Source organism: Streptomyces luomodiensis (assembly GCF_031679605.1).
GTDB lineage: Bacteria > Actinomycetota > Actinomycetes > Streptomycetales > Streptomycetaceae > Streptomyces > Streptomyces luomodiensis.
In genome coordinates, this window is sequence record NZ_CP117522.1 from 689,457 (window position 1) to 744,695 (window position 55,239).

General features: G+C 72.6%; 53 protein-coding genes and 1 pseudogene (2 of these 54 running past the window's edge). 25 read left to right on the forward strand and 29 right to left on the reverse strand.

All coding sequences use genetic code 11. The features are described 5' to 3' along the window. The 4 genes from PS467_RS03015 to PS467_RS03030 form a co-directional block, all read right to left on the reverse strand. Window positions 1-1,262, reverse strand: the 5' portion of a protein-coding gene (locus tag PS467_RS03015; protein WP_311033841.1) for a purine-cytosine permease family protein. It extends 238 nt beyond the left edge of the window; the window shows 1,262 of its 1,500 coding nt (coding positions 1-1,262); the start codon lies at window positions 1,260-1,262; its stop codon lies beyond the left edge, outside the window. Between the two features lie 73 nt (window positions 1,263-1,335). Further along, the gene (locus PS467_RS03020) at window positions 1,336-2,343 is read right to left on the reverse strand and encodes an ADP-ribosylglycohydrolase family protein (protein WP_311033842.1); all 1,008 of its coding nucleotides are present in this window, start codon (window positions 2,341-2,343) and stop codon (window positions 1,336-1,338) included. A gap of 97 nt (window positions 2,344-2,440) precedes the next feature. Next, the gene (locus tag PS467_RS03025; protein ID WP_311033843.1) at window positions 2,441-3,157 is read right to left on the reverse strand and encodes a GntR family transcriptional regulator; all 717 of its coding nucleotides are present in this window, start codon (window positions 3,155-3,157) and stop codon (window positions 2,441-2,443) included. A gap of 194 nt (window positions 3,158-3,351) precedes the next feature. Then, window positions 3,352-4,086: an alpha/beta fold hydrolase gene (locus PS467_RS03030; RefSeq protein ID WP_311033844.1), complete on the reverse strand. Its 735-nt coding sequence runs from the start codon at window positions 4,084-4,086 to the stop codon at window positions 3,352-3,354. A gap of 62 nt (window positions 4,087-4,148) precedes the next feature. Here PS467_RS03030 and PS467_RS03035 point away from each other — a divergent pair, with 62 nt between their 5' ends. After that, window positions 4,149-5,309 carry a helix-turn-helix transcriptional regulator gene (locus tag PS467_RS03035; RefSeq protein WP_311033845.1) on the forward strand — a complete coding sequence of 387 codons (1,161 nt, stop codon included), beginning with the start codon at window positions 4,149-4,151 and terminating at the stop codon, window positions 5,307-5,309. Between the two features lie 74 nt (window positions 5,310-5,383). Beyond that, the gene (locus PS467_RS03040; RefSeq protein ID WP_311033846.1) at window positions 5,384-5,560 is read left to right on the forward strand and encodes a hypothetical protein; all 177 of its coding nucleotides are present in this window, start codon (window positions 5,384-5,386) and stop codon (window positions 5,558-5,560) included. A gap of 135 nt (window positions 5,561-5,695) precedes the next feature. On the opposite strand, the gene PS467_RS03045 is transcribed toward PS467_RS03040, so the two are convergent. Further along, complete coding sequence (locus tag PS467_RS03045; protein WP_311033847.1) at window positions 5,696-6,502, reverse strand: sulfite exporter TauE/SafE family protein; 807 nt, start codon at window positions 6,500-6,502, stop codon at window positions 5,696-5,698. Window positions 6,503-6,603: 101 nt separating this feature from the next. Between PS467_RS03045 and PS467_RS03050 the strand changes: the two genes are divergently transcribed. Beyond that, a complete protein-coding gene (locus PS467_RS03050) occupies window positions 6,604-7,395 on the forward strand; it encodes an AraC family transcriptional regulator (RefSeq protein WP_311033848.1) in 792 nt (263 codons plus the stop codon). 52 nt (window positions 7,396-7,447) lie between these two features. Here PS467_RS03050 and PS467_RS03055 read toward each other — a convergent pair whose 3' ends face one another. Together PS467_RS03055 and PS467_RS03060 are read right to left on the reverse strand one after the other, a co-directional pair. Next, window positions 7,448-7,756 carry a hypothetical protein gene (locus tag PS467_RS03055; protein WP_268969858.1) on the reverse strand — a complete coding sequence of 103 codons (309 nt, stop codon included), beginning with the start codon at window positions 7,754-7,756 and terminating at the stop codon, window positions 7,448-7,450. Between the two features lie 71 nt (window positions 7,757-7,827). After that, window positions 7,828-8,517, reverse strand: coding sequence for a DJ-1/PfpI family protein (locus tag PS467_RS03060; RefSeq protein ID WP_311033849.1), 690 nt, complete (start codon window positions 8,515-8,517; stop codon window positions 7,828-7,830). A 261-nt stretch (window positions 8,518-8,778) separates the two neighbouring features. Here PS467_RS03060 and PS467_RS03065 point away from each other — a divergent pair. After that, window positions 8,779-8,898: pseudogene (locus PS467_RS03065) on the forward strand (short-chain dehydrogenase); the annotation flags it as partial. A gap of 50 nt (window positions 8,899-8,948) precedes the next feature. After that, complete coding sequence (locus PS467_RS03070) at window positions 8,949-9,953, forward strand: Gfo/Idh/MocA family protein (RefSeq protein ID WP_311033850.1); 1,005 nt, start codon at window positions 8,949-8,951, stop codon at window positions 9,951-9,953. Window positions 9,954-10,137: 184 nt separating this feature from the next. Here the strand turns inward: PS467_RS03070 and PS467_RS03075 are convergent, their stop codons facing one another. Then, a complete protein-coding gene (locus PS467_RS03075) occupies window positions 10,138-10,716 on the reverse strand; it encodes a TetR/AcrR family transcriptional regulator (protein ID WP_268969863.1) in 579 nt (192 codons plus the stop codon). A 242-nt stretch (window positions 10,717-10,958) separates the two neighbouring features. On the opposite strand from PS467_RS03075, the gene PS467_RS03080 reads away from it, so the two are divergent. The 5 genes from PS467_RS03080 (at window position 10,959) to PS467_RS03100 (ending at window position 16,497) form a co-directional block, all read left to right on the forward strand. Then, on the forward strand, window positions 10,959-11,531 hold the full coding sequence (locus PS467_RS03080) for a 2Fe-2S iron-sulfur cluster-binding protein (RefSeq protein ID WP_311033851.1): 573 nt from the start codon (window positions 10,959-10,961) through the stop codon (window positions 11,529-11,531). After that, window positions 11,528-12,520: an FAD binding domain-containing protein gene (locus tag PS467_RS03085; protein WP_311033852.1), complete on the forward strand. Its 993-nt coding sequence runs from the start codon at window positions 11,528-11,530 to the stop codon at window positions 12,518-12,520. Before PS467_RS03080 ends, PS467_RS03085 begins: the two co-directional genes overlap by 4 nt. Next, window positions 12,517-14,667: a xanthine dehydrogenase family protein molybdopterin-binding subunit gene (locus PS467_RS03090; protein WP_311033853.1), complete on the forward strand. Its 2,151-nt coding sequence runs from the start codon at window positions 12,517-12,519 to the stop codon at window positions 14,665-14,667. The genes PS467_RS03085 and PS467_RS03090 overlap by 4 nt, the downstream gene beginning before the upstream one ends. A 386-nt stretch (window positions 14,668-15,053) precedes the next feature. Then, complete coding sequence (locus tag PS467_RS03095) at window positions 15,054-15,587, forward strand: ferritin-like domain-containing protein (RefSeq protein ID WP_311033854.1); 534 nt, start codon at window positions 15,054-15,056, stop codon at window positions 15,585-15,587. Window positions 15,588-15,699: 112 nt separating this feature from the next. Next, the gene (locus tag PS467_RS03100; protein WP_311033855.1) at window positions 15,700-16,497 is read left to right on the forward strand and encodes a pentapeptide repeat-containing protein; all 798 of its coding nucleotides are present in this window, start codon (window positions 15,700-15,702) and stop codon (window positions 16,495-16,497) included. Here PS467_RS03100 and PS467_RS03105 read toward each other — a convergent pair. Then, a complete protein-coding gene (locus PS467_RS03105; protein ID WP_311033856.1) occupies window positions 16,440-16,751 on the reverse strand; it encodes a hypothetical protein in 312 nt (103 codons plus the stop codon). The two genes, PS467_RS03100 and PS467_RS03105, sit on opposite strands and share 58 nt — an antisense overlap. A 403-nt stretch (window positions 16,752-17,154) precedes the next feature. Here PS467_RS03105 and PS467_RS03110 point away from each other — a divergent pair, with 403 nt between their 5' ends. Beyond that, the gene (locus tag PS467_RS03110; RefSeq protein ID WP_311033857.1) at window positions 17,155-18,432 is read left to right on the forward strand and encodes a YeeE/YedE family protein; all 1,278 of its coding nucleotides are present in this window, start codon (window positions 17,155-17,157) and stop codon (window positions 18,430-18,432) included. 164 nt (window positions 18,433-18,596) lie between these two features. Continuing rightward, on the forward strand, window positions 18,597-20,027 hold the full coding sequence (locus PS467_RS03115; RefSeq protein WP_311033858.1) for a DUF3616 domain-containing protein: 1,431 nt from the start codon (window positions 18,597-18,599) through the stop codon (window positions 20,025-20,027). 24 nt (window positions 20,028-20,051) lie between these two features. Here PS467_RS03115 and PS467_RS03120 read toward each other — a convergent pair whose 3' ends face one another. Next, entirely contained in the window at window positions 20,052-20,840 is a 789-nt protein-coding gene (locus PS467_RS03120) for a hydrolase (protein WP_311033859.1), read from the reverse strand. Between the two features lie 583 nt (window positions 20,841-21,423). On the opposite strand from PS467_RS03120, the gene PS467_RS03125 reads away from it, so the two are divergent. From PS467_RS03125 to PS467_RS03160, 8 genes are all read left to right on the forward strand, one after another. Continuing rightward, window positions 21,424-22,551 (forward strand): GNAT family N-acetyltransferase, encoded by a 1,128-nt coding sequence (locus PS467_RS03125; protein WP_311033860.1) that lies wholly within the window; start codon window positions 21,424-21,426, stop codon window positions 22,549-22,551. After that, complete coding sequence (locus tag PS467_RS03130) at window positions 22,548-24,053, forward strand: MFS transporter (protein WP_311033861.1); 1,506 nt, start codon at window positions 22,548-22,550, stop codon at window positions 24,051-24,053. Before PS467_RS03125 ends, PS467_RS03130 begins: the two co-directional genes overlap by 4 nt. Window positions 24,054-24,079: 26 nt before the next feature. Continuing rightward, window positions 24,080-25,003 (forward strand): LLM class F420-dependent oxidoreductase, encoded by a 924-nt coding sequence (locus tag PS467_RS03135; protein ID WP_311033862.1) that lies wholly within the window; start codon window positions 24,080-24,082, stop codon window positions 25,001-25,003. Between the two features lie 302 nt (window positions 25,004-25,305). Then, the gene (locus PS467_RS03140; protein ID WP_311033863.1) at window positions 25,306-25,398 is read left to right on the forward strand and encodes an Ms4533A family Cys-rich leader peptide; all 93 of its coding nucleotides are present in this window, start codon (window positions 25,306-25,308) and stop codon (window positions 25,396-25,398) included. A 180-nt stretch (window positions 25,399-25,578) separates the two neighbouring features. Next, a complete protein-coding gene (locus PS467_RS03145; RefSeq protein ID WP_311033864.1) occupies window positions 25,579-27,303 on the forward strand; it encodes an ABC transporter substrate-binding protein in 1,725 nt (574 codons plus the stop codon). A gap of 5 nt (window positions 27,304-27,308) precedes the next feature. Continuing rightward, a complete protein-coding gene (locus tag PS467_RS03150; RefSeq protein WP_268969877.1) occupies window positions 27,309-28,292 on the forward strand; it encodes an ABC transporter permease in 984 nt (327 codons plus the stop codon). Further along, window positions 28,285-29,298, forward strand: a complete 1,014-nt coding sequence (locus PS467_RS03155) for an ABC transporter permease (RefSeq protein WP_268969878.1) — start codon at window positions 28,285-28,287, stop codon at window positions 29,296-29,298. The genes PS467_RS03150 and PS467_RS03155 overlap by 8 nt, the downstream gene beginning before the upstream one ends. After that, a complete protein-coding gene (locus PS467_RS03160; protein WP_311033865.1) occupies window positions 29,295-30,968 on the forward strand; it encodes a dipeptide ABC transporter ATP-binding protein in 1,674 nt (557 codons plus the stop codon). Before PS467_RS03155 ends, PS467_RS03160 begins: the two co-directional genes overlap by 4 nt. 66 nt (window positions 30,969-31,034) lie before the next feature. On the opposite strand, the gene PS467_RS03165 is transcribed toward PS467_RS03160, so the two are convergent. The 15 genes from PS467_RS03165 to PS467_RS03235 form a co-directional block, all read right to left on the reverse strand. Then, entirely contained in the window at window positions 31,035-31,910 is an 876-nt protein-coding gene (locus tag PS467_RS03165; RefSeq protein ID WP_311033866.1) for an alpha/beta hydrolase, read from the reverse strand. A 47-nt stretch (window positions 31,911-31,957) separates the two neighbouring features. Beyond that, window positions 31,958-33,406, reverse strand: a complete 1,449-nt coding sequence (locus PS467_RS03170) for an MFS transporter (RefSeq protein ID WP_311033867.1) — start codon at window positions 33,404-33,406, stop codon at window positions 31,958-31,960. Then, window positions 33,403-33,603: a hypothetical protein gene (locus PS467_RS03175; protein ID WP_311033868.1), complete on the reverse strand. Its 201-nt coding sequence runs from the start codon at window positions 33,601-33,603 to the stop codon at window positions 33,403-33,405. Before PS467_RS03175 ends, PS467_RS03170 begins: the two co-directional genes overlap by 4 nt. A 222-nt stretch (window positions 33,604-33,825) precedes the next feature. Further along, window positions 33,826-34,344 carry a lytic polysaccharide monooxygenase auxiliary activity family 9 protein gene (locus PS467_RS03180; RefSeq protein ID WP_311033869.1) on the reverse strand — a complete coding sequence of 173 codons (519 nt, stop codon included), beginning with the start codon at window positions 34,342-34,344 and terminating at the stop codon, window positions 33,826-33,828. 507 nt (window positions 34,345-34,851) lie between these two features. After that, window positions 34,852-37,377: a tetratricopeptide repeat protein gene (locus PS467_RS03185; protein WP_311033870.1), complete on the reverse strand. Its 2,526-nt coding sequence runs from the start codon at window positions 37,375-37,377 to the stop codon at window positions 34,852-34,854. Window positions 37,378-37,498: 121 nt separating this feature from the next. Further along, complete coding sequence (gene avaA7, locus PS467_RS03190; protein WP_311033871.1) at window positions 37,499-38,422, reverse strand: 3-diazoavenalumate denitrifying reductase; 924 nt, start codon at window positions 38,420-38,422, stop codon at window positions 37,499-37,501. Next, window positions 38,419-38,931 (reverse strand): hypothetical protein, encoded by a 513-nt coding sequence (locus PS467_RS03195; RefSeq protein ID WP_311033872.1) that lies wholly within the window; start codon window positions 38,929-38,931, stop codon window positions 38,419-38,421. The genes avaA7 and PS467_RS03195 overlap by 4 nt, the downstream gene beginning before the upstream one ends. After that, entirely contained in the window at window positions 38,928-40,616 is a 1,689-nt protein-coding gene (gene avaA6 / locus PS467_RS03200; protein WP_311033873.1) for a 3-aminoavenalumate diazotase, read from the reverse strand. Before avaA6 ends, PS467_RS03195 begins: the two co-directional genes overlap by 4 nt. After that, window positions 40,613-41,215 carry a beta-ketoacyl synthase chain length factor gene (locus tag PS467_RS03205; RefSeq protein WP_311033874.1) on the reverse strand — a complete coding sequence of 201 codons (603 nt, stop codon included), beginning with the start codon at window positions 41,213-41,215 and terminating at the stop codon, window positions 40,613-40,615. The genes avaA6 and PS467_RS03205 overlap by 4 nt, the downstream gene beginning before the upstream one ends. Further along, window positions 41,212-42,363, reverse strand: coding sequence for a beta-ketoacyl-[acyl-carrier-protein] synthase family protein (locus tag PS467_RS03210; protein ID WP_311033875.1), 1,152 nt, complete (start codon window positions 42,361-42,363; stop codon window positions 41,212-41,214). Before PS467_RS03210 ends, PS467_RS03205 begins: the two co-directional genes overlap by 4 nt. After that, window positions 42,353-42,616, reverse strand: coding sequence for a phosphopantetheine-binding protein (locus PS467_RS03215; RefSeq protein ID WP_311033876.1), 264 nt, complete (start codon window positions 42,614-42,616; stop codon window positions 42,353-42,355). The genes PS467_RS03210 and PS467_RS03215 overlap by 11 nt, the downstream gene beginning before the upstream one ends. Further along, a complete protein-coding gene (locus tag PS467_RS03220; protein WP_311033877.1) occupies window positions 42,613-42,885 on the reverse strand; it encodes an acyl carrier protein in 273 nt (90 codons plus the stop codon). The genes PS467_RS03215 and PS467_RS03220 overlap by 4 nt, the downstream gene beginning before the upstream one ends. A 39-nt stretch (window positions 42,886-42,924) precedes the next feature. Beyond that, window positions 42,925-44,310 carry a class I adenylate-forming enzyme family protein gene (locus PS467_RS03225; protein WP_311033878.1) on the reverse strand — a complete coding sequence of 462 codons (1,386 nt, stop codon included), beginning with the start codon at window positions 44,308-44,310 and terminating at the stop codon, window positions 42,925-42,927. Beyond that, window positions 44,310-45,350 (reverse strand): 3-dehydroquinate synthase II family protein, encoded by a 1,041-nt coding sequence (locus PS467_RS03230; protein WP_311033879.1) that lies wholly within the window; start codon window positions 45,348-45,350, stop codon window positions 44,310-44,312. The genes PS467_RS03225 and PS467_RS03230 overlap by 1 nt, the downstream gene beginning before the upstream one ends. Further along, entirely contained in the window at window positions 45,347-46,153 is an 807-nt protein-coding gene (locus tag PS467_RS03235) for a 2-amino-3,7-dideoxy-D-threo-hept-6-ulosonate synthase (protein ID WP_311033880.1), read from the reverse strand. Before PS467_RS03235 ends, PS467_RS03230 begins: the two co-directional genes overlap by 4 nt. Before the next feature lie 201 nt (window positions 46,154-46,354). Between PS467_RS03235 and PS467_RS03240 the strand changes: the two genes are divergently transcribed. The 3 genes from PS467_RS03240 to PS467_RS03250 are packed head-to-tail and all read left to right on the forward strand — an operon-like array spanning window position 46,355 to window position 49,429. Beyond that, window positions 46,355-46,960, forward strand: a complete 606-nt coding sequence (locus PS467_RS03240) for a flavodoxin family protein (protein WP_311033881.1) — start codon at window positions 46,355-46,357, stop codon at window positions 46,958-46,960. Then, window positions 46,957-48,567 (forward strand): MFS transporter, encoded by a 1,611-nt coding sequence (locus PS467_RS03245; protein WP_311033882.1) that lies wholly within the window; start codon window positions 46,957-46,959, stop codon window positions 48,565-48,567. Before PS467_RS03240 ends, PS467_RS03245 begins: the two co-directional genes overlap by 4 nt. Further along, window positions 48,527-49,429: a LysR family transcriptional regulator gene (locus PS467_RS03250; protein WP_311033883.1), complete on the forward strand. Its 903-nt coding sequence runs from the start codon at window positions 48,527-48,529 to the stop codon at window positions 49,427-49,429. Before PS467_RS03245 ends, PS467_RS03250 begins: the two co-directional genes overlap by 41 nt. Window positions 49,430-49,601: 172 nt before the next feature. On the opposite strand, the gene PS467_RS03255 is transcribed toward PS467_RS03250, so the two are convergent. From PS467_RS03255 to PS467_RS03265, 3 genes are all read right to left on the reverse strand, one after another. Continuing rightward, complete coding sequence (locus tag PS467_RS03255; protein WP_311033884.1) at window positions 49,602-50,921, reverse strand: sensor histidine kinase; 1,320 nt, start codon at window positions 50,919-50,921, stop codon at window positions 49,602-49,604. After that, complete coding sequence (locus tag PS467_RS03260) at window positions 50,921-51,616, reverse strand: response regulator transcription factor (RefSeq protein WP_311033885.1); 696 nt, start codon at window positions 51,614-51,616, stop codon at window positions 50,921-50,923. Before PS467_RS03260 ends, PS467_RS03255 begins: the two co-directional genes overlap by 1 nt. A gap of 65 nt (window positions 51,617-51,681) precedes the next feature. Then, window positions 51,682-53,502, reverse strand: coding sequence for an ABC transporter ATP-binding protein (locus PS467_RS03265; protein ID WP_311033886.1), 1,821 nt, complete (start codon window positions 53,500-53,502; stop codon window positions 51,682-51,684). Between the two features lie 135 nt (window positions 53,503-53,637). Between PS467_RS03265 and PS467_RS03270 the strand changes: the two genes are divergently transcribed. Beyond that, window positions 53,638-54,078, forward strand: coding sequence for a MarR family winged helix-turn-helix transcriptional regulator (locus PS467_RS03270; RefSeq protein WP_311033887.1), 441 nt, complete (start codon window positions 53,638-53,640; stop codon window positions 54,076-54,078). A 15-nt stretch (window positions 54,079-54,093) separates the two neighbouring features. Here PS467_RS03270 and PS467_RS03275 read toward each other — a convergent pair whose 3' ends face one another. Further along, the gene (locus tag PS467_RS03275; protein WP_311033888.1) at window positions 54,094-54,834 is read right to left on the reverse strand and encodes a L,D-transpeptidase family protein; all 741 of its coding nucleotides are present in this window, start codon (window positions 54,832-54,834) and stop codon (window positions 54,094-54,096) included. 151 nt (window positions 54,835-54,985) lie between these two features. Here PS467_RS03275 and PS467_RS03280 point away from each other — a divergent pair, with 151 nt between their 5' ends. Next, window positions 54,986-55,239 carry the 5' end (the start) of an ABC transporter transmembrane domain-containing protein gene (locus PS467_RS03280; RefSeq protein ID WP_311033889.1) on the forward strand. The gene runs 1,660 nt beyond the window's last position, so 254 of the gene's 1,914 nt are visible here — the first part of the coding sequence; the start codon lies at window positions 54,986-54,988; its stop codon lies beyond the right edge, outside the window.

A 55,239-nucleotide genomic window follows, 5' to 3' on the forward strand; every position in this document is an offset into this window, starting at 1 on the left:
ACCACGATGGCGGCCGCCCAGGCGACCATCGCGGCCCAGGCGACCCCGCCCCGGAACCAGTAGCGGCTGGACGGCCCGACGTTCATCAGGGCCGCGCCGTCGTAGGACCGGCGGAGCACCAGGTCGACCGCGAAGACGCCCACCCAGGCGTTGATGGGCACGGCGAGCAGCGTGAGGAAGGTGATGAACGGGCCGTAGAAGTCCTTGGCGATCAGGATGAAGTAGATCCCGCCCGCGAAGGTGACGACCACGTCCAGGCCCACGGCGAGGGTACGCCGGACCCGTATCCCCAGGGTGATCATGGTGAGTCCGGCCGAGTAGACGGACAGGTGGTTGGAGAGCAGCAGTCCGCCGAACGCGGCGATCAGGTACGGGATGGACATCCACGACGGCAGCATCGTGTCGATCGCCGAGACCGGGTCGGAGGCGGAGGCGAGACCCGGTTCGCCCGCCGCGAGCAGTGAGCCCAGCGAGATCAGCACGACCAGCGGGATACCGGCGCCGAAGGCGGAGGCCGCCACCAGCCTGCCGCCGGGAATCCGCCGGGGCAGATAACGGGCGTAGTCGGCGCCCGTGTTGGCCCAGCCGATCCCGGTGCCGGCGGCGATCATGCCGACGCCCACGACCATGGAGCTCACCGGCCCGGCCTGGGCGTGGAAAACCCTCGCCCAGTCCACGGTGGTCACGAGAAAGGCGATCACGACCAGGTTGAGCAGGCCGAAGAGATAAGTGGCCCACTTGTTGATCCACATGATGGTGGCGTGTCCCAGGCCGCTGATCAGCAGGGTGCAGCCGATGAAGACCAGCAGACACACCACGGTGAGGACGGTGTTCCGCCGGATACCGAAGGCGGCGTCGAGCAGGGCCAGCAGCGCGAAGGCGGCCGTGGTGGTGTTGATGGTCTCCCAGCCGAGCCGGCTCATCCAGGTGACCAGGGTGGGGCCCGCGTTGCCGCGGACCCCGAACACCGCGCGGGAGAGTGTGAGGGCGGGCGCTCCGCCCCGCTTCCCGGCGATGCTGAGGCCGCCCACCAGGGCGAACGAGCCGAAGGACCCGAGCACGGCCACGACGGCCGCCTGCCAGATGTTCAGGCCGCGGAAGCTGACCAGCGCCGCGCCGAGCGGCAGGCCGAGGATGCTGATGTTCGCGGCGAACCAGGTCCAGAACATCTGGGCCGCGTGGCCGTGGCGCTCGGCGTCCGGAACCGGTTCGATGCCTCGGGTCTCCACGGAGCCGACGCGGTCGTTGTCTGAAGCCGCCATGGTGGTACCTGTCTTTCTGTCCGGGGGCCCGTCGGGGGGGCGCTCCGGTGCGGATCTGGGGGCGGTCACAGGGTCACTCGGCCGTGCCGGCGCGCAGCGCGAGCAGGGCCGTGGCCAGCGGTTCCAGGTCGAGACCGTTGACCGAACGCACGGTGGCGAGGGCCTCCTCGGGCAGTCCCGAGGCGCCGCCGACGGCGCCCGCGACAGCACCGGCGATGGCGCCGATGGTGTCGCAGTCACCGCCGAGGTTGGCCGCCAGCAGGCAGGCCCGCCATGGGTCGCCCTCGGCGAGGGCCAGCACGGCGAAGGCGGCGGGGACCGACTCCTGGCTGGCGACGCTGGTGCCGACCAGGTCACATATGCGGTCCAGGGCCTGCCGCTCGGGCAGACCGCGGACCAGTTCCACGGCCCAGCGGATACGGGCCGCGATATCGGCGCCGGCGACCCAGTGGCCGCGCTCGACGCCGGCCTCGGCCGCCGTGACCGCCGCCTCGAAGGCGTCCTCCAGATCGCCGCCGTCGACGCCCCGGCTCACCGCCGCGGCCACGGCGGCGGCGGAGGCGATGCCGATGGAGGTGTCATGGGTGACCTGGCACGCCTCCGCGACCCGGTCGAGGAACGGCTCCAGTGGCTGGTCCCGGAAGGCGACGCCCACGGGGGTGATGCGCATCGCCGCGCCGTTGGTGGCACCGGACTTGCCCGCCTCGTGCGGCGGCACGCCACGGGACACGGCCTCCAGGGCGGCCTTGGTGGAGGGACCGAGCAGGTCGAAGGAGCCCTTGGCCTTCATGGCCCGCTCCCACTCCAGAAGCTCGTGCGCGAGCCGCAGCGGGTCGATGCGTCCGCCGGACCCGGTCAGCAGCCGGCCGACGATAACGGCCTGATCGGTGTCGTCGGTGACCGAACCGGCGGGCATTCCGGCGCTCACCGGGTTGTCCGCCGGGCCGGGTTCGAAATCGGTGACGACGCCGAACCGGGCGACGATCGACCGCCGGGACATGATCTGGGTGGGCATACCGAGGGCGTCGCCCATCGCCAGGCCGTACAGAGCGCCGAGCGCGCGGTCGTGCTGGTGGTTCATCCGGTTTTCCTGTCGGTCTTCCTGTCGGGGTTCGCACTGGTCTGCCCGGCGGGCGCCGGGGCGGTGCGGCGGGTCCGGGCGCACGCCGGGGGGCGGCTCATCCGGGCTGCTCGCCGAAGCCGAGGTGCAGCTGGAAGCGGGCGGGGTCCAGCAGGCTGGTCACCTGCTCGACGATCCCGCCGTCGGCCCCGCGGCCGATCCGGCGGGTGTTGAGCCAGACCTCGCCCTCCCGGCGGCGCAGCGGTGTCGCCTCCTCGGCGGTCAGCTGCCGTACGGACGCCCACTCGTCCCCGTGCGTGGCCCGCAGGCCGGCCGCGGCGAGGGTCTTGGTGAGCGAGCCGTCCAGGAGCCCGCCGAGCGGGACCTCGGCCAGCGCCGGGACCATCGGCACCCGGCTGCGCTCCAGCGCGACGGGAGTGCCCTCCGGCAGCACCCGCAACCGGTCCAGCGCCATGAACTCGACGCCCTCGATGCCGAGTTCACCGGCCAGCCGGGCATCGCGCACCACTTCCAGACGGAGGACCTCGGTGGTGATCCGGGCGCCCTGGTCGGCCAGTGCCCTGGTCCATCCCAGGCGGTTGTCCAGCAGCCCGCCGTCGAAGGTGACGAACGAGCCGACACCCGCGTGCGTGGAGATCAGCCCTTGTTTGCTCAGCTCGTCCAGTGCCTGCCGAACGGTGGCCCTGCTGACCGAGAAGCGCCGGGTCAGCGCGTGTTCGCCGGGCAGCCTGCTGCCCGGTTCCAGGGCGCCACTGTGGATCTCACGGGCCAGAACGCGGGCGATGCGCTGATGCTTGAGGACCTGTTTAGGCATGTCCGGACGTTAGCCATACATGTCCAGTCCTGTCTAGCCCCATCCAGCGCCCTGTCCCATCCTGCGCTGGACCGGAACGCATGGCCCACGTGTCCGCCGGGGCGTGTCCGCGTGCCTGGTACTGGTGTGGATAGGCTCCGTACGGCTCGCCACCGAAGACGGGTGGCGAGCCGTACGCGGACGTTGACCGGCCGTCAGGCGGCGTCGTGCAGGATCGCCGCCAGCTCGCCGGGCCGGTCGAACATCGGCCAGTGCCAGCCGGGCAGCTCGCGGTGGTCCCAGTCGTCGGTCGCCATGTGGCGGAAGGCCGGTACGGTGGCAGCCACCGCGCGTACCTGCTCCACCGGGAAGCTGCACAGCACATGCAGCCGCGGCAGCTTCTCCCACGCCCCGGTCAGCCGGACCGGAGTGGTGGCGGTGGCCCACGGCTGCGGCGCCGACAGCCGCGTCAGCCGTTCGAGCGTGTGCTCGGGCAGCCCGGACGCCTCGGCGGCCGTCCGCTGCCACGGCGGTGGCGGCAGCCGCCAGCCGTCTCCCTCCGTGCGCACCAGCTCGGCGTCGTGGGCCCGGTCCTCCGGCGGGGTGAACTCCGCGTGGGACATTCCGTCCGGCAGCGGTCCGCTGTCGATGAACACCAGCCGGCTGATCCGCTCCGGCATCCGGTCCGCCACGCTCGGGATCACCACCGCACCGGCGTAGCTGTGCCCGACCAGCACCACGTCGCGCAGATCCTCGTAACGGATCAGGTTGAGCACATCGGTGATGTGCGTCTCCAGGTCGGTGTCGGGCCGGGCCAGATGCGCCCGTTCGCCCATCCCGGTCAGGCTGAGCGAGTGGACGTCGTGCCCACGGCCGCGCAGGTCGGCCGCCACGGAAGCCCAGGCCCAGGCTCCGAGCCAGAATCCGGGAACGAGTACGTAAGTTGCCATGGCCCCCACGCTAGGACCGATACCGGGCAGGACCCGCCCGGTATGCGCGGGATACTTCGGGCATGAACCGACCGACTGCCCGAGTGCTCGCCCTGCTGGAGATCCTCCAGGCCGGCGGCACCCGCACCGTCGCCGACCTGGCCGACCGGCTCGGCGTGGACGAGCGCACCGTCCGGCGCTACGTCGGCCACCTGATCGACCTGGACGTCCCGGTCCGGTCGGTGCGCGGCCGATACGGCGGCTACCGGCTCGCCCCCGGCTACCGGATGCCTCCGCTGATGCTCACCGACGAGGAGGCGCTGGCCGTGCTGCTCGGACTGGTCGCCGGCCGGCGGGCCGGGCTGGTGACCACGTCCGTCGCGGCGGCGGAGAGCGCCGCCGCCAAGGTGCGCCGGGTGCTGCCCGAGGCGCTCGGCCGCCGGCTGGACGCGCTGCTGGCGACCGCCGACTTCACCACCCCGAGCCGGCCCGTGGTCGTCCCCGAGACGGATGTGCTGCTGGTGCTCGCGGAGGCCGCGCGGGACCGCCGGCCGGTCGCCATCGGCTACACCGCGTGGAAGGGCCGGCGCAGCGAGCGCACCGTGTGCCCGTACGGGATCGTCGCCCACTCCGGGCGCTGGTACGTGACCGGGGCGGACTCGGCCAGTGGCGAGGTGCGCATGTTCCGGCTGGACCGGATCGAGAGCGCGACGGTGCTGCCGGGGTCGTTCGAGGTGCCCGCAGGGTTCGACCCGGCCGCCCGGGTGCTGTCCGGGCTCGCCGGGGTGCCCTACCCGCACGAGGTGTCGCTGCGGGTCCACGGCACGGTCGAGCAGGTCCGCCACCGGCTCCCGCCGGGCCTGGCCACCGTGACGGAGCTCGCGTCCGGCCCGGCGCGGGATACCACCTCGGGCACCGACGCGGATACTGCCTCGGGCACCGACTCGGCGGCGGCCGGTGACGCGGCACGGACCGCCGGTCCACCGCCGCCGGCCGCCTCCGGGGCGGAGGAAGGCGGCGGTTGGGTGCGGGTCCGGTTGCGTGCCGAGCGGCTGGAGTGGGTCCCCTCCGTGCTCGCCTGGCTGGATCTCCCGTTCGTGATCGAGTATCCGGACGCCCTGCGCGGCCATGTGCGCGCCCTGGCCCGACGCCTCGCCGACTGCGCCGACGCGGTCCCCGACACCGCCGACGGGGACGCGCCGGTGGGCACGGATACCGCACGCTCCGGATCGTCACCTGCTTGACGGGTGACGAACGTGGCTGCGAGCATGCGGGTGGACGGAGCGGTTGCCTCCCCGACGACCGAAGGGACCATGTGATGTCGCATACGCGGGATGTCCCGGATGCCACGGAGGCGGTGCGCCGTGCCCGGTTCGGCAAACTGCCGGAGCGCATCCGGCTGGAGGACACGGTGGAAGAGCGGGCGGCCATCGCGCCGGACCCCGCGAAGGACGCGTTCAACCCCGACGAATGGCTCGTGCGCCACTGCCTGTGAGCCGGGCCGGTCGCACGGTGGACGGCGTCCGCGTCCATGAGCTGTCTCCCCATGGCCCGAGCCGCACCGGCTCGGCTGGAACACCCGAGGTGCGCAACGCCGTCAACGGCGCCGGGTGCGGAGGGTGTTGACGGGTCAGATCCCCGTGGCGACCATCACGACCGACACGAGCACGAGAAGGGCGATGTAGGCCAGGGAGTGGATACGGTCCGGAACACGTCCGGCGACACGCCTGGCCACGGCGATGGTGGGCAGTGATCCGCTGAGCAGAGCGACACAGGCCACGAGGTCCACGTAGCCGAAACGGCCCGCGTGCGCCGGGACGGCGGGGGCGAGCGCGTAGACGACGGTGCCGGCCACGGCCACGGGAACGCTGAGGGGGTTGGCCATCGCGATGGCGTTGGCCATGGGCAGGCCCCTGCGCCGCAGGAGAGGGACGGTCATGACGCTGCCGCCCACCCCCAGACAGGAGGCGACCGCGCCGATCCCGACCCCGCCGAACCTCGTGGCGGCCCGTCCGAGGGGCTGCGGCCGCTCGTGGTGGGCGACCGACAGAAACCCCTTTCGCAGCAGGCTGTCGGCGATCGTCACCAGCAGATAGACGATGAAGAGGACACGCAGCAGCGTGCCGCCGATCCAGGTCGCCACAAAGGATCCGGCGACGGCGCCGACCATGATGAACGCCGCCAGCGGCCATACGTACTCCCGGCGAAGCCGCCCCTGACGCAGCTGCGCCAGGGCCGCGACCACGGCGTTCACCAGCATCACCGCCGTCGATGTCGCCACCGCGACATGCATGGCGTCGGTACCGGAACCGGCTGTGGCGTGCAGGAAGCCGTAGACGACGGGGACGGTGATGAAGCCGCCGCCGAAACCGAAGAACACCGTGGTGACGCCGGTCAGGCAGCCGAACAGGAACAGAACGAGGAACGAGGTCAGCACGGAAAGGACGCTATGAGCTCCCCGTCCTGGCGAGCAATCGATCGATCGCCATTTCCTTACGCGCAGCGGACAGCCCGACCGGGCCGGCGTAGTCTCGTGCCGTGCGCAACATCCCCGTGGCGGAGGTGGACGACCTCGACCGGGCCGTACTGGCCATCGGCACCGACTACCCCCACGATTACCTCCTCGCCCGCCATGAGCATCGCCGTGCCCAGGTCCTCTACGCCGCCACCGGCGTCATGCGGGTGGAGACCGCGGAGGGCGCCTGGACCGTGCCCACGGCCCGCGCCGTACTGATCCCGCCCGGGACCCCGCACCAGGTCACCATGGTGGGGGTCAGCACCCGCAGCCTCTACATCGAACCCGGCGCCGTGCCGTGGTTCCCTCCGCACTGCCGGGTCGTCGAGGTCTCCGCCCTGCTGCGGGCGCTCATCCTCGACGCCGTCGAGATGGAGCCCCGCTACCCCGACCACGGCCGCGACGCCACCCTCGTCAGCCTCATCCTCCACGAGCTCAGAAACCTCACCCCGCTCCCCCTCGACGTCCCGTTCCCCACCGATCCTGGGCTGCGCCGGCTGTGCGAGGCGTTTCTGCGCGCCCCCGACATCCATGACCCACCCGCTCGCTGGGCCGCGGCCCTCAACGTCAGCGCACGCACGCTCGGCCGCCTGTTCCACCGGGACACCGGGATGAGCTTCCAGCAATGGCGGCAACGTGCCTGCATCGCACACTCCTTGCAGCAGATGGCGGCGGGCGTACCGGTGACCCGCCTCGCGGCAGCCCTCGGTTACGACAACCCCGCCGCGTTCACGGCCGCCTTCAAAAAGCTGCTCGGCCGCCCGCCGACCGCCTTCCACACCGGGGCCGGTCCGGGGCGCCGGGGTCCTCGGTGACGTGCGGGACCACGTCGCCGAAGCACCTCATCGGCGCCCTGGACGCGGAGGTTCACCCCTGGGCGGCGCGGCGCTGTCCGGTGACCTTGGAGGAGGGCAGGCGCCCGGCCTTGGAGGTGCCGGTCATCGTGTCACCGTCGACCGTCATGGCGAACGCGAGGTTCAGCCGCATCGGCTTGGTGATGGCCTGACGCCAGGTGAGCCGGTCGCCGTCGAGTGAGAGATCGGTCAGCGGGACTTCCTCGTCCCCGGCGCGGGCCGTACCGGTCAGGGCGCCCTCCGCGCGCCGGATGTCGACCACTGGCCTGATCCGGCCGATCGGTGTGGAGATGGACAGATCCCAGGTGCCTTCGACGGACATGATGCGGTGCTTCCTCACGGTGGGACGGGACGGGACAGAACGGGACAGGGATTCGGACGAGAGGGGAGATGTCAGAAGGTGAGGGGCTCGGGTCCGTGAGCGCGCCAGACGGTGCCACGGCGCTCGTGGGCGATCAGCTGCTCGACGGCGTGGGCGATCCGCGGTCCCAGCTCACGCTCCAGCAGGTACAGGCCCAGATCGAGTCCGCAGGTGACACTGGAGCCGGTGACGAGGTCGCCGTCGTCGACGACGCGGGCCCGGACCACGTTGGCGCCGGTGGCGTCGAGCAGGTCCAGGCCCATGCGGTGAGTGGTGGCGTAGCGGTTCTCCAACAGGCCGGCCATGGCCAGGACGACAGAGCCCCCGCACACCGTGGCCACGGTCACCTCCGGGCGGTCCATGGCCTCCTTCAGCAGCCGGGGCAGGTCGGTCTCCAGGGTGCGGCCCATCAGGACGGGGACGGTGTCGTCCTCGTGCCATTCGCCCGTCCCCGCGTCCTGGTCGGGGTCCTCGCCGGGTTCTCCGATCCGGCCGGCCGCACCGGGGACCACCACCAGGTCCGCCTTGGCGGGATCGAGAACGGCCGTGGCACGCAGCGGTGTGCCGCCGACCCCGCTCACCACCTCGCGCGGCCCCTCGGCGGATACCAGCTCAACGCTCAACGCTCCCCCGGAAGCCCGCCCGCCGGCGGACAGCACCTCGTAGGGGGCGATGACATCGAGCAGGTCGAAGCCATCGAACAGAACAACCTGGGCGAGCATGAAACATCCCTCATGTGTGGTCAGGGCCGGTCTTTTCCGGCCCGGTCCCGACGCTATGCGGGCGCGGAAACCCCTCCCAGCGGCATGAGTGACATGGTTCAACGGAATATCGCCAAGTCGGGCGGCACGCGCGCAGGTCCTGACTCAGGTCGTGGTGGAGCACCCGGTCGACGGTGGGGTTTTGATGGGCTGCCGCGGATTGCCTGATGTTCACCTGATAACAACACTGGCAGAAAGCCGCAGCTCACAGGAAGGATCAGAAAGCTCGGCCAGGTCGACGAGATCGCCGATGTCGTCGTCCTTCTCCTCTCCGACCGCAGCGGAGTCGTCACCGGCTCGGTCATCGACTGGGACCAGAACGTCGTCGGCGGACTCGGCTGACCCGCCCCGCCGCACTGTCGGAAGCACTGTCAGAAAGGGAACGACTTTTCATGCGTATCGGCATCATGGGCCTGGGGCGGATCGGCGCCTTCCACGCCGAGACCCTGTCCACGATCGACACGGTGGACTCGCTCGTGGTCACCGACCCGGTCACCGCGGCCGCCACCGCCGCCGCCGAGCGGTTCGGCGCCCGAGCGGTCGGCTCGCCGGAGGCCGTGCTGGCCGCCGGCGTGGACGGCGTCGTGATCGCCGCGGCGACCGACGCCCACCCCGAGCTCGTCCTCGCCGCCGTGCGGGCGGGCGTACCGGTCTTCTGCGAGAAGCCCGTGGCGCGCACGGTCGCGGAGAGCCTCGCCGTCCTGCGCGCGGTCGAGGGCAGCGGCGTGCAGGTCCAGATCGGCTACAACCGGCGCTTCGACCCCGGGTACGTGGCCGCGCGGAAGGCGGTGCTCAGCGGTGAGCTGGGGCCGCTGCACACCGTACGGTCCACCACCTTGGACCCCGCGCCGCCCCCGGCCGCCTACGTGGCCGTCTCCGGTGGCATCTTCCGCGACTGCAGCGTGCACGACTTCGACACCGTCCGCTGGATCACCGGCCGCGAGGTCACCGAGGTCTACGCCACCGGGGCCAACCGCGGAGCCGACTACATCGCGGCCGCCGGAGACGTGGACACCGCCTCCGCCCTCCTCACCCTCGACGACGGCACCCTCGCCGTGGTCTCCAACACGCGGCACAACGCCCGCGGTTACGACGCCCGTCTGGAGCTCCACGGCATGACGGACAGCATCGCCGCGGGCCTGGAGGACAAGCTGCCGCTGCGCTCCGCCGAACCGGGCGCCACCTTCCCGGGCGGCACCCCGCACCACTTCTTCATGGACCGCTTCGCCGCCGCCTACCGGGCCGAGCTCACCGCCTTCACCGAGGTCGTGGCGGGCCGGCTGCCCTCTCCCTGCACCGTCGCCGACGCCCTGGAGGCCGGCTGGATCGCGGAGGCGTGCACACTGTCGCTGCACGAGCACCGCCCCGTGAGCCTGGCAGAGGTACGGACGGCATGACGACAGCCGGGCCGCCGCGCGGCGCAGATCCTGGGCGCGGCCCGGATCCGCGAGCTCGCCGTCGTGGGGCGCCACCGGATCCGTCCGTCGCCATACGGCCCACGAGGGCCGGCGGCTGAGCTGCCGGGTCGTCCAGAGCCGATGCATGAGAGCCGGTCCCTGCGGGCCGGTCCTCTGCGGCGTCTCACCTTCCCGGCGCGCCGGCGCGCAGTCCGTCCATGACCAGGTCCAGAAGCCGCCGGGCGCGCGCCTGCCCGTCGTCACGGGGATCGATCTGCCACAGGCCGCAGATGGCGAGCAGGAAGTCGTCGGCGGTGACGCCCGGACGGATGGTGCCGACGTCCGCGTTCGCCGCCAGCAGGAGCTCGACGGCCTCGGTCACCAGGCCGTGTCCCGGTTTGGCCGGGCCGCCGGGCGCGCTGGTGGCCTTGTGCAGGGCGTCCGCCAGCCCGGCCTTGGCCAGGGCGAACCGGGCCAGATGCGCCATCCACTCCCGCAGCGCCGCGTCCGGTGCGCGGGTGCGGAGCAGCTCGGCCGCGGTGTCCGCGAGCTGCCGCATCTCATGGCGGTAGATCTCCAGAACGAGGGCCTCGCGGCTGGGGAAGTTGCGGTACAGCGTCCCCTGGCCGACGCCCGCCTTCTTCGCGATGGTGCTCAGTGGCACATCCGCCGAGCGGGTCAGCTCCGCCAGCGCCACTTCCAGGATGCGCTCGCGGTTCGCAGCCGCGTCCGAGCGCAGAGGCGCGTCCTTCTCTCCCCGCACTCGTCCTCCATTCCGGCCATGGCTCAGTGCCGACCTTGCTCACCGGACAGCTGTCCGCTAAGTTCATGCGCAGCGGACAGTTGTCCGCTTAGGCTCACCTTACCGGCAGAAACGGCCCGTGTGGATGGCCGGGACCGAGCGCCGACCGGGTTTCTCGCGCATCCCGCATCCTCGGGGCCTTCACCGGGACCTTCCCCCTGAACGACTTCGACGCGCACCACACCCGCGAAAGAAGGCTGATCATGGCCACAGCCCCCTCGTCGACGTCCAGCGTCATCACGCTGACCATCAACGGCGAGAAGTACACGCTGCCCGTCGACCACCGCACCACCCTGCTCGACGCCCTGCGTGAGCACCTCGACCTCACCGGCACCAAGAAGGGCTGCGACCAGGGGCAGTGCGGCGCCTGCACGGTACTGCTCGACGGCCGGCGGGCCGTCTCCTGCCTCCAGCTCGCCGTGGCCGCCGAGGGCCGCGAGGTCACCACCATCGAGGGCGTGGCCGAGGGCGACCGGCTCCATCCGGTGCAGCAGGCGTTCCTCGACCTCGACGGCTACCAGTGCGGCTACTGCACTCCGGGGCAGATCTGTTCCGCCCTCGCCGTGATCGAGGAACACGCGGCGGGCTGGCCGAGCGCCGTCACCACCGATGTCCATCCCGAAGCGGGACCCCCACCACTGACCGCCGACGAGATCCGGGAGCGGATGAGCGGCAACCTGTGCCGCTGCGGCGCCTACGTGTCGATCGTGCAGGCGGTCGCGCGGGCGGCCGAGGCGCGGGCGACCACGACCACCACCGAGGAGGCCGTCGCATGAAAGAGTTCGGCTATCAGCGCGTCGTCGACGTCTCCGAGGCGGTCGCCGTCCTGGGCGCCGATCCGGACGCGCGTTTCCTGGGCGGCGGCACCAATCTCGTCGACCTGATGAAGACCGGCGTGGAGCGCCCCGGACGCCTGGTCGACGTCCGTGAACTGCCCCTGGACCGGGTCGAGTCGACCGCGGACGGCGGTCTGCGGGTCGGCGCCACCGTCACCAACAGCGATCTCGCCGCCCACCCCGAGGTACGGCGCCGCTACCCGGCCCTGACACAGGCCGTCCTGGCCGGCGCGTCCGGGCAGCTGCGCAACATGGCCACGGTCGGCGGCAACCTGCTCCAGCGCACCCGCTGCGGCTACTTCACCGATGTGGTGTCGCCCTGCAACAAGCGCCGCCCCGGCAGCGGTTGTCCGGCCATCGAGGGTGAGCATCACAATCACGCCATTCTCGGCGCCTCCGGGCACTGCGTGGCCACCCACCCCTCGGACATGGCGGTCGCGCTCACCGCGTTCGACGCCGTCGTGTCGTACGAAACCACCGACGGGCCGGGCGAGTTGCCGCTCGCGGACTTCTACCTGCCCGTGGGCGACACCCCGCACCTGGAGACGGCGCTGCCGTCCGGTGCGCTGATCACCGGCGTCACTCTGCCCCCGGCCCCGGTCGCCGCCCACTCCCGCTACCGGAAGGTCCGCGAGCGCGCGTCCTACGCCTTCGCGATCGGTTCGATCGCCGGCGCCCTCGACGTCCGGGACGGGGTCGTCCACGATGTCCGCCTCGCCTTCGGAGCAGTCGCCTCGCGGCCGTGGCGGGCCCGGGTGGCCGAGCGGTCGCTGACCGGGGGCCCGGTGAGCGCCGACGCGTTCGCCGCCGCCGCGGACGCCGAACTGGCCGCCGCGAAGGTCCTGCCGCACAACGGATACAAGGTGCCGCTGATGCGCAACCTCGTCGTGGCCATGCTGACCGAACTCGCCGAGGAGGCCGCCCGATGACCACCACGACCGGAACCCCCTTGGTGACAGGGGCTCTCGGCACCGCGCGCACCCGCATCGAGGGCCGGGACAAGGTCACCGGAGCGGCCCGCTACACGGGCGACATCCCCTTGCCCCAACTCGCCCACGGCTGGCTGGTGCTGTCCACGGTCGCCCGCGGCCGCGTCCGTTCGGTCGAGGTCGAACCCGTCCTCGCCATGCCCGGTGTCCTCGCGGTCCTCCACCACGAGAACGCCCCGCGCGTCAACATGGACTACACGAGCATGCTCGGGCGGCCGGACCCGATCCTCGGGGTCTTCCAGAACGACCGTGTCCCCTTCATGGGCTGGCCGGTGGCGCTCGTCGTCGCCGAACGGCCGGAGCAGGCCAGGGAAGCCGCCGAGCAGCTGGTGGTCCACTACGACCAGGAGCCGCACGACGTCACGTTCTTCGCCGGCCACCCCGATGCGTACACCCCCGCGGAGTCGTCCTTCGGGCCCGCGGAGCAGTCGAAGGGGGACGTCGAGGCCGAGCTCGCCGCGTCCGTGTTCGTCGTGGACTCGGAGTACACCACCCCGGAAGAGCACCACAACCCCATGGAGCCGCACGCGGCGACGGCCTACTGGGACGGCGGCCGGCTCGAGGTCCTGGACTCCAACCAGGGCAGTACGCTGGTGGCCACCGAGCTCGCGCAGATCTTCTCCCTCGACCCGGGCTCGGTACGGGTGCGGTCCGAACACGTCGGCGGCGGCTTCGGCTCCAAGACGGTCCGGCCCACCCAGGTGGCCGCCGCGATGGCCGCGACCGTCCTCCAGCGCCCGGTGCGGGTCGTCATGACCCGCCGTCAGATGTTCTCGGCCATCGGCTACCGCAGCCCCACGGCGCAGCGGGTCAGGCTCGGTGCCGACGCCGACGGACGGCTGCGCGCGCTCGACCACCGGAACGAGTGCCTCACCTCCACGGTCCACGAATTCATCGAGCGGAGCGCCTCGGTGGGGCGCGTGATGTACGACGCCCCCGCGCACCACACCAGCGACCGGGTCGTGCGACTCGACGTGCCGACCCCGACGTTCATGCGCGGGCCCGGCGAGGCACCGGGTTCGTTCGCGCTGGAGTGCGCGTTCGACGAACTCGCCGAGAAGTGCGGTATCGACCCGATCGAGCTGCGGGTGCGCAATGAACCCGACCGGGGCCCCATCTCCGGCCTGCCGTTCAGCAGCCGCAATCTGATCGCCTGCTATGAGGAGGGCGCCCGCAGGTTCGGCTGGGCGGACCGGGACCCCCAGCCCGGAGTGCGCCGCGAGGGACGGTGGCTGCTCGGGACCGGGATGGCGGCGGCCAGCTTCCACTCCGGGGTCGGCCCGTCCACGGCGGGCGTGACGGCGGAGGCGGACGGCACCTTCACGGTACGGATCAACGCGGCGGACATCGGGACCGGCGCCCGGACCGCCATCGCCCTGGTCGCCGCGGACGGGCTGAAGGTCGATCCGGAACGCGTCCGGGTGGTCATCGCGGACAGCGCCCTCGGCCCGGGGATGTTCGCCGGTGGCTCGATGGGCACCCGGTCCTGGGCGTGGGCGGTGGCGATCGCGGTGCGCGAGCTGCGGGAGCGGCTGGCCCTGGGCGGCGACATCCCGCCCGAGGGGATCACCGCCCGGTCCGACACCTCCGATGTGATCGGCTCCCTCTCGCAGAAGGAACGGCACTCCTTCGGCGCCCAGTTCGCCGAGGTGGCCGTGGACGTCACGAGCGGCGAGGTCCGGGTGCGCCGGATGCTCGGGATCTTCGCGGCGGGCCGGATCGTCAACCCCCTGACCGCGCGCAACCAGCTCGTCGGCGGGATGATCTGGGGCATTTCGATGGCCCTGCACGAGGAGGCGGTCAGGGACCGGGCCTCGGGCGGCCATGTGGGCCCCGACCTCGCGGGCTACCACTTCGCCGCGAACGCCGATGTGCCGATCGTCGAGGCGGACTGGGTGGACGACCCGGACCCGGACGACCCGGTCGGTATCAAGGGCGTCGGTGAGGTCGGCATCGTGGGGGCCGCCGCGGCGATCGCCAACGCGGTGTGGCACGCCACCGGAGTCCGCCACCGTCACCTGCCGATCCGCCCGGACCGGGTCCTGTCGGCGGGGACGAACCTGCCGGAGGGCGGGCACGGGGCCTGACCTCCCCGTCGAGTGACCGGCGCCGGCCAGGACCGCGGAACCTGGCCGGCGCCGCCGCTCGAAGACGCGGGCCGCCGTCCCGAAGGGGCGGCGGCCCGCGGTCGTGAGGTGGTCTCGTGGGGCGAGTCCGCTCGGCCGTACGGGTGGCGCGGCAGACCCGGTCACCGGCCGTCACGACCGCCGGCGCCCGCCTCACACCGCCGGACCCGACCGGAGTCCTGTGCCGACCTCGTCGGATACGCCCGTGTGAACCGGCCGCGTGGCGGCCGGATACCGCCGATCGGCTGGCGCTGTGCGGCGATCCAGTCATCTTCCCCTCGCGCCGGAGCCCTTCCGGACCCGGCGGGGAACACTCGCCGCGTCCGAGGAGAGCAGAGAGGGCTGTGATGAGCGACGACTTCGTGCTGGACGTGAGCAGGATCCGCGACGAGGCCCGCCGGAAGATGGAGGCCGGGCCGGTGACGGACGCCTACGGCCTGGACAAGGGCCGTGTCATCGGCATCCTCAACGACGTCATCGCGACCGAGGTGGTGTGCTGGCTGCGCTACACCCGCCACGCCATCTCGGCCAGCGGAATCGACCGCGCCCAGGTGTCCGCGGAATTCACCGAGCACGCGAAGGAGGAGATGCAGCACGCGCTGCGCGCCGCCGAACGCGTCTCCCAGCTCGGCGGCGATCCCGACTTCGACCCGGCCTCGCTGACAAGCCGCGCCCACACCGACTACACCACACCGCCCGACAACGACTTGCGGGCGATGCTGGAGCACAATCTGCTCGCCGAGCGCATCGTGATCGCCAGCTACCAGGAGATCATCCGCTGGCTGGGCGAACACGACCCGACCACCCGCCGGCTGATGGAGTCGATCCTGGAGGAAGAGGAGGAGCACGCCGACGACCTGGTGGACCTGATCGGCATCTGACCACCCGCCGGGACCCTGCCCGGACTCCGCTGTGTACGAGCTGTGTGTCCGAGCTGTGCGTACCAGCTGTCGCGCAGGGATCACCACCGGTCACCGCGGAGGCATCAGGCCCATGACCACGCGCCGGCCCCGTCCGCTCTCCCTCGTCATCGTGACCGCCGCCCTGTCCTCGGCGCTGCTCATCGGCTGCGGCGCGGACAGACACGGCCGGAGCTGTTCCGGCCACGCGGGCAAGGATCTCTCCAGCCGTACAGTCGCCGGTGCCGATCTGTGGCAGAAGAAACTGCGCTGCGTCAACCTCGAGCGCTCCACCGTGACCGGGCTGGTGTCCGAGGCGAACCTGCGCCGCGGCAACCTCTACGCGGGGCGGCTGGCCGGTGCGTCGCTGGAGAACGTCGACCTGCGCGGCGCCGACCTCCGCCGGGCCGACCTCACCTCCGCCACCCTCTCGCAGGTCGACCTGCGCGGCGCGGATCTGAGCGGGGCTGCGCTCGGCAAGGCGCTCCTCACGGACGTCAGCCTCGACGGCGCCCGGCTGGCCGGCACGGATCTGCGGGCGGCGTCCCTCAGCCACGTCGGCCTCACCGCGGCGGACCTGCGCGGCGCCGACCTGGCCGGGGCCACCGTGTCCGACTCCGATCTCCGCGGCGCGCGGCTGCGGAAGGCCGACGTCTCCGCGACGAGCTGGGAGAACGTCCTGTGCCCGGACGGCTCCCGATCGAGCGCCCGGAATTCCTGCGCGGACCATCCGGACCGGGCGGCGGCCCGGCCCCGGGCCCCGGCTCGGACCCGGGTCTCGGCTCGGACCCGGGCGGCGGCTCGGCTCTCCGTGCCGCCGGCCGCCGTGCCGGATCAGCCCCGCGAGGACTCCTGCGCGGCCTGGTGCGCCTGCTCGAGACCTTTCATGTAGGCGTCCAGATAGTCGGCGTCCGACAGCCGGGCGCACGGCTCGGGGACGGGTTCGGAGCGGACCGCTCCGCCCTTGTTGGCGGCGGCCCGGTCGGCGATGGCGTTGACACAGCGCCGGGTGATCTCGGCTTTCTCGGCCGGGCCCGGGGTGCCGGACGGGGTGCGTCTGTCGCGTGCCTCACCGCCGGCGGAACAACCGGTCAGGATCAGGGTGGCGGCGACGACTGTCGCGGCTTTGACGGTGCGGATGCGCATGTGTCTCCCCGGTGCGTGGAAGGTGGGGGTGCATCATGCGGTGCGCGGACGCCGGCATGGGAGTGCCGTGAAGACGTTGTGATGGAACGGTGACTGATCGTCCGCCCGGTCCATCGCGGCGGCCCTGTGGCTCACACCACAGCTCACATGGTGAGATGCGAGGCCGTATTCCGGAAACCGGACCATATCCTCGAGTACATGTCCGCACCCGCCCGTCTGCTGTGTCTCGCGCTGTTCGCGAACTCGGCGTGGTGCGTCGACGACGGTCTCTGTCGCCGCTGAGCCGGAACCAGCCGGTCTCCCCGCCGCGTGCCGCCGCCCACGGCGCCGCGCCACCCGGCCGGTCCCTCCCGCCCAGCGCCGCGCCCCGTCCCCCTTGTCGAACGCCTCCCGGAGTCCGCTCGTGACCACCGCCCCGCCTGCCGAGGCAGCGAAGACCACACTGCTGTCCCCCTCACCCACCTCCGTGCCACGGCCCGAGGCACCCGCCGCACCCCCGGTCCGCCGGGTGCCGCTCGCCGTGTCCGGGCTGCTCGCCGTGGCGCTGACCGCGTATGTGTGGTCCGCCCACGGGGCCAAGCCCGGCGTCCTGCTGCTGCTCGGCCTCGCCCTGGGCGTGGCCCTTTTCCACTCCCGCTTCGGCTTCACCTCCGCCTGGCGGCAACTGGTCGCGGTCGGCAATGGCACCGGTATGCGCGCCCACACCCTGCTGCTGGGCACCACGGCCACGCTGTTCGCCCTGCTCATCGGCACGAAAACCGGGCTGTTCGGATCGGTGCCCGCGCCCTCGGCGGGGCCGCTGGGCCTCGGGCTGCTGATCGGCTCGTTCATCTTCGCCGTCGGCATGCAGCTCGGTGGGGCCTGCGCCTCCGGCACCCTCTTCGCGGTGGGCTCCGGGCAGACGTCGATCCTGCTCACCCTCGGCGGCTTCATCGCCGGTGCGACCCTCGCCGCCTGGCAGTTCGACCTGTGGAAGGACCTGCCCGCGCTGGAACCGGTGGTCATGGCCGACCACATCGGCTGGTTCGGCTCCTGGGCGGTGACGATCCTCGTGCTCGCCGCCATCGCGCTGGTCAGCCGTCGTGTCCAGGCCCGCCGCAACCCGCCGCCGATCGGCCCGGTGCCCTCCGCGCGCGGTGCCGCCGCCCGTGTCCTGCGCGGTTCCTGGCCGCTGGCCGTCGGCGCCCTGGCGCTGGCCGTCCTGGGCGCCGGCGTACTGCTCGTCTCCGGCGGCGCGTGGGGCGTCACCAGCGCCTTCAGCCTGTGGGGCGCGGAGCTGGTGAGAGCGCTCGGCGGCCACCCGGAGAGCTGGAGCTGGTGGCAGCAGCCCGGGAACAAGCAGATGCTCGCGGGACCGGTGCTCGCCGACAAGACCAGCCTCACCGACATCGGCATCATGATCGGCGCGGCGGTCGCCGCCGCGCTCGGCGGCACCTGGACCCTGCACCGCGGCGTGCCGTGGCGGACGGCGACCGCGGCGGTCCTCGGCGGGGTGCTGATGGGCATCGGGGCCCGGCTGGCGGGCGGCTGCAACATCGGCGCCTATCTCGCGGGCATCGCCTCGGGCAGCCTGCACGGCTGGGTCTGGGGCGCCTGCGCCCTCCTCGGCACCTGGGCCGGGCTGAAGCTGCGGCCGCTGTTCGGACTCGGGAACCCGAAGCCGGGCGACGGCGTCTGCTGAGAGCCGGGCGCCGACCCGGTGCCGCCGACGAGTCCCGCCTTCCTCTTGGCGGACGGGGCCCCGGCCGGCAGGCGTGGTTCACCCGCACGCCATGTGCGTGATTCATTGTCAGAACGGTGTGCCGGTCCGCCGACCGGTCCCGCAGCTGACGAAGGGTGCTCACGATGGTCCCGTCCCCCACCGCTTCCCCGCGCCGTCTCCGCCCGGTCCGCCATGCCGCCGCGGCGCTGACGCTCGTGGCCGGTGCCGTGGCGATGTCCGCCCTCCCGGCCTGCGCGGCGGCCGGCGCGGACTACGGCACGCCGACCATCGAGCTGTCCGCCGCGTACCTGTCCGGCGCCGTCGGCGCCACCGGCGATCCGACGGTGACCGTGAAGGTCGGCCAGAGCGGCGCCGACGCGGGTGCGCTCACCGTGTCCGCGACCGCCACCACCCATGGCTCGGTCGCCGGGACCGGGGACGTCACGGTGACCGGGACCGGCGCCACCCGCGAGGTGGCCGTACGGGCCCGCGGCAAGGGCTACACCGACCTCACCCTCGAGGTGCACGGGCTCGGCGGCGAGACCGCCACCACCACCCTGCACTACGCGGCCTCCGGCGCCGTACAAAACGCCGCCGACACCCGCTACCTCACCGGCTCCAGCGACTCCTCCGCCGCCGTGGACGTCGGTGGCGGCTACCTGGTCGTCGCCGACGACGAGTCCAACGTCCTGCGCCTGTACCGCCGCGACGCCTCCGGCGCACCGGTGCGCACCTGGGACGTCGGCTCCGGCCTCGACGTCGACAAGGAGATCGACATCGAGGCCGCGGCCCGCGTCGGCGACACCATCTACTGGACCGGCTCGCTGGGCAACAACAAGGACGGCGAGCCGAAGGAGGACCGCTTCACCCTCTTCACCACCACCGTCTCCGGTTCAGGCGCCGACACCGAGCTCGAGGTCGGCGGTTCGTACCAGGGCCTGCGCGACGACCTGGTGGCCTGGGACAAGGCCAACGGCGACCGGCTGGGCTTCGCCGAGGGCACGGCGGACGGCCAGGTGCCCAAGCAGATCGACGGGTTCAACGTCGAGGGCCTGGAGTTCGCGCCCGGCTCCGGCTCCACCGCGTACATCGGCTTCCGGGCGCCGCTGGTGCCGCCCGCCGACGGCGGCGCGGCGCTGCTGGTTCCGGTCACCAACATCGACCGGCTCGCCCGGTCCGTCGGCAGCGAGGACACCCACGCCACCTTCGGCGACCCGATCACCCTCGACCTCGGCGGCCTGAGCGTCCGCGACATCCGCCGCAACGACAAGGGCCAGTACCTGATCGTGGCCGGTTCCTGGGCGGCGGAGGACAACAGCGCCCCGTACGCGCTCTACTCCTGGGACGGCGTCGCCGGACACCAGCCGGTCAAGCGGCTCGACCTGCCGACCGCCGACCCGGGCGGCTGGGAGTCCGTGGTGGACGTGCCCGACCTCTCGGCGCCCGGCGCCCAGGCCCAGGTGATCACCGACAGCGGTTCGGCCGACCTGTACGGGGACGGCACCGAGGCCAAGGACCTGGAGCACGAGGAGTGGCGGAAGTCCCGGTCGGTCCGCTTCTCCCTGAACTCCTGACGCGCCGGGGTACCCGACAGGTCGTCAGCAGCCGATACGGGTGGTGCCCACGGCCACGTCGTCGTACCAGAGGGTGTCATCGCCCTCGCCGTAGCTCTCCCAGCCCAGCCGCAGATCGCCCGGGGCGGGCCGCCACCCGCCCCGGCTGAGCCACTGCTGGTCGACGTCCTGGGTCGGGGTGCCGTCGACCACCAGGCCGGTGACGAGCGCGCCGTTCACCCAGGTGTCCAGGTGGCCCGCGGTGCGGTCGAGGCGGAACTCCAGACATGTCCAGGTGTCCACGGGCAACGGAGCACTGAGCGCGACGCCCGCCGGGCTCTGGGCCGGGAGCGTGGCGTCGTCCGACTCGCGGTTCCACTGGAGCGCCTTGTTCTGGCCGCCCATGCGCAGGTCCTTGCCGCTGTCGTTGGCATCGCGCAGGGCGGCGAACGTGACGTGCTGGGCGGGCAGCGCGGTGGTGTGGCGGACCCAGAAGCGGGCGTAGAGGTCTCCGCCGGACGGCAGACCGGTGAGCGAGGTGCCGGCGAAGGCGTGGTTGCAGTACCCCGCCTTGCCCGTGATCCGCACCGACTTGGTGCCGCCGTGGGCCGTCGTGGTGTCCACGGTCGCGGTGCCGGTGCCCGAGCAGTTGGCGACGGCCGTGGTCCAGCGGCCGGCGGGGGTGGTCCCGGTCTGGGACTCGAAGTCCTCGCAGAAGCCATCGGCGGCGCAGGCCGCCGGCCGTGCCGAGGCCCGGGGCGCGGCCGGGGCGGTCAGCGCCAGCGCCACGGCCACCGCGGCGGCGGCCAGAGCGCGGTGTGCTGTGAGGGTCATGGGGGTGTCCTCCGGCTGGTCATGACGGTAGGTCAGGTTGGGACGGTCGGTCAGATGGGGTTTGTTTTGGGAGCGCTCCCACGCTCTCCTTGGCGCGCACTGTAACCCGTACATGACAAACCCGGAAGGCTGTGATCCGGCCTGATGTACGATGCCGACGGTCAGGGTGAGTGTGATCGGTTCGAAGGGAGCCGCGTCGCGATGGCACACCAGCTGGGTGTCCCACGGTTCGCGACGCGTCGCCACATCGACTTCCAGCGGGTTTCCAGCGCGATCTGTCGGGCCTGATCCCCGACACCGCCATCGCGCGCCCCTCTCCGTCTCCCCGGCCCTTTTCTGTCCGGGGCCCGGCCGTGCGCGCGCTTCCCTCACCCCTCACTCCCCCACCCTCGGGAGCCCACGGCATGCCCCTCACCCTTCCGGCCTTCGTTTCGCACCCGAGGTGCTCCGCGGCCGACTGGACGCGCCGGCGGTCGCGGCCCGTGTCGCGCCCGTTCCGCGAGGCATACGAAGAGGCCGCCTCGCGCGAACGCTTCGGAGTGCCCCGTCCCGTCAATCGTCACGCCGTCACCGGGAGCCCCTCATGAGCAAGCCCGTCAAGCAGGTCCATCTCGGCGCCGCGTTCCCCGGCGTGAAGGCTCGCACCCGCCCCGCACCGCGGCGCGGCGGCATGAGCCCCGCCCGCGCCGCCACCCCCACCGGTGTCGGCGTCCGTACCGCCCGGCCGGACGAGTACGAGCTGATCGCGGACCTGACCGTCGAGGGCTTCCGCAGCCGCAACAGCGCACCCCGGCCGCAGCGGCTGGCCCTGATGCGCGACACGCCCGGCCGGGCCTGTGCCGGTGATCTGCTGGTGGCCGTCGACGGGCCGAGCGGCACGCTGATCGGGACCGCGAGCCTGTTGCGCTCCGGGAGCGGATACGCCCGCCTCGCGCTGCCCGACGAGGCCGAACTGCGGCTGCTGGCCGTGCTGCCCGCGTACCGCGGCCACGGGGCCGGGAACGCGCTGCTGGCCGAGGCCATCGAGCGCGCCCGGGGCTGGGGGGTGCGTGCCCTGGTCCTGGACACCGGCCCGGACAACGTGTTCTCGCAGCGGGTCTACCACCGGCTCGGCTTCGTCCGGCAGTACGCCCGCGAGGCACACGAGAACCGGCGCCGGGAGGTGAGGACGGCCGTCTTCTCCCATGACCTCGGCCCGGTCCCGGCCGACGGCATCACCATCCGGCTCGCCACTCCGGACGAGCACGCCCGGGTGGCGCGGATCACCGAGGCCGCCTACGCCCACGACTACCCGCTCGCCGAGGACTACCGGACCGAGTTGCGGGCCGTGGGCCCGCGGGCCAGGGACCACGAGGTGTGGATCGCGGTCGACCGGAGCACCGGCGGCATCCTGGGCACCGTGGCGACACCTCGGCCCGGCGGCCACATCTCCCGGCTGGGACGCGCCGGGGAGCTGGATTTCCGGCTGCTGGCGGTGGCCCCGGAGGCGCGCCGCCGCGGTGTCGGCGCACTGCTGGTCGAGCATGTGGTCACCCTGGCACGGTCCCGGGACCTCGCGCGGGTGGTGATGAACAGCGGCGCGCTGATGACGGGAGCACACCGGCTGTACGAGCGGCTCGGCTTCCGCAGACTGCCCGAACGGGAGGGGCTGGTGGCCGGCGGGCATCCGGTGTACGCCTTCGGCCTCGAGCTGCCGGCGCCTGCGGCATGACGCCGGCCTCCGTCCGCTTCGACGCGGCCCGGCGCCGGGTGATCGTGGTGTGCATGGCAGCCGGGGTCACCACCCTGCTGGACCAGTCCGTCCTCAACATCGCGATACCCGTGCTGCGCACCTCGCTGCACGCGGGCGCCACCGATGTGCAGTGGATCGTGGCCGGGTACTCCCTCGCGTTCGGCCTCGCACTCGTTCCCGGGGGCCGCCTCGGCGACGTCCACGGACGGAAGAAGTTCTTCCTCGCCGGTCTCGCGATGTTCACGGCGGTCGGCGCGGTGGCCGCCACGGCCGACCGCCCGTGGCTGGTGATCGCGGCCAGACTGTTCCAGGGGGCCGGTGCGGGCCTGGTCAACTCCCAGGTGATCGGCACCATCCAGGACGTGTTCAGCGGCCAGGACCGGGCGCGGGCGCTGGGTCTGTACGCGGTGACGAGCGGCCTGGCGACCGCACTCGGCCCACCCCTGGGCGGGGCATTGATCGCGGCCACCGGACCTGATCCCGGCTGGCGGCTCACCTTCCTGCTGAACGTCCCCTTCGGACTGGCCACCCTCGTGCTCGCCGCGCGCCATCTGCCTCCGCCCCGGGGCACCGCCGGCCACACCGATCTGGACCCGGTCGGGCTGGGGCTGGCCGGGGCCCTGGCCCTGGTGGCGATGGTCCCGTTCATCCAGGTCCCCACGAGCGCGGGCGCCACGGTGGCCTGGGGGGCCGCCGGATGCGCGGCGCTGGCGCTCCTCCCGTACTGGCAGCGCCGTTACGCCCGCTCGGGCCACCATCCGCTGCTGCATCCCGCCCTCGCCCGGTCCGCGCCCTTCGCGCTGGGCACGGTCGTGGCGATGGCGCAGTTCGGCACCTCGATCGCCGCCTCGCTGGTGCTGACCATGTTCCTGCAAGACGGTCTGGGGCTCTCCGCCTTCGCCGCCGCCGCGGTCACACTGCCCTCGGCGGTGGCGATGGGGGTCTCGTCGGCGCTGGCCTGGCGCGTGGTGCGGCGCCTCGGGCGGCATACGGTGACGGCCGGCCTCGCACTGGGCACGAGTGCCCTGCTGGCGAGCGGTCTGGCCGCGCTGCGGGCCCCGGCTCCGCTCCTCCCGGCGATCCTCGCCCTGGCCCAGTTCTGCATGGGGACCGCCTCGGGACTGACGGTCTCGCCCAACCAGGCACTGGTGCTGCGCCACGCTCCACCGGAGGCGGCCGGGGTGGCCGGAGGGGTTCTCCAGATGTCCCAGCGCATCGCGGCGGCGGTGAGCGTCTCGGCCATCTCCGGGGTGTACCTCCACACGTCGGCAGCGGGCGCGCTCCACCACCGGTCGTCCTACTGGCACGCGAGCCTCACCCTTGTGGGCGTGATGGCCGTCGCCCTGGCGGTGTCGGTCCTGCGGGGCGCGGGAGGAGATGTCTCCTCCCCGTCCGTACGGACCGGCTGGGCCCGGCGGCCCCGCCGGTCCCGCCGGCGGACACCGCCGACACACAACTGTCATACAGGAAAGGAAATGTGAGGTCGGCCCCGTCGGTTTGCGCTGACATGACTGTGGGAGTAGCACTCAACGCGGCAGCCGCCGAAAACCAGATCGACACCACTGTGGGCCTGGCCAGAGAAGCCTCGGCCGCGGGGCTGCGGTCCGCCTGGTTCGGACAGACCTTCGGCGCCGACTCGCCCCAGCTCGCGGCGATCGTCGGACGTGAGGTACCGGATCTCCAGGTGGGCACGTCCGCGATCCCGGTCTTCGGGCGCCACCCGTTGCTCGTCTCCAGCCAGGCCCAGACCGCGCAGGCGGCCACCCACGGCCGGTATCACCTCGGACTCGCGCTCGGCACCAAGCTCCTCACCGAGGGGGGCTTCGGCATCCCGTTCGAACGGCCCGTCGCCCGGCTGCGTGAATTCCTGACCGCGCTGCGGCAGTTGACCGAGACCGGCACCGCCGACTTCCACGGCGAACTGCTCACGGCGGCCACGCCGGTGTCCGCGCGGGTGCCGGGCGCCGAGTCCGGCGTGCCGCTGCTCGTCGCCGCGATGGGCCCGCGGGCGCTGCGGGTCAGCGGTGAGCTGGCGGACGGGATCCTGCCCTACCTGGCCGGACCCCGTGCCCTGGCCGAGCACATCGTCCCGGCCGTCACCGCGGCGGCGGAGGCCGCGGGGCGTCCCGCGCCCCGCATCGTGGCGCTCGTGCACGGTGTGGTCACCGACGACGCCGACTCCGTGCGCGAGACGGCGGCCGGGCAGCTCGCGTTCTACGAGCAGATCCCCTCCTACGCGCGGGTCATCGGACTCTCCGGCGGCACCCGGGCCGTCGATGTCGCGGTGATCGGCGACGAGAAGACCGTGGCCGACGAGGTGCGGCGCTACAGGGACGCCGGGGCGACGGAGGTGGTGTTCTCGGGTACGGAGATCGCCGGAGCGGCCGCCCGGCGCCGCACCTGGGAACTGCTGGGGGAACTGGCGGGCTGACGCGGGGCTGTCCGCCGGGACCGCCGGTCTGCTCTTCGCCGTCACCTCGGTGCTCGGCATCCCCCTGTCCTTCGCACTGGCCTCGGTCGCCGGGCGGCTGCCCGGTCAGAGCGGGATCGCCGTGGCGATCGGCCTGTTCGGACTCGCCGGGTACGCCGGGCCGTGGGCCGCACCGGGTGACGCCCCGGCACCGCCCCGCCGACGTCCACGCGCATGGCCTCTGTGCCCATCCTGTGAAATGTTTTGTATCGGATTCTGATACGCCGTTGTGCGGCGCGGCGCGATCGTCCAGTCTTCTACCCATGCCGCGTCGCCATGTCCCCGAGTACACCAGCTTCTGCCTGGTGCTCATCGGTGTGCACGCGCACGCGGTGTCCGACATCCACTGTCGCTGAGCCCCGGGCTCAGCGAGGCGCCCTCTCGCGTCTGTGGCGTCGTCATCCCCCCGAGCCCGGCTCCGGCACCCTTCACCCCCCCAAGTCGTCGGTGCGGTCTCGTACGGGTCAGCGCTTCCCTGCCCAGCTGATTCCCGATGCCTTCCGACGGCTCTCCCGTCCTGAAAGGCATCGACTTCCATGCGTGATCGAAGAGCGATATCCCGGCGTGCCACCGTGGCCGCCGTCAGTCTGGCCCTGGTCGGAGGAGTCGCGGCCTGCGCCGGACCGCAGGACGGCGGTGAGAGTTCCGGGAAGGGCGACGGCAAACCCGCCAAGGGCGGCAAGCTCACGGTGCTCAACTCCGAGGCCCAGTCGGACTTCGACCCCGCCCGCCTGTACACCTCGGGCGGCGGCAACGTCCCCTCGCTGGTCTTCCGCACGCTGACCACGCGCAACCGCGCGAACGGCGCCGCGGGCACCCGGGTGGTGCCCGATCTCGCGACCGGTGTGGGCACCCCCAGCGAGAACGCCACGGTGTGGACGTACACGCTGAAGAAGGGCCTGAAGTTCGAGGACGGCTCCGCCATCACCTCCGCCGACATCAAGTACGGCGTGGAGCGGTCCTTCGCCGCCGAACTCTCCGGTGGCGCACCCTATCTGCGCGACTGGCTGATCGGTGGCGACACCTACCAGGGCCCCTTCGTCCACAAGGGCAAGAAGACCCTCGACTCGATCGAGACGCCGGACGAGAGGACCATCGTCTTCAGGCTGAAGAAGCCCGTGGGCGACTTCCCGTACCTGGCGACCCAGACCCAGTTCGCGCCCGTGCCCAAGGACAAGGACACCGGCGCCAGGTACGAGTCGCATCCGATCTCCTCGGGTCCGTACAAGGTCGTGAAGAACACAGGCGACGGCGAACGGCTCCAGCTGGAGCGCAACCCGTACTGGTCGGAGAAGGTCGACGACCAGCGCAAGGCGTACCCCGACACCATCGACGTACGCTCCGGTCTGGACCCGGCGGTCATCAACCAGCGCCTGTCGACCAGTTCGGGTGACGACGCGCGGGCGATCACCACGGACACCAACCTCGGTCCCGCCGAGCTCGCCCAGATCGGCCAGGACAAGGCCCTGAAGTCGCGGGTCGGGATCGGACACTTCGGCTACACCGACTACCTGGCGTTCAACCCGAAGGTGAAGCCGTTCGACAAGCCCGAGGTGCGCCAGGCCATCTCGTACGCGATCGGCCGCAAGAGCGTCATCAACGCCGTGGGCGGCTCCTCCCTCGCCGAGCCCGCCACCACCTTCCTGCCGGACCAGAAGGCATTCGGTTACACGCCCTACGACCACTTCCCGGCGGGTGAGAACGGCAACCCCAAGAAGGCCAGGGAGCTGCTGGCGAAGGCCGGTTACGAGGACGGGCTGACCATCACCCTCACCCACTCCACCGACGAGGGCGAAATGGGCCCCACCGTCGCCGCCGCGGTCCAGCAGTCCCTGGCGAAGGCGGGCATCAAGGTCAGGCTGAAGGGCCTGGAAGGCAACGCCTACAACGAGCAGCGCTGGGACGCCGACGCCACCCCCGGTTTCTTCCTCACCCGCTGGGGAGCGGACTGGCCCGCCGGATACCCGTTCCTCGCCCCGATCTTCGACGGGCGGCAGATCGTCGGGGACGGCGCCAACTTCAACCACGCGCAGCTCGACGATCCGTCGATCAACAAGGAGTTCGACGAGATCAGCAGGCTGACCGATCTGAAGGCGGCGGCCAAGCGCTGGGGCGCCCTGGACGAGAGGATCGGCGAGCTGGCCCTCACGGTGCCGCTCTACCACCCGGTCTACCAGCGCCTGGTCGGCAAGGACGTCAAGAACGTCGTCATCAGCGACTGGACCGGCGTCCTCGACATCTCGCAGGTGGCGGTCAAGTAGTGGCCGTGCACGACACCCTGGCCTCCGGGGCGGACGGGCCGCCCGCCCCGGGACCGGCCGCCGGGGCCCATGGCGCCTGGCACCGGCTCCGCGCGCGGCCCTCGGCCGTGGTCGCGGGCGCGGTGCTCGCCGTCCTCGTCCTCGCCGCGCTCGCCGCGCCGCTGCTGACGGCGGTCAGCGGTCAGGACCCGTACGCCTACCACGACGAGCTGGTCGACTCCGCGAGTGGTGGCGCGCCCGAGGGCGCGTTCGGCGGCGTCGGCGGCGAGCACTGGCTGGGCGTCGAACCGGGCACCGGGCGCGACCTGTTCGCCCGGTTGCTGTACGGGGCGCGCGTCTCGCTGCTGGTGGCGGCCGGGGCCACGGTGCTCCAGATCGCGATCGGCGTGGGCGTGGGCCTGGCCGCGGCGCTCGGCAGCCGGTGGGCGGACCAGGTCCTCAGCCGGCTCACCGATGTGATGGTGGCGCTGCCGATGCTGGTGCTGGCCATCGCGCTGACCACGGTGGTACCCGAGGGCTTCCCGCGTCCGCTGCTGCTCGTCCTGGTCATGGGGGTGCTCAACTGGGGCGGCACCTCCCGTGTGGTGCGGGCTCAGACGCTGACGCTGCGCCGTCTGGACTTCGTCGCCGCGGCCCGGCTGGGCGGCTCGGGCCCTTGGCGGGTGGTCCGGCGGGAGCTGTTGCCGTCGCTCGCGGCGCCCGTCATCACCTACGCGGCCATCCTGCTCCCGTCCAACATCGTGCTGGAGGCGTCGCTGTCGTTCCTCGGCATCGGTGTGAAGCCGCCCACGCCCTCCTGGGGCCAGATGCTGTCGACGGCGACCACCTGGTTCCGCGCCGACCCGATGTACGTCCTGCTGCCGTCCGGGCTGCTGTTCGTCACCGTGCTCGCGTTCACCGTGCTGGGGGACGCCGTGCGCACCGCGCTCGACCCGCGCGAGGCGAGCCGTCTGCGGGTGGGCACGCGCAAGGAGAAGACCCGTGACTGACCGTTTTCCGCCCCCGGCCGTGCGCTTCGTGGCGAAGCGGCTGCTTGGGGCCGCGCTGGTGCTGCTGGTGCTGTCCGTCGCCCTGTACGCGCTGTTCTACCTGGTCCCCGGCGACCCCGCGCGGCTCGCCTGCGGGGAGCGGTGCAATCCGGCGCAGGTGGCGCAGGTACGGGAGCGGCTGGGGCTCGACGAACCGGCCTACGCCCAGTATCTGCACTTCCTCCAGGGCGTGTTCGCCGGGCGCGACTACTCGACGGGCACCTCGCTGGAGCACTGCTCGGCGCCCTGCCTGGGCCTGTCCCACCAGAACGACGAGGAGGTCACCGCGCTCATCCTGCGGGGGCTGCCCGCCACCGCCTCGCTCGCCCTCGGCGCGATGGTGGTGTGGCTGGTGCTGGGAGTCGGCACGGGGCTGCTGTCCGCGCTGCGCCGGGGCGGGGTGACCGAACGGGCGCTGACCGTGCTGACACTGGCCGGAACCGCCACTCCGGTGTTCATCCTGGGGCTGCTGCTGCTCATGGCCGTCTGCGCCTATCTGCGGTGGCTGCCCTTCCCCTCGTACGTCCCGCTCGCCCAGGACCCGGAGCAGTGGGCCTGGAACATGCTGCTGCCCTGGCTGACACTCGGCCTCTTCGAGAGCGCCAAGTACGCCCGGCTCACCCGTTCCGCCACGCTGGAGGTCCTCGCGGAGGACCACATCCGCACCTTCCGCGCCTACGGCGTGAGCGAGCGGGCCATCGTGGCCCGGCACGCGCTGCGAGGGGCGCTGCCCCCGGTGATCGCCCTGAGCGCCCTGGACCTGGGGTCGATGATGGGCGGGGCCATGCTCACCGAGCAGCTCTTCGGCCTTCCGGGGCTGGGCCGGCTCCTCATCGACAGCGTGCGCTCGGTCGACCTTCCGGTGGTCGTCGGCGTGGTCCTGGTCATCGGTGTGGCCGTGGTGCTCGCCAACGTGATCGCGGACATCCTCTACGCCCTGGCCGACCGAAGGGTGGTCCTGTCATGACAGCGGTGGAACAACCGGCGAGTGCGGCGGCCGAGGCGTCCGGACTCCTTATCGATGTCCGGGGTCTGACCGTCGACTTCGCCACGGGCGGGGAGGACGTGCGCGCCGTCGACGACCTCTCCTTCCGGCTCTCGGCCGGGCAGGCACTCGGCATCGTCGGCGAGTCCGGCTCCGGCAAGAGCACGGTGGCCGCGGCGCTGCTGGGCCTCCACCGGGGCACCGGGGCACGGCTGACCGGCACCGTGACCGTGGGCGGGATCGATGTGGGGGCCGCGTCGGTACGGGAGTTGAGGCGGCTGCGCGGCGCCACCGCGGCCATGGTCTTCCAGGACCCGCTGTCCTCCCTCGATCCCTACCTGGCCGTCGGCGACCAGATCGCCGAGGTGTACCGGACGCACGCCCCGCACGTCTCCCGGCGCGCGGCGCGCGAACGGGCGGTGGCCGTGCTGGACCGGGTCGGCATCCCCCACGCGGCACGGCGGTCCCGCTCCCGGCCGCACGAGTTCAGCGGCGGCATGCGTCAGCGCGCCCTGATCGGGATGGCGCTCGTCTGCGAACCGCGGGTGCTGGTGGCGGACGAGCCGACCACCGCCCTGGATGTGACGGTGCAGGCCCAGATCCTCGACCTGCTGCACGAACTGCGCGCCGAGACCGGCATGGGCCTGGTCCTGGTCTCCCATGACCTCGGTGTGGTCGCGGGCAGCGTGGATCAGATGCTGGTGATGAAGGACGGGCGCGCCGTGGAGCGCGGCACGGTCGGCACGGTCCTTAGGGAGCCGCGCGAGCCCTACACCCGCGGTCTGCTCGCCGCGGTGCCCCGGGTGGAGACGCGGCGTGCCCCGGCCGCCGCGGCCGCCCCCGTGTCCGACGGTGACGTCCTGCTGGAAGCGGTGGCGGTGCGGCGGAAGTTCGGGCGCGGGAAGAACCGTACGGTCGCCGTGGACGGTGTGTCGCTGAACGTGGCGCGGGGCGAGACCCTCGGCATCGTCGGCGAGTCGGGCAGCGGCAAGACGACGCTGGGTCGGATGCTGGTGCGGCTGCTGGAGCCGAGCGGTGGGTCGGTCCGCTACCGGGGGCGCGAGCTGACCGGCCTGCACCGGGGACTCCAGATGGTGTTCCAGGACCCGGTCTCCTCCCTCAACCCGCGCCGCGGCATCGGTGAGTCCGTCGCCGATCCGCTGCGTGCCGCGGGGACGCTGACCGACGCGGAGATCAGGCGCCGCGCGAGCGAGGCCCTGGAGCGCGTCGGTCTCGACCCGGGGTGGTACCACCGCTACCCGCACGAGTTCAGCGGCGGCCAGCGCCAGCGGGTCGGCATCGCCCGCGCGCTCGTGCCCGAACCGGGGCTCATCGTGTGCGACGAGCCGGTCTCCGCCCTCGACGTCACCACCCAGGCCCAGGTCCTGGACCTGCTCGCGGAGCTCCAGCGCGACCTCGGGCTCGCCCTGGTGCTGATCTCGCACGACCTGGCGGTGGTGCGCCGGGCCAGCGACCGGGTGGCGGTCATGCGGCGGGGCACCATCGTCGAGGAGGGCCCGGCGGACACGGTCTACGACGCGCCCCAGAACCCGTACACCAAGGCCCTGCTCGCGGCGGTACCGGTGCTCGACCCCGCCGAGGCCGCGGCGCGCCGCGCGGCGCGCGGCAACCGGCCGGTGCTCCGGCCCTGACCGGCCGGGGCCGCCTCACCGGCCGGGGCGGCTCACCGGCCGGGGCGGCTCACCGGCCGGGGCGGCTCACCGGTTCGGGCGGCCGCCCAGGAACCCGGCGAGGGCGTCCAGGACCTGGTCGGGCGCCTCCTCGGGCACGTAGTGGCCGCCGGGCACGGCGTGTCCGCTCACCGCCGCCGGATCGGCGTGGTGCTCGCGCCAGACGGCGAGGACGTCGTCCTGGGCCAGGCCGCCTTCGGCGCCCCAGAGCAGCAGCAGCGGACAGCGCAGCCGCAGCCCCCGCGCGTGGTCGGCCTCGTCGAGCTCCAGGTCGGTGGTGAAACCGGCCCGGTAGTCCTCCAACGTGGCCTGGAGGTGGGCCGGATCGGTGTACTCGGCGACGTAGTGGCGGAAGGTCTCCTCGTCGACGGCGCCCGAGGCGAGGACGCGCCGCAGGAAGTACCGCAGATAGGGTTCGACGTTTCCGGCCAGCAGCAACTCGGGCAGCTCCGGCTGGAGATGGAAGAACCAGTGCCACATGGCGGCCGCCGACGTCCGGTCGAACGAGTTCATCACGACCCGGGTCGGCAGCACGTCGAGCAGCGCGAGCGCGCCGACCTCGGACGGGCGGTCGAGCGCCCACCGGTGTGCGACACGGGCGCCGCGGTCGTGCCCGACCACGACGGCCGAGTCATGCCCCAGATGACGCACCAGGGCGCTCAGGTCGGCCGCGGTGGCGCGCTTGTCGTATCCCGTGTCTGCCAGACCGGAGGCCCCGTACCCGCGCAGATCGGGGACGACCACGGTGTACCGCTCGGCGAGCGGTCCGACGAGCTTGCGCCAGCACAGCCCGGTCTGCGGCCAGCCGTGCAGCAGGACGATCAGCTCCTCCCCCGAACCGGCCGTGCGGTAGGCCAGGTCGACATCGTCCAGGGCCACCGTCCGTACCGAGTCCCACCGCATGCTTTCTCCCATCGTCGATCCCCATACCTGTGGAGTCCTGTGGTAACTCACCGCGGGCACGACGCGGACGGCGCAGACGACCCGGATGACCCGGACGACCCGGACGACACGGGCGGCGCGAGCGGCGAGTCGGCGGGCGTCCTCGGCGGGGCGGGCGGACGGCCCCGGCGCAGGGCCGCGCCGGCCGCCGCGGCGAGGACGAAGGTCACGGTCTCGTAGCCCATCGCGTGCCAGAAGGCGTCACCGGGGCCGGCGGCGGGTGCGGCGTACACGACACCGGCGAGCGCGACGCCGAGGGTCCCGCCGAGCTGCTGCGCGGTGGGCAGCAGCCCCGACACGGAGCTGGCCGCGTGCGCCGGAGTCCTGGCCAGGACCAGGGCGAACACGGACGCGGTGAACAGGCCGAAGGCGACCCCGCCCACTCCGAGCGCCAGCCACAGCGCCGGCCCCGGGGCCGCGATCGTCGCGGCGACCACCACCGACACCACGGCCAGTGCACAGGCGGAGACGACGAGGACGGCCGCGCCGAGACGCCGCGCCGTCACCTCGGCGATTGCGCTGCCCAGCAGTGCCCCGACCGCGTACGGGGTGATCGTCAGCGCGGTCCGCAACGGGCTGTCGTGCAGCGTCCCTTGCAGGTGCAGCGACAGGAGCAGGGTGAAGGACGGGATGCCGGCGTTGAACACCAGCACCGCCCCGATGCCCCAGCGTGTCGTCCGCCCGGCGAGGGCGGACGGGTGCACCAGCGGGTGGGGTACCCGGGCTTGCGATACGGCGAACGCGGCCAGCAGCGCGACCGCCACGGCCGGGCTGATCCACGTCCAGGCGGGCCAGCCGGCGTCCTGGCCGAGGGTGAGCGGCAGCACGAGCAGGACCAGTCCGGACAGGCAGAGTCCGGCGCCGACGGGATCGACCCGGCTGTCCGCACCCGCCCGGCCGGGCCCCGGCGGAAGGGCGGGGGACAGCACCAGGGCGGCGAGCCCGATCGGCGCGGGCAACGCCAGCGCGGCGCGCCACCCCAGGCCGAGCGGGTCGAGCTGGAGCAGGACGCCGCCGAGCAGTGGGCCCGCCAGCGAGGCGACCGCCATCGTCGCACCGTAAGAGCCGAGCGCGCGGGGCCGACGGGACTCGGGCACCGTCGTCTGGATGATCGACAGGATCTGGGGGGCCACCAGTCCGCTGCCGAGGCCCTGGACCAGACGCCCGGCGATCAGTACGCCGATGTCCGGGGCGGCGGCCGCGACCGACGAGGCGAGGGTGAACACCGCCATTCCCACCACGAAGAGCCGGCGGTATCCGAACCGGTCGCCCAGCCGGGCCGCGGTGATCAGCGAACAGGCGTAGGTCAGGGTGTAGCCGGCCAGCGCGAGCTGTCCGGCCCCCGCGCCGGCGTCCAGGTCCTGCCGGATGTCGACCACCGCTACCTGCATGACCGTCACGCTCACCAGCTGGACGAACGTTCCGGAGAGCAGCACGGGCAGCAGCGGGGCCCTCATATCCGGTTCACCGATGACGCGATCGGCTCGGCGAGCTCTTCCGGCCGGGTGAGGAAGGGCGAGTGGCCGCCGGGCAGGCAGTGCACCTCGGTCGGCCGGTCCGTGGCCAGGGCGCGCTGGGTCATCGCCCGGTGCCGGGAGGAATGCCAGGCGCCGTGGCCGAGCACGGCCACGGTGGAGGGAACGGTCTGGTGCATGAGCGGCCTTCTGGTCAGTGGACTCATCGGAAACCAGCCCACACCGCAGGCGCCCCGTTATCCAGCGCGATATCTCGACTGCCGCCCCGCTATATCCACGACGTATCGCCGCCTCGTCGATCTTCAGGACGATGCACCTGGACGCCACCGGGCGGGAGACCCGGCACGCCACGCCGAGGTGACGTGCGCCCGATCTCCCGCCCAGGAGCGCGATGCGGCCGGTCAGCCGCCGATGTTCACATCGATGCAGACGTAGAAGGCGTTGGCGGTGTTCGCGATGTTCCAGACCGCGAGGACCTTCTGCTTGCCGGTCAGGTTGCCGAAGTCGACCTCATGGGTGACGGTTTCGCCCGGTTGCGCTCCGCCGTCGTCGACCTCCGCGATCTTCGAGCCGCCGACGAAGTACTGCCAGGTGCTGGTCGCGTGAGGGGTGCTCAGCTTCCAGGTGAAGCTGGTCTTGGAGGAGACGGGCGTGGCGACCCAGCCCTTGCTGTCGTCGTCGAGCTCGGCGAACCTCTCGTTGCCGCCGCTGCAACTCGTCAGCCCCTTGGGCCCTTCGACGCTCTGCGGCTCGTACTTGATGTCACCGCAGGCCACGGTCCCGGCCGCACACTGGGCCTGGCGGCTCGGCGGGGTGGAGACATAGCCGTGCGCGCTCGCCTCGCCCGCCGGGAGGCACAGCGCGAGCAGGGGGGCTATTCCGGCGCCGATGACGACGGACAGCCTGCGCTTCATGTTCATGCCAACTCCTTCCACGGCAAGGACCCGCCGGACGGAGGAAGTGCCTTGCCGATGGGGAACATGTGGGGGGCAGTGTGGGGGGTGGCTATGACGGAACGCACCAACGGCGCCGGGGCGACCGCGAATCCGCGCCGCCATTAGGTCTAGACCATACCGCCTGTCCGTTCATGGTCAAGAGATGGCACAGAGATCGTCAGCGATCCGTTTTCCGGTCCGCGTACCGGATACGCGGACCGGAACACCGGGGGACGGCCGGGACGGCCGCCGGCTCAGGCGCCGTGAGGCCGGCCGCGCCCGCCACTGCTCGGCCGGGAAGGCGTCCAGCGGCACCAGGAGGCGGCCGGCGCGCCGTGTGACGCGGGCGGCGGGGCCGAACGTCCTGCCGGCGGCGTGGTGACGCCGGATCGCGGGCGGTTGCCACCTGGCCCGGCTCCTGCTGCGGGAGCGCCGCGCGCACCGTCCGTGAGCCGCGCCCCGGTCCGCTCCTGCTCGCGGCGGTGGCCGCGCTCAGATGTCGTCCGGCAACTGCGCGACCCGCAGCTCTTCGCGTCGGTGCCAGCGGGACAGCAGCCAGAGGTGGACCGGCGCGACGAAGGACGCGGCGCACCACCACAGGACCGCGCCGAGGGCGTGCTGCCCGAGGGTCCCCACCCACGCCAGCACGGTGGCGGCCCAGGGCGCCAGGCTCCACAACAGTGCGCTCGCCCGTTCCCGGAGGCCCTTGACGTAGAGCGTGACCGCCTGGTCGTAGTGCGCCCATGCCGCGGCCGTCATGAGCGCTCCGTAGCCGGCCCAGAGCCGGCTCCAGCCGTGGAAGGTGATGGCGGCCAGGGCGATGAGGACACCGAGCCCGGGGAAGAGGAGGGAGTGCAGCACGACGCGCCGGTCGAGGCGGGCGGGAGACGGCGGGGGCGGCTCGGGGGTGCCGGGCGGCAGCCCGCCCGTGCGCACGGCGTCATCCAGCGCCATGGCCTCCGTCTGCCGCTCCTGCGCCTCCTCGGCGCGGCCGAGGCCATCCAGCACCAACGACTCCAGGGTCAGGGCCATCGCCTCCTCCTGCGGCAGCCGGTGCTCGCGGGCCAGCTCAACGGCCCGTCGCGCGGCGGCGATGGCCCGCTCCCCGTCACCCGACCCGTTCAGCGCGACCGACGTCACGGTCAGGGCGGCGATGACGGTGCGGACCTCGCCCGACCGGTGGGCCAGGTCGAGGGCGTGGGAGGCGTGGAACCGGGCCGACTCCCAGTCGGGAGGCGGCTCCCCCGCGCCGTCCCGTGGGAAGGGCCAGGAGCCGTACCCCTGCGCGAGCTTGGCCAGGCCCATGTGCGCGGCGCAGACGGTGCCCGGATCGGCCGCGGCCTGGGCGGCGGCGGCCGCCCGCCGGAACGTGTGCAGGGCTTCGGTCTCCCGCCCGGAGAGCGCGTAGGCATCGCCCAGGCCGTCGAGCGCGATGGCGAGTCTGCGCTGGTCGCCCAGGCGCTCCCAGATCGCGGCCGCATGGCGGAAGGACCGGACGGCAGCCGGGTACTCCCCCCGTTGCACGGCGCTGGTCCCCATGTACTCCAGGACGAAGGTGGCGCTCACGCCCCGGCGCATGTGGAGCTTGAGGTAGGCCTGCAAACACGCCCGAGCGCCTTCGTCGTCGTCCAGCGCCCCGTACTGCCGGCCCATCGCCAGGAACAGGTCCGCTTCCCGGGCCACGTCCCGCCGGCGCTGGGCCACGAGCACCATCGTCCGCAGCAGCCGCAGGGCTTCGACGGTGCGGGCCTGCCGGACCAGGAAGCGCGCCAGGGGCGCGGCCACCGGCTCCACCCGGTGATCGAGGCCCGCGGCCACGGCCGCCGCCACGGCGTCGGCGAGCATCCGGCGCTCCTGCGCGAACCACTCGTCGCCCGCCCCCGCCACCCGCTCCGCGCAGTGGGCGAGAAAGCGGTCGAGGGCGGCCCTGCGCTCCGGCTCCGGCTCCTCGGCCAGGCGCGCGCGGGCGTACAGGCGCGTCAGGTCGTGGAAGCGGACCCGGCCGTGGGCGTCGCCGGACTCCAGCAGGTGGGACCGGCGCAGGCGGCGCAGGGCGGGTCCGGTCTCGCTCTCGGGGCGGCCGCTGAGGGCCGCCGCCGAGGCCGCGTCGAGGAGGGTGCCGGGATGGAGGCCGAGCAGGCGGAACAGCCGCGCGTCGGCCGGTGCGAGGGCGCGGTAGGAGACGTCGAACGCGGGCTCCAGGCCGAGTTCGGCGAGCCGTGCGGATTCGCTGCGCAGCGCGGCCAGCAGCTGATCCGCCCCCGCTTCCCGGTCCTCCCGCAGCCGGGCCGCCGCGACGCTCAGGGCCAGCGGCAGCCTTCCGCACAGCCGGGCGATCTCGTCCAGGTCGGCGTCCGGGACCGCCCCGGACGGGCCGAGGACGGTGCGGGCGTCCCCGGCGGAGAGCGGGTCCAGGCGCAGTGCGGCGGTGCCGGGAATCTCAAGGGGCGTGCGGGAGGTCGTCAGGACGCGGTGCGGGCCCTCGGGCGGGAGACACGCGGTGAGTTGCGTGTCGTCGGAGGCGTTGTCCAGCACGACGAGGACGGCACCGCGTCGCTCGCCCTGGCGCACCAGTTCCGTGCGCAGCAGGGCGGTCAGTCCGATGCGGTGGGCCGGCAGCCGGTCGCCGGGGACGCCCAGCATGCGCAGCAGCTCGGACAGCAACTCCTCGGTGCCGACCGGCCGTTCGAAGCTGCGGGGGTCCAGGTCGGCGTAGAGCACTCCGCCGGGGAAGCGGCGCTCCGCGACCACGCGGTGCGCCGCTTCCAGGGCCAGTGCCGTCTTGCCGACTCCGGGCGGGCCGCTCACGGCCAGCCCCCGGTGGCCGGACCCCGGCTCCAGGGCCCGGACCGCCGCCGCCAGCTCCGCGTCCCGGCCGACGAGCGGGCGGTGGCGGGGCGGCAGGCCCTCCAGGGCCTGGACGACGGGGGGCTGTCCGTGGAGGTGCACGGACCCCACCGAGCCGGCCTGGACGACCTGGTGGGCCGTGCCGCTGAACTCGTTGTGTGTTCCCGACATGACCCGTGGCCCCCCTGCCCCGTCCCGTCCCTCCTCAGACAGGTATCACGGGCCGCCGCCGCGGTCAGCGGTTTTTCCGGGCCGGCTCCGGGGTCTTCGTCATCCGGCGGCCGTGTCCGGGTCAGTCGGCGGCCAGGCGCGTCCGCCAGCTGGGCGTCGCGGGCTTCCAGTCGAGCTCCCGCCGGATCCGGTCGTTGGCCGCGCCGCGCATGGCGGTCAGCTGGTGACTGGTGAGCCAGCCCAGCATGCGCTCGGCCAGTTGGGCCGGCACCACACGGGGCGGGGGCGCCCCGAGCAGGCGGGCGTACTCCGGCAGCCAGACCGCGGCCTCGGCCGGGTCGTCGTCCGCCACGTTGAACACACCGCGCACCTCGTCCGCTTCGACGGCGTGGAGCGCGGCCCGTGCGGCGTCCTCGACGTGGAGGAACGAGGTGACCCCGGCGGCGGGCTCCGGCAGCGGCAGTCTCCCGCGCGCCACGGCGGCGCCGATCGCGCCGCCGCGGTGGTAGAGGGTGCCGGGCCCGTAGAGGGTTCCGTAGCGCAGTACGACGCCGGAGAGGGCCGCGGCGCCCAGCACCCGGCGTTCCAGTTCGGCGATCGCGCGTGTGGTGAGCGCCCAGCCGGGATCCGGTGCGTCGAGGTGGAGCGGTGCGTCCTCGGTGAGTACCGGCCCGCCGTGCGGAGCGGTGGCGAACGCGATGCTCTGCGCGACGATCCGGCGCGCTCCGGCCGCCTCGGCCGCCGCGATCAGATGGGCGGTGCCTTCGGTGCGCAGCCGGGCGGTGTGCTCCAGGCCCTGCGCGGTGGACCCGCGCAGGGCGGACAGCTGATGGACCACCACCTCGGGCCGGGCCGAGGCCACGGCCGCCCGCACCGCCGGGGCGTCCAGCGCGTCGGCCACCACGAGATCGTCCGGGTCCAGGCCGGCCGCTCTGGACGGCTCCCGTACCAGCGCGGTCACATGGTGGCCGTGGGCACGGAGCAGCGGGACCAGGGCACGGCCGATCACCCCGGTGGCCCCGGCGACCAGGACACGCGCCGTCATGCCTGACCCCCGATCCCCATGAGCAGCCGGCAGGCGGGGTCGCCGTTGCGCAGGCACGCGGTCGCGCAGTTGCGGGTGAGGTCCACCCCGAGCCCCTCGGACCAGCCGGCGTGGATGTCGGTGCACGGGCACGCGTAGCCGTCGAGGGAACCAGCCATCCGGACCATGGTCACGGCGAAGTTCTGCCGCATGGTCAGCTCGATCTCCCCGCCGGGCAGCACCGCGGTCGCCCCGTCGCGCAGTTCGCCCGGGAACATCCACTCGGCGCAGGCGTCGTACCGGCAGCGGAGTTCCTCGAGGTTCGCTGCGGGCCGTCCGCCGAACTGGCGGGCGATCCGCTTGCCCACCTGGACGGCCACGTAGTGCAGCGCCTCGGCGTTGATCTCGTTGGCCACCGTGTGCCCGAACCTTTTCGCCACCCCCTGGTACCAGCGCGCGTCGTGCAGCCACCACTGCCGGTACACATCCATGGTCCTCGGGCGGGGGCTCGTTGGGTCGGCCGTGGTCATCGCACCCTCCCGTCCAGTTCGCCACCCGCCACCCGGGCCTGGAAGCGTCTGCGCATCTCCCGCTTGAGCACCTTGCCGGTGGCTCCCTTCACCACGTCGCCGGCGTCCATCCGCAGCGCCCCGGTGAGCGGTGGCAGGTCCGCGGCGGCCAGCACCCGGTTGACCTCGGCGGTCCAGTGGGCGTCGGCCGTCTCCGCCGCGTCCGCGCGCAGCTGGAGCAGGGCGTAGGCGTCGGCCGTCCCGTCGCCGTCCCAGTCCGCGCGCACGCCCTCGGGCGCGACCGCCACCACCGTGCAGTCCTCCAGCGCGGGCAGTTCGCGCAGCAGCAACTCCTCGGTGCGGGTGCTGAACACGATGCCCGCGCGGGTACGGATCGCGTCCGGCACCCGGTCCAGGTGGTAGAAGTTGCCTTCCTCGTCCCGGTAGGACAGGTCGCCGGTGAGCCAGTAGCCGCCGAGCCGCAGCTGGTGGAAGGTCAGCGAGTCGTTCCAGTAGCCGGGGGTGAGCGTGGGCGAGCGCACGCCGAGGCGGCCCACTTCGCCGGGCGGCAGCGGAGTGCCGTCCTCGGAGAGCACCGCGGCCTCGGCGAAGCTCATCGGTTTGCCGACGCAGCGGGAGTAGGACGACTGGCCGGGCCGGTGTCCGTTGTGGAAGAGCGAGTAGCCGGTCTCCGAGGAGCCGAGTCCGTCGGTGAAGACGGATCCGGGGACCCGGCGCCGCTTCAGGTCCCGGCCGACCGTCTCATGGCTGCCCAGTGCGATCAGCGCCTTGATGTGCGCCTCGTGGGCCGCGTCCCCGGTGTTGTACCACGCCTCCACGCTGGACAGATCGCGGGCGGAGAGGTCCTGGGCCGCCATCTCCCCGTAGGTTCCGGCGAACGCGAACACGGTGGTGGGACGGAACGACTCCATGGCGTCCAGGACGTCGCCACCGCGCTGGCTGGACAGCAGCAGCACCGGTGAGCGCAGCAGGAAGCCGAAGAGCATGACCGAGATGGCGGCGTTGTGCGAGCCGGGCAGCGCGACCAGCAGCCTGCCCATCGCGGAGCCGACCGACAGCTTCAGCCGGTGCAACTGCGCGTACAGCAGGGTTTCGTGGGTGTGCGGCACGGCCTTGGGCATCCCGGTGGTGCCCGAGGAGTGCGAGATGATGATCGGGTCGGTGGCGTGGTGGGCGTACGGATAGCCGGCCGGGAGGGGCTCGCGGGCCCGCGGGATGTCGGCCGCCGTGACGCAGAAGCCAAGGCCCAATTCGGCCCGGTCGGCGGCGAAGACCTCGTGGTGGGCCTGGTCGGTGAGGACGCCCACCGCGCCCTGGCGGCGCACGTACGCGCGGGCGACCTCGGGGCGGAGGTTGCCGTTGACGAAGGAGGGGATCGCGCCCAGGGAGGTGAGGGCGAGGAAGTTGACGGCGAACTCGGTGCTGGAGAAGGTCTGGATCGCCACCGGGTCGCGGGGCCGCACGCCCTGTGCGTGGTACCAGCTCGCGTAGATCTCGACGACCTCGTGCAGTTCGCCCAGGGTCAGCACCTCGGGGTGGCCGCCGTCCGGGGCCTGCCAGGTGGCGTCGGTCCACAGCGCCTGCTCGTCGAGCGGTCTGCCGTACGCCTTCAGCCGGTGGATCACGTTCCCGGCGCCCAAGGCGGCGTCCTGGCTGATCTGCGCGCGCTCCTGCTTGGTGATCATGGATTCGTTCCTTGGGCTCGGGCGGCCAGCTCGACCAGGCCGCGAAGGGCACCGTACTCGGCCGAGGGGCCGGACGGGATGTCGGTGAGGAGTCGGCGGAGCGGGTCACCCCGGTCGAGCACGATCGCCACGGCCAGGTCCGCGGCGGGCGGGCCGGTGCGCAGCTCGCGGTGGGCCGCGGCGGTGCGCTCGGTGCCGGTCAGCTCGACCCCGATGAGCACCACGCGGTCCAGCTCCTCGTCCTCCAGCAGCAGTTCCGCGGTGGCCAGCAGCTCACCGGCCGGGTCGGCGACGGTGGACAGGCTGAGCAGCGGTCCGGTGACGGCGAAGGTGACGCTGAGCTGTCCGAGGACCGCGTTCGCGGTGCTCTGCATGAACAGCAGCGGATTGTGCGCCTGCCCGGCGACCAGCCGGCGGCTGCCGAGGTCGAGGGTGGTGGCGTCGCCCATGGTGCTGGCCAGGACCATCGCGGTCCTGGAGCCGTCGCCGGGCCGGGCGGTCAGGCAGCGCTCGACGGCCTGGTGGACCATCGGGCTGAAGACGGACTCCACGAAACCGGCGACCGGCGGCGCGGAGGCGTCGCAGATCGCGGCGATCATACGCGCTCCAGGAGCAGTGCGGTGTTGGCGCCGCCGAACGCGGCGTTGAGGGTGAGCGCCCGCCGGATGTCGGCCTTGTGCGGCCGGTTCGGCACGTAGTCGAGGTCGCAGTCCGGATCCGGTTCGGTGAACCCGGCGGTGGGCGGCAGCACGCCGTCCCGCAGCGCGAGCAGGGTGATCACAAGCTCCACCACTCCGGAGGCCTCCAGCAGATGTCCGGTCGTGCTCTTGGTCGAGCTCACCGGCACCCGGTCCGCGTCCGCGCCGAGGAGCGTGCGCAGCCCCCGGGTCTCGGCGGGGTCGTTGTACTTGGTCGCGGTGCCGTGCGCGTTCACGTAGTCGATCCGCGGGCCGCCCGCCCGCCGCAGGGCCCGCGCGGCGGCGGTGACCAGCCCGGCGCCCTCCGGGTGCGGCCGGGCGATGTGGTGGGCGTCGGAGGCGGCGCCCCAGCCGGTCAGCGCGGCGAGCGCACGCGCCCCCCTGCGCCGGGCGCCCTCGGCCGACTCCAGGACGACGGCGGCGGCCCCGTCCCCGAGGAGCAGCCCGCTGCGGTCGGCGCAGAACGGCCGCATCATCCCGTCGCGGGACAGGGCGAATCCCGAGCCGAACTTGGCCAGGTTCTCCTCCTCCACCAGGTACGCCCCCGCGCAGATCGCGATGTCGGCCCGGCCGGAGGCGATGAGCAGACAGGCGTGCGCGACCGCGGTGGCCGAGGCCACGCACGCGCTGGTGAACGCCAGCCGGGGGCCGCGGACGCCGAGCGTGTCCGCGAGGGTTTCGGCCTGCCACGCGGGCACGGTCTCCGCGGCGCCGACCGGGGGGCCGGGGAGGCCGGGCGGTTCCGTGCCGCGCCAGAAGCGGGTCAGACCGGTGAAGTCACCCGCGGTGCCCACCAGGACGGCGGCCTCCGCGCTGTCTCGCAGCCCGGCCATGCCGACCGCCGCCCCGGCGACATCGGCCAGCACCTCCCGCAGCGGGGCGGCCCCGCCGCCGGTGGCGGCCACGTGGGTCCGGTACGGGCCGGTGTCGAAGCGGGTGATCGGCGCGAACGCGGGACGCCCGTCGAATACGCCCTCCCGCAGCGGGTCCGCCCCGGTACCGAAGGCCGTGCGCACCCCGAACCCGGTCAGCAGCACCTCACGGCTCATGGACGTCCGCCAAGTACGCGGTGATCCGGCGGATCGAGGTGAATTCGGCGAGGAACGCCTCGCTCGGCTCGACCTCCACGCCGTAGCGCAGCTCCAGCTGGTGCAGGAACCACACCAGCCCCAGCGAGTCCAGGGCGAGGTCGGCGTCGTCGTCCAGGTCGGCCGGCAGATCGGAGAAGATCTTGGGGTCGGACAGCAGCTCCCGCACCGCGTCGGCGGTGATCCGCGGCCGGGTCTCGGATTCCGCGGTCATGCCGTGCCGCCCCGCTCGACGACCTCGTTGACCAGGTCGCCCAGGTTCATCGCACCGGCCTGCTCGATATCGCTGTCCGGGAACTTCACACCGAATCGGCGCTCCAGCCGCAGGACCAGTTCGATCAGGCCCAGCGAGTCGATGTCGATTCCGCCGGTGCCCATGGGGCTGTCGTCGGTGATCTCATCGGTGTCGAGCGGATGGTTCATGTCCTCGGTGATCGTGCTGAGCACGAAGTGGCGGATCTCCTTCTGCAAGGCCGTCTGCATGGTGCGAAACCCTTCTGAGTCGACAAGGAAAAAGAGGCGTCAGCGTCGGGGAGAGCGGGCGAGCAGGGCCTCGCGGCGCCTGATGAGCTTTCCGTTGGAGGTGCGGGGCAGATCGGTCAGGACGTGGACCACGCGGGGCACCTTGTAGTCGGCCAGCCGGTCCCGGCACCAGCGCAGCAGGTCCCCGGCCGCGGGGCCGTCCGGTCCGGTGGCCACATAGGCTTCGGTGGTGCCGGCGTGCACGACCACGGCCCCTCGGACGCCGGGGTGTTCCCGCAGCACGGCTTCCACCTCGGTCAGATCGACCTTGAGGCCGCCGATGACCACGAGGGAGTCGCCACGGCCCAGCAGCCGCACGGCGCCGGAGGCGTCCAGCTCGGCCCGGTCCCGGGTGCGCAGCCAGCCGTCGGCGTACCGGTCGCCGCCGGAGGCGTGCAGATACGGTGAGCCGTCCGGCAGCCACACCTCCAGCTCGCCCTCGTGGACGCGGAGCCGCACACCGGGCGCCGCCGGGCCGACGGTGGGCCGCGAGGCGCCGCTCACCTCCATCGCGATGACGCCCGTCTCGGTGGTTCCGTACGATTCGCCGACCCCGACGCCGAACCGGCCGGCGAACCGGGCGGCCGTCTCCGGCGGCATGATCTCCCCTCCGGAGACCGCCGCGCGCAAGGCGGGCAGGGCGGGCAGATCGCGGGCGGTGCTCAGCAGTTCGTAGTGGAACGGCGTGCCGAAGATCGCGTGGACGTCGTGGTGCCCGGCGGCGGCGAGGATGTCCTTGGCCGACACCCGCCGGGCGAACACCGCCGATACGCCCGCGGCCAGGGAGTGCAGCACCCCGGCGATCAGGCCGAAACTGTGCGCGGTCGAGCTGAGCAGCAACACCCGCTCACCCGCGGTCGGCATCCCCGCGATCCGGGTGAACCGGTCGATCTCGGCCGCCAGGGAGGCCGGGGTCCGCCCGATCACCTTGGGCAGCCCGGTCGAGCCCGAGCTGAACTGCACCAGCCGGTGCTCGGTCGCTGCGGCGCGGCCGCCCGCGCACCGCGAGGTGACCACCTCGTACCGGGGCTCGAAGCTGAGCGGCGAACGGCCTGCCGTACCCGCGCTGACCAGGAACTGCGGATGGCACAGCGCGCGCAGGGCGTCCACTTCGGACGGTTTGAGCCGGTGGTCGACCAGCATCACCTGGGCACCCAGCCGCCACAGCGCGAACAGCACCTCGATCTGGGTGAGGCTCGGCGGTATCCGCAGCATCACCGTATGCCCTTCGCCGATGCCGTGCCCGGCGAAGACGCCCGCCTCCATGGCCGCGGCGTCCCGGACCTCGGCCCGGCTCACCGGGCGCTCGCCGTGCACGAGGTAGGGCAGCTCGCCGGGATGGACGTCGAACAGCGTCTCGACGAGCTCGCTCATGCCCGCGGCCATCAGTTTTCCTTGCAGAACTCGCCGATGGGAAAGCCCACATGGCGCTGGTCGGTGGCCAGGTAGCCGAGCAGTTCGTCGCCGGGCCGCAGCTCGGTGACGTTGTGCACCTTCCCGCCCGGCCCGAGCACCCGCACATGCCAGTCGTCCTGGACGGTCAGACTCACCACGACGTCCTCGGCCGACCGCGCGGTGACGGTCAGCAGCGGCCGGGACTCCAGCTTGGCCCGGCCGACGGTGACCGGCCGGGTCCTGCCCTCGGCGTTGACGGCCAGCGTCGTGCTGCCCGAGCGCAGCTCGCTCAGGTAGTTGGTGCGGTTCTCCGGGCCGAGCACATAGGAGTGCAGGGCGCCGGCGTTGACCCGGAACGGGCGGGTCGGCATGTACGGCAGCGGATGGGTCTCACTGCAGCACAGGATGAAGCCGGTCGAGTAGGAGCCGACCAGGATGCCCTCGTCCTCGGCGAAATGCGTGCAGGTGTCCACGCACACCCGGTCGCCGAGCCCGTGGTGCTCGATGCCGTCGACGTACAGCGTGGTCAGCCGCAGGGGCTCGGAACCGGCCTCCAGCAGCCGGGCCAGCGCGAACACCTCGTCGGCGTCGGAGGGGGCCAACAGGACGCCGTCCGAGCCGCGTTCCAGCACGTCCAGCACGGTGGCGGCTTCTTCCAGGTCGGCGCAGACGGTGACCAGCTTGCCCGCGGAGCGGTCCGCGGCGGCGAGCACGATCTCCAGGGGGATCTTGGTCGGGTCGGCGAAGCGGACCACGGTGAAGGGCAGTGCGACGGCGGCGGCGCACGCCAGCCGCAGCGACGGTTCGTCGTGTACGTCGACCCAGCCGGCGGTGTCGGCGCCGAGGTCGTGCAGTTGGCCCTCCTCGGTCACCGTCGTGGTGGTGACGGCGGTGACGGTCGGGGGCAGCGACTTCAGGACGGATTCGTCGTCGCAGAGCACACCCCGCATCCGGGTGTGGATGGCGGCGTCCACGACGGACTCCAGCCGTGCCTGCGGAACGCTTCGGAGGTCGATCCATGCGAACTTCATGCGGCTCCTGTCGCAATCGTCGGAGGGTGGGGGGCCGTTCCGGCGTCGACGGCGTGGACGACGGCGGCGAGCCTGCTCACCAGCGAGGCGGGGGAGGGTGCGGAGAAGATCCGGCGGCCGACCGCGAGGCCCCGGCAGCCGGCCAGCATCAACGAGGTCCCGTGACCGATCAGGTCCGAGCCGTCGGGCGGGCCCCCTGCGGCGAGGACCGGCAGGGGGCTGGAGTCCACCACCTCGGCCATCCGTTCCAGGGGCAGCGCGACCGAGGTCTTCACCAGGTCGGCACCCAGGTCCGCGGCGATGTTGACCGCGTGGGCGAGCAGCGCCGGGTCGTGCGGATCGGCGATCCGCGGCCCTCTCGGATAGATCATCGCGAGCAGCGGCATGTTCCAGACGTCGCACGAGGCCGCGACGGTCCCGAGGTCGGTGAGCTGCCGGTGTTCGGTGTCCGAGCCGAGATTCACATGCACGCTCACCGCGTCCGCGCCCAGCCGCACGGCCTCTTCGACCTCGCCGACGAGCACCTTGGCGTCGGCGTCGGCCGCGTGCGCGGTTCCGGCGCTCAGGTGCACCACCAGGGCGCAGTGGCGCAGGATGGCCGGTGCGATGGTGCGGGCCCGGCCCTTGTGCACGATGACCGCGTCCGCGCCGCCGTCCACCACCGCCCGCAGCAGCCCGTTCCAGCGGGCCTGGGGCACCACCGGTCCATCGGACACACTGTGGTCGAGCGGGACGAAGAGATGTCTTCCGTCCCCCACGGCGGAGAGTCTCCGCATCCGGAATGATTTACCAATATCGGTCATGTTCCAGACACACCTCTCCCAACGGGTGGACGGCGCTTCGGGATTACCGGGCCAGAATGACACGCCCTTGCGAAAGCGAGTGGATATTGAATCTCCATAACTTCGCGGTTATGCGACTCTGAGAAAATTCTGAGATTTCTCTGACAGGCTGTCCGGCGGCTATTCCGCAAGCGCCGGAACCGCTTTTCCGAGGAGACTGGTATGTCCGCCTTGACCGACCCGGTACACCTCGCGATCGCCTGTCACGGCGGCCGCGGCCACACCGCCAGGCTGGGAGAGGCGGTACGAGCCGGAGCGAGCCGGGTACCGCACACCGAGGTCACCACCGTCCGGGTCGACCGGATCACCGACCAGGAGTGGCAGCGGCTCGACGACGCCCACGCGATCGTCTTCGGCGCACCCACCTACATGGGCACCGCCTCGTCGGCCTTCCACACCTTCGCCGAGGCGAGCGCCAGGCGCTGGCTCAGCCGCCGCTGGCAGGACAAGCTGGCCGCGGGCTTCACCAACTCCGGCTCGATGGCCGGGGACAAGGCCGGCACCCTGGGCTACTTCGCCACCCTCGCCGCACAGCACGGCATGCTCTGGGTCAGCCTGGGCCTGGCCCCCGGCTGGAACTCCTCCTCCGGCAGCGAGTTCGACCCCAACCGGCTCGGCTTCTACCAGGGCGCGGCGGCGCAGTCCCCCGTGGACGACAGGTCGGGCACGGTGCACACGTCCGACCTCGCCACCGCGGAACACCTCGGACAGCGGGTCGCGGAGCTCACCCGGACCGTCGTCGCGGGCCGGCGAGCGCTGGAGTCGTGAGCCACCGGCCCATGGCCCCGGCCACCCCCACCGCGGGCGGGCCCGGCGGCGCGGCCGCTCCGGCGCGGCCGTGGTGGACGGTGGCGGTGGCGGTTCTGGCGCAGACGCTGGTCCTGCTGGACAACACGGTCCTCAACGTGGCGATGGAGACCCTCGCCGACCCGGTGCGCGGGCTCGGGGCCGGCTCCGCGGACCTGGCCTGGGCCAACGCCTCGTACTCGCTGGTCTTCGCCGCGGGCAGCTTCACCGGAGGCGCTCTGGCCGACCGCTACGGGCCGCGCCGCGTCCTGGTCGCCGGGCTGGTGGTGCTGGCCGCCGCCGCCACGCTGGCCGCGTTCGCGCCCGGGGCCACGGAACTGACCGTCACCCGCGGCTTCATGGGCGCGGGCGGGGCGCTGATCACCCCGGCGACACTCGCGATCGTCACCCGCGGTACCGCGCCCGCCCACCGGACCCGGGCGATCGCCATCTGGGCCTCGGCGGGCGGCGCGGCCGTCGCGCTCGGACCGGTGGTGGGCGGGGCGCTGCTGACCCGGTTCTGGTGGGGCTCGGTGTTCCTCGTCAACCTTCCGGTGGTGGCGGTGTGTCTGGCCGGCGCGGCTCTCCTGGTGCCCGAGGTGCGCTATGCCGAGCGCAGGGTGCTCGACACCTCGGCCCTGGTGCTCTCCGTCCTGGGGCTGGGGCTCGTGGTGTACGGCGTCATCCGGGGCGGCCGCCCGGCCGGCTGGACGAGCCCGGCCGCCCTGCTGGCCCTCGCCGTCGGCCTCGCCCTGCTGGCGGCGCTCGTGGTGACGCAGAGCCGCCGGGAGACACCGGGGTTCGATGTGCGCCTCTTCGCCGAGCCGCGCTTCGCGGGCGGCAGCGTGACCCTGCTGCTGCTCTTCTTCGGCCTGGCCGGACAGCTCTTCTACTGCGCCTTCTACCTGCAAGGGGTGCACGGGCTGTCGGCGCTGGCCGCCGGGGGCGTGATGGCGTCCGCCGCGGGCGGCATCGTCCTCGGCAACCAGGTCTCCCCCGCCCTCTGCCGGCTCCTGACCGTCCGCTGGTGCGCGATCGCCGGGATACTCCTGGCCGGACTGACCTTCGGCGGTTACGTGGCCTTCACCGCGGACACCCCGGTGGCCTGGATCGCGGGGGTCCTCTTCGCGCAGGGCACCGGTATCGGGCTGGTGGTCGCGCCGATGACGGCGGAGATGATGGCCGCCCTGCCGCGGCGGTACACCGGCGCCGGCGCGGCCGTCAGCGCCGCGACCCGGCCGGTGGGCAGCACGCTCGGGGTCGCGGTGCTCGGCTCCGTGCTCGCCACCGCCTACCGCGGGAACATCCGGCCCGCGCTCGACGGACTGGCCCCGGGGACACGGGACCGGGCCATGGACTCCGCGGAGGCCACCCGCGCGGTGGCCAGATCGCTGAACCGGCCCGATCTCCTCGCCGCCGCGAACCGCGCCTATCTGCACGCCATGTACGTCACCGCCACATGGACGGCGCTGCTGTCCCTGGCCGGCGCCGTGCTCGTCATCGGATATTTCCGGCCGCGACCATCACAGACGGAGGCAGCAAGTGGAGATGGATCTGCGCCACCTGCGGATCGTGCTCACCGTAGCTGAGGCGGGCAGCATCAGCCACGCGGCCACCAGACTGAACATCGCGCAATCCGGACTGTCCACGCAGCTCAGACGCATCGAGCAGGAATTCGGCGGTCCGCTGTTCCGCCGCCGCCCCCAGGGCGTGGTGCCGACCGAACTCGGCGTCCATGTGCTGGGGCGGGCCCGGGAGCTGCTCGACGAGTTCGGCGATCTGCTCACCACGGCGCGGACGCTGGCCCGGCCGGCCGAACCGCCGCAGGCCGTCGCGCTGGGCGGAGTGGACAATCCGTGGGTGCCGCGGATCGCCGCGCTCATCCGGGAGCGGCTGCCGCACCACGAACAGCTCACCTATCTGGAGCCGTCCTCCCAGGCCGTGCTGGAGCTGCTGCGCACCGAGAAGATCGCGCTCGCGGTCGTCAGCGAGTTCCCGGACGTGGTGGCGCCCCCGGTCCGCGACTTCACCGTCCGCGACCTGGACACCGAACCGGTGCTGATCGGACTGGCCCCCGGCCACCGGCTGGCCCACCGGCAACGGCTCACCCTCGAAGAACTGGCCGAGGACGTCTGGGTCGCGCCCGGTGACCGCTCGGACGGTCTCGGCCTGAGCCTGCGGATCGCCTGCGAACGCGCCGGGTTCACCCCCCGGTTCCGGTACTTCGGCGCCGACCAGACCACCACGGCGGCCATCGTGAGCGCCGGGAACGCGGTCGGGGTCTTCCTCTCACCGGGCGACCACTGCCAGGGGATCGTGTGGAAACGACTGGCGAACGGCCGGCTGTGGCGCCGGACGCGGCTGGTGTGGGATGCCGCGTCGCCGCTGGCCGGGCTCGCGGAGGACATCGACAGCGGCGCGCTGGACTGGCGCGGACGGCGCGCCTCGTGAGCCCGGCCGCGCGGTCGGCCACCGGCCCGGCTGTGGAACCGGTCCCCGGCCCGGCCGTGGAACCACCGGTCACCGGTCAGCTCGTGAAACCACCGGTCACCTGCCCGGCCGTGAAACCGCCGGTCACCGGTCAGCTCGTGAAACCACCGGCCACCGGCCAGGCGGTGACCGGTCAGGGGCCGGGGGCATCCGTCCCCCGGGCGCCCGCAGGGAGGCACGCCGCGCTCGGCCGCGGTCGCGGGATCGTCTCCGCTACCCGCGCCGTCGGCAGCTCGACGGTGAACAGCGCGCCGTCCCCCGGGCGTCCCTCGGCGGTGATCCGCCCCCGATGGCTCTCGACCACCTCACGGGCGAGCGCCAGGCCGAGCCCGAACCGTCTGCCCCGGCCACCGGCGGTGCCCCTGGCGAACCGTTCGAAGATGCGCTCGGCCTCCTCCGGCGGGAACCCGACGCCGGTGTCGCGTACGGACAGCGACACGGTGCCGGGGAGCGGGGCGTCCACGGACACCACGACCTCCCCGCCGGCCGGGGTGTGCCCCATCGCGTTGTCGACCAGCGCGGCGATCACCCGGCGCAGGGCCGGCGCGGTGCCCATCACCACATGCCGCTCCGGCCCGCACCGCAGCCGCACGGTCAGCCCCATCGACTGGGCTCGGGCGTCCTCGGCGGTCACCGCCTCCTCGGCGAGCGTGTCGAGGTCGACGGGCTCGCAGGAGCCCGGCGACCGGGAGAGCCGCGCGGACAGCAGCAGATCGTCGATGATGTCGCCGAGCTGGCGGGTTCCGGTCACCAGCCGCTGGAGGTCACCGGCCAGCTGCTGGGGGCTCGCCGAACCGGAACGGCGGGCCAGGAGCTGCGCGCGGGTGTGCAACTGGGTCAGCGGAGTGCGCAGTTCGTGGCTGGCGTCCGCGACGAACCGCCGCTGCCGGTCCAGGGCCTCGGACAGCGGTGTCATGGCGCGCCGCGCGAGCAGGCCGCTGGCGACCGCGACGAGCACCAGGCCGACCGCCTCCGCCGCTGCGAAGGCCAGCAGCAGGTGGTTGCGGTCGGCGCGCTGGAAGCGTTCCCCGTACGCCGCCTGGACGAGCTCCGAGCCGCGCCACGCGGTGCGCACCGTGTACTCCTCACCCCCTCGCTCCACCCGTTCCAGCCTCGGCGAACCGCCCTCGCGGACCGCGTCCAGGCTGGAGGTCACGGGCAGTCCGGCGGGAATGCCGGGGGTGCTGCGGACCAACCCGTTCCGCTCCACGGTCATCCACACGCAGACCGGCGGGCTGTCGATGGTGTTGTGCTCGACGCTCCACTGGGTCTCGCGCTCGGCGTCGGCGCGTTGGGCGACCAGGACGACGCAGTAGACGATGGCCCCGACCAGCAACATGATCACCGACATCACCAGCGAGATGCGCAGGGTGATCGTCCACTGGGCGGAGGCGAGCCTGCGCTGCTCGGGGCTGCGGTCCGTACGGCGTGGGAAGAGGGCCGGAAGCGACATCACAGCGTTCCCATCTGGTAGCCGCTCCCGCGTACGGTGCGGACGACATCGCGGCCCAGTTTCCGCCGCAGGTAGTAGACGTAGGTGTCGACGATGGAGTCGGCCGAGGTGTCGGGAAACACGCGTTCTCGCAGGTGTGAGCGGCCGTACACGGTCCTGGGGCCGTCCGCCAGCGTGTGGAGCAACGCGCATTCCCGCAAGGACAGCTCAACGCACCTGCCGTCGGCGAGACGGACCTCGCGGCGCTGGAGGTCGAGCTGTCCGTCGCCGAGCGGAAGGACTTCGGCGTCGAAGAGGCCGCGCCGGTGCAGCGCCCGCACCCTGGCCAGCAGTTCGTCCACCTCGAACGGCTTGACCAGGTAGTCGTCCGCGCCGGAGTCGAGGCCGCTGACCCGATCGCCCAGTTCCCCCAGGGCGGTCAGCATCAGGACCCGGGTGGTGAGGCCGACCCGGCGCAACCGTTTCACCAGATCGAGGCCGTCGATGCCGGGGAGCATGCGGTCGATGACCATCACCTGATGTCGTCGGCTGAGACCCAGATGAAGCCCCCGATGGCCGTCGAACGCGACATCGACGCGGTAACCCTCCGAACTGAACAGTTCGGTCAGCATGTCTGCGGTTTCCCGGTCGTCCTCGACCAGTAACAGCCGTGTCTGATCCGCAGTCGACTGGTCTGTATCGGCTGGATAGATCATCCACTCATCTTGGCAGTCCGGACGCACGGGCGGCGCGCCGTGTCCCGGCCACACCAGGATCCGTGCTACACGGCGGGCGCCACCGGCGACAGCTGGGCGTCGCGCCGTACCAGTGCTGCGTAGCGTCCGTCCTTCGCCAGCAGCTCCTCGTGGGTGCCGCGCTCGGCGACGCGGCCGCCGTCGAGGACCACGATCTGGTCGGCGTCGCGCACGGTGGACAGCCGGTGGGCGATGGTGATCGTGGTGCGGCCGGCCGAGAGCGCGTCGATGGCCTGCTGAACGGCCTGTTCGGTGCGGGTGTCCAGGGCGCTGGTGGCCTCGTCGAGGATGAGGACGGGCGGGTCGCGCAGAATCGTGCGGGCGATGGCCAGACGCTGCTTCTCGCCGCCGGAGAAGCGGTAGCCGCGCTCTCCGACGAGCGTGTCGTAGCCGTCCGGGAGGGAGGCGATGTGGTCGTGGATCTGGGCGGCCTCGGCCGCCGCCACGATCTCCTCGTCGGTGGCGTCGGGCTTGGCGAAGCGCAGGTTCTCGGCGACCGAGGCGTGGAAGAGATAGGTCTCCTGGGAGACGACGCCGACGGCCCGGGAGAGGGTGTCGAAGTCGAGGTCGCGGACGTCCACCCCGTCGATCAGCACCCGGCCGCCGGTCACGTCGTAGAGCCGTGGCACCAGATAGCTGAGGGTCGTCTTGCCGGAACCGGTCGGTCCGACGACGGCCAGGCTGCCGCCCGCGGGAACGGTCAGCTCGATGCCGCGCAAGGTGCCCTTCGACGTACCGGGGTTCTCGCTGTCGTAGTCGAAGTCGACGCCGTCGAAGCGGACTTCGCCGCGCACCCGCTCCAGCCGCACCGGTTCGGCGGGCTCGGCGATGTCGATCGGCAGGTCGAGGTATTCGAAGATGCGGGCGAAGAGGGCGAGGGAGGTCTGCATCTGCACACCCGTGGACAGCAGGCTCACGGTGGGGCGGAGCAGCCCCTGCTGGAGCGAGACGAAGGCGACGAGCGTGCCGATGGAGACGGCCGGACCGCCGGCCTGGAGGGCGATTCCCGCGGCCCAGTAGATCAGCGCGGGCATCGCCGCCATGACGACGCCGATGGTGGACATCCGCCAGCGGCCGGCCATGTTGGAGCGCACTTCCAGGCCCACGAGGCGCTCGGACTCCTGGGCGAACTGCTGGGTGAGCGACGCCGACCGGCCCATCGTGCGGCCGAGCAGGATGCCGCTCACCGAGAGGGACTCGGTGACCATCGCGGACATGGCCGCCATCTGCTTCTGGCGCTGTGAGGTGATCTTCTTGCGCTCGGTGCCGACGCGACGGCTGATCCAGACGAACAGCGGCAGCAGGAGCAGCGAGACGACGGTCAGCCGCCAGTCGAGCGCGAGCATCGCCACGACGGTGGCGACCACGCTGGTGAGGTTGGAGACCAGCGAGGTCGCCGTGGAGGTCACGGTGGCCTGCATACCGCCGATGTCATTGGCGATCCGGGACTGCACCTCGCCGGTGCGGGTGCGGGTGAAGAAGGCGAGCGGCATGCGCTGCAGCCGGTCGTAGACGGCGGTGCGCAGATCGTGCATGACCCGCTGGCCGACGGTGGTGGAGATCAGGGTCTGCACAACGCCGAAGACGCTGTTGACGACCGCCGCGGCGATCATGCCGAGGGCGAGCAGGGTGAGCAGACCGGTGCGGCCGTCGGGGATGGCGGTGTCGAGGATCTCCCGGAGCAGGAACGGCGAGGCGACCGAGACCAGCGCGGAGGCGGCGACCAGCAGGCCGACCAGGGCGAGGCGGCCGCGGTAGGGACGGAAGAGGCGGAGGATGCGCCGCACTTGGGCGGGCTGCTCGGACTCCCGGGCGGACGGGGTCCATGACGGGGTGTCGGGGTGCATGGGCTCCTTCTGGAGGCAGGGAGGCCGCCATGGGTGACGGCATGGTGGAGCCGTGGACGCGGCGGCGCGGACTTTCGGAGCATAGCTCATTGTTACCTATGCTCACAATGAACCAGGTCCTGATAAGCTGCGATCATGTCCACCCCCGAGACCTCCGGCCTCCTCGCGGAGCGGCTGCTGCACCTGACCCGCAGACTGCACCGCGCCCAGAAGCGCCATATGGAGCCGCTGGGCATCACCCCCGCCCAGTCCCGCCTGCTGCGCACCGTCGCCCACGGCGACCAGCCGCCGCGGATGGCGGACCTGGCGCGGCGCCTCGAGGTGGTCCCGCGCGCCGTGACGACGCTGGTGGACGCCCTGGAGGCGCATGGCTCGGTGCGCCGCGTACCGGATCCGTCCAACCGCCGGGTGGTGCGCGTCGAGCTCACCGACACCGGGCGTGCCACGCTGCGCGCACTGCGCGAGGCACGCCGCTCCGCCGCGGAGGACATCCTGGCACCGCTCAGCGAGCGGCAGCGCGAGGCGCTGGGTGAGCTGCTGGACGCCCTGTCCGGGGCCCCGGACCACCGCTGCTGAGGTGCCGTGCCGCGCTCAGGCGGCCAGATGCGCCTTGTCCCCCATGACCACCACCGGGTGCAGCTTGGGGTCGAGGTTCTTCAGCAGATACTCCATACCGGACTTGGAGAGGCTGACGCAGGCCGAGGTGCCGCTGCCGTGATCCCTGTGCAGCCAGATGCTGCCGCCCTTGCTCTGCCCCTCGGGCCGGGTCGGATCGAGCGGTGAGGTGCCCTTGACGCGGTTGTAGTCGATGGCGATGACGTAGTCGAAGTCGGTCCAGTGGGACTTGGGCCAGTAGTGGGGCGCCGCGAAGGAGCCGGAGGAGGTGTACGGCAGCCGGGCGCCGGGGTCGGGCAGCACACCGCCCGCGTCGCTGAGCGTGTAGACGCCGACCGGGCTGCGCTTGTCGCCCTCATGATGGTTCGTCGTCCAGCCGCGCTTGCCGTTGTGCGCCGTCCAACTGCGGGTCCGCTGCCATGCCGTGCCCTCCTTGGTGTAGAGGACCACGGTCGCGTCCGCCGAGTTCACCCCTTTGCCGTAGACCGCCACGACCTGACGGGACTGGTCCGGGATGCGGGACTGGAGCCGGTCTCCCACCTCCGGGATACGCGTGGGATCCGGTGTGGACGCCCCACCGCGCAGCGCTTGTTTGCCCTGGTCTCCGCCCTTGTCTCCGCCGCTGTTCCCGCCGCCGTCGCCGCAGGCCGAGAGGAGGACGAGGGCAGCGGCGGCCGCGGCCGCCGCGCGCATGGGCATCGTGCCGGAGATTCGCATGTCCCCATGGTCCCACCTGCGGAGAACAGCGCCGCGCGCGGATTGGCGTGTTCCGGCCGCTCCCCGGAAAACCAGTTGAATTCCACGCCGTGGGAACGTCAACCTTTCACGTCTCCTCCCGGCCCTCCACCGCCCCCGACCTTGGGACGTCATGCACATTCGCGATCTTCCGTATCCCGACCCCGGCCGCCCCGACGTACGGTCAGGTCCGCGGTTACTCCTCTGGCTGGGCAGGAACCAGCTGGGCGGGCAGTGCAAGGCGGCCCTCTGGGGTCTGGTGCACATGGCGGCACTGGTGTCCTTCCCCATCGCCATCGGCTTCGGTGTGCAGGCGGTCGTAGACCGCTCCGGCGCCCGGCTGGCGATGGCCGGAGCGCTGATGGGGGGACTCACCGTGCTCACCGC

Bases quoted from the DNA above. Each gene is read 5' to 3' on its own strand.
- PS467_RS03020 (WP_311033842.1), bottom strand. From the start codon at position 2,343: ATGAACCACCAGCACGACCGCGCGCTCGGCGCTCTGTACGGCCTGGCG.
- PS467_RS03025 (WP_311033843.1), bottom strand. From the start codon at position 3,157: ATGCCTAAACAGGTCCTCAAGCATCAGCGCATCGCCCGCGTTCTGGCC.
- PS467_RS03030 (WP_311033844.1), bottom strand. From the start codon at position 4,086: ATGGCAACTTACGTACTCGTTCCCGGATTCTGGCTCGGAGCCTGGGCC.
- PS467_RS03035 (WP_311033845.1), top strand. From the start codon at position 4,149: ATGAACCGACCGACTGCCCGAGTGCTCGCCCTGCTGGAGATCCTCCAG.
- PS467_RS03040 (WP_311033846.1), top strand. From the start codon at position 5,384: ATGTCGCATACGCGGGATGTCCCGGATGCCACGGAGGCGGTGCGCCGT.
- PS467_RS03055 (WP_268969858.1), bottom strand. From the start codon at position 7,756: ATGTCCGTCGAAGGCACCTGGGATCTGTCCATCTCCACACCGATCGGC.
- PS467_RS03060 (WP_311033849.1), bottom strand. From the start codon at position 8,517: ATGCTCGCCCAGGTTGTTCTGTTCGATGGCTTCGACCTGCTCGATGTC.
- PS467_RS03070 (WP_311033850.1), top strand. From the start codon at position 8,949: ATGCGTATCGGCATCATGGGCCTGGGGCGGATCGGCGCCTTCCACGCC.
- PS467_RS03080 (WP_311033851.1), top strand. From the start codon at position 10,959: ATGGCCACAGCCCCCTCGTCGACGTCCAGCGTCATCACGCTGACCATC.
- PS467_RS03085 (WP_311033852.1), top strand. From the start codon at position 11,528: ATGAAAGAGTTCGGCTATCAGCGCGTCGTCGACGTCTCCGAGGCGGTC.
- PS467_RS03090 (WP_311033853.1), top strand. From the start codon at position 12,517: ATGACCACCACGACCGGAACCCCCTTGGTGACAGGGGCTCTCGGCACC.
- PS467_RS03095 (WP_311033854.1), top strand. From the start codon at position 15,054: ATGAGCGACGACTTCGTGCTGGACGTGAGCAGGATCCGCGACGAGGCC.
- PS467_RS03100 (WP_311033855.1), top strand. From the start codon at position 15,700: ATGACCACGCGCCGGCCCCGTCCGCTCTCCCTCGTCATCGTGACCGCC.
- PS467_RS03105 (WP_311033856.1), bottom strand. From the start codon at position 16,751: ATGCGCATCCGCACCGTCAAAGCCGCGACAGTCGTCGCCGCCACCCTG.
- PS467_RS03115 (WP_311033858.1), top strand. From the start codon at position 18,597: ATGGTCCCGTCCCCCACCGCTTCCCCGCGCCGTCTCCGCCCGGTCCGC.
- PS467_RS03120 (WP_311033859.1), bottom strand. From the start codon at position 20,840: ATGACCCTCACAGCACACCGCGCTCTGGCCGCCGCCGCGGTGGCCGTG.
- PS467_RS03125 (WP_311033860.1), top strand. From the start codon at position 21,424: ATGAGCAAGCCCGTCAAGCAGGTCCATCTCGGCGCCGCGTTCCCCGGC.
- PS467_RS03130 (WP_311033861.1), top strand. From the start codon at position 22,548: ATGACGCCGGCCTCCGTCCGCTTCGACGCGGCCCGGCGCCGGGTGATC.
- PS467_RS03135 (WP_311033862.1), top strand. From the start codon at position 24,080: ATGACTGTGGGAGTAGCACTCAACGCGGCAGCCGCCGAAAACCAGATC.
- PS467_RS03140 (WP_311033863.1), top strand. From the start codon at position 25,306: ATGCCGCGTCGCCATGTCCCCGAGTACACCAGCTTCTGCCTGGTGCTC.
- PS467_RS03145 (WP_311033864.1), top strand. From the start codon at position 25,579: ATGCGTGATCGAAGAGCGATATCCCGGCGTGCCACCGTGGCCGCCGTC.
- PS467_RS03160 (WP_311033865.1), top strand. From the start codon at position 29,295: ATGACAGCGGTGGAACAACCGGCGAGTGCGGCGGCCGAGGCGTCCGGA.
- PS467_RS03165 (WP_311033866.1), bottom strand. From the start codon at position 31,910: ATGCGGTGGGACTCGGTACGGACGGTGGCCCTGGACGATGTCGACCTG.
- PS467_RS03170 (WP_311033867.1), bottom strand. From the start codon at position 33,406: ATGAGGGCCCCGCTGCTGCCCGTGCTGCTCTCCGGAACGTTCGTCCAG.
- PS467_RS03175 (WP_311033868.1), bottom strand. From the start codon at position 33,603: ATGCACCAGACCGTTCCCTCCACCGTGGCCGTGCTCGGCCACGGCGCC.
- PS467_RS03180 (WP_311033869.1), bottom strand. From the start codon at position 34,344: ATGAACATGAAGCGCAGGCTGTCCGTCGTCATCGGCGCCGGAATAGCC.
- PS467_RS03185 (WP_311033870.1), bottom strand. From the start codon at position 37,377: ATGTCGGGAACACACAACGAGTTCAGCGGCACGGCCCACCAGGTCGTC.
- avaA7 (WP_311033871.1), bottom strand. From the start codon at position 38,422: ATGACGGCGCGTGTCCTGGTCGCCGGGGCCACCGGGGTGATCGGCCGT.
- PS467_RS03195 (WP_311033872.1), bottom strand. From the start codon at position 38,931: ATGACCACGGCCGACCCAACGAGCCCCCGCCCGAGGACCATGGATGTG.
- avaA6 (WP_311033873.1), bottom strand. From the start codon at position 40,616: ATGATCACCAAGCAGGAGCGCGCGCAGATCAGCCAGGACGCCGCCTTG.
- PS467_RS03205 (WP_311033874.1), bottom strand. From the start codon at position 41,215: ATGATCGCCGCGATCTGCGACGCCTCCGCGCCGCCGGTCGCCGGTTTC.
- PS467_RS03210 (WP_311033875.1), bottom strand. From the start codon at position 42,363: ATGAGCCGTGAGGTGCTGCTGACCGGGTTCGGGGTGCGCACGGCCTTC.
- PS467_RS03215 (WP_311033876.1), bottom strand. From the start codon at position 42,616: ATGACCGCGGAATCCGAGACCCGGCCGCGGATCACCGCCGACGCGGTG.
- PS467_RS03220 (WP_311033877.1), bottom strand. From the start codon at position 42,885: ATGCAGACGGCCTTGCAGAAGGAGATCCGCCACTTCGTGCTCAGCACG.
- PS467_RS03225 (WP_311033878.1), bottom strand. From the start codon at position 44,310: ATGGCCGCGGGCATGAGCGAGCTCGTCGAGACGCTGTTCGACGTCCAT.
- PS467_RS03230 (WP_311033879.1), bottom strand. From the start codon at position 45,350: ATGAAGTTCGCATGGATCGACCTCCGAAGCGTTCCGCAGGCACGGCTG.
- PS467_RS03235 (WP_311033880.1), bottom strand. From the start codon at position 46,153: ATGACCGATATTGGTAAATCATTCCGGATGCGGAGACTCTCCGCCGTG.
- PS467_RS03240 (WP_311033881.1), top strand. From the start codon at position 46,355: ATGTCCGCCTTGACCGACCCGGTACACCTCGCGATCGCCTGTCACGGC.
- PS467_RS03250 (WP_311033883.1), top strand. From the start codon at position 48,527: ATGGATCTGCGCCACCTGCGGATCGTGCTCACCGTAGCTGAGGCGGGC.
- PS467_RS03255 (WP_311033884.1), bottom strand. From the start codon at position 50,921: ATGTCGCTTCCGGCCCTCTTCCCACGCCGTACGGACCGCAGCCCCGAG.
- PS467_RS03260 (WP_311033885.1), bottom strand. From the start codon at position 51,616: ATGATCTATCCAGCCGATACAGACCAGTCGACTGCGGATCAGACACGG.
- PS467_RS03265 (WP_311033886.1), bottom strand. From the start codon at position 53,502: ATGCACCCCGACACCCCGTCATGGACCCCGTCCGCCCGGGAGTCCGAG.
- PS467_RS03270 (WP_311033887.1), top strand. From the start codon at position 53,638: ATGTCCACCCCCGAGACCTCCGGCCTCCTCGCGGAGCGGCTGCTGCAC.
- PS467_RS03275 (WP_311033888.1), bottom strand. From the start codon at position 54,834: ATGCGAATCTCCGGCACGATGCCCATGCGCGCGGCGGCCGCGGCCGCC.